54 protein-coding genes (2 of these 54 running past the window's edge) are annotated in these 55,353 nt (G+C 69.1%); 32 read left to right on the plus strand and 22 right to left on the minus strand.

The features are described 5' to 3' along the window. On the plus strand, positions 1-1,182 hold the 3' portion of the coding sequence (locus BYZ73_RS04570; RefSeq protein ID WP_425440028.1) for an ATP-binding protein. Its footprint begins 138 nt before the window's first position; only the last 1,182 of its 1,320 coding nucleotides appear in the window; its start codon lies off the left edge, out of view; the stop codon is at positions 1,180-1,182. Between the two features lie 118 nt (positions 1,183-1,300). Here the strand turns inward: BYZ73_RS04570 and BYZ73_RS04575 are convergent, their stop codons facing one another. After that, positions 1,301-2,935, minus strand: a complete 1,635-nt coding sequence (locus BYZ73_RS04575; protein WP_112315065.1) for an acyl-CoA dehydrogenase family protein — start codon at positions 2,933-2,935, stop codon at positions 1,301-1,303. Between the two features lie 212 nt (positions 2,936-3,147). Between BYZ73_RS04575 and BYZ73_RS04580 the strand changes: the two genes are divergently transcribed. Next, the gene (locus BYZ73_RS04580; protein ID WP_112315066.1) at positions 3,148-4,779 is read left to right on the plus strand and encodes an alpha-D-glucose phosphate-specific phosphoglucomutase; all 1,632 of its coding nucleotides are present in this window, start codon (positions 3,148-3,150) and stop codon (positions 4,777-4,779) included. Positions 4,780-4,941: 162 nt separating this feature from the next. Here BYZ73_RS04580 and truA read toward each other — a convergent pair whose 3' ends face one another. After that, positions 4,942-5,715 carry a tRNA pseudouridine(38-40) synthase TruA gene (gene truA / locus BYZ73_RS04585; RefSeq protein WP_112315067.1) on the minus strand — a complete coding sequence of 258 codons (774 nt, stop codon included), beginning with the start codon at positions 5,713-5,715 and terminating at the stop codon, positions 4,942-4,944. Positions 5,716-5,843: 128 nt separating this feature from the next. On the opposite strand from truA, the gene BYZ73_RS04590 reads away from it, so the two are divergent. From BYZ73_RS04590 to ileS, 4 genes are all read left to right on the plus strand, one after another. Next, a complete protein-coding gene (locus tag BYZ73_RS04590) occupies positions 5,844-7,274 on the plus strand; it encodes a YcjX family GTP-binding protein (protein WP_112315068.1) in 1,431 nt (476 codons plus the stop codon). Continuing rightward, complete coding sequence (locus BYZ73_RS04595) at positions 7,271-8,341, plus strand: YcjF family protein (RefSeq protein WP_112315069.1); 1,071 nt, start codon at positions 7,271-7,273, stop codon at positions 8,339-8,341. Before BYZ73_RS04590 ends, BYZ73_RS04595 begins: the two co-directional genes overlap by 4 nt. 150 nt (positions 8,342-8,491) lie before the next feature. Further along, entirely contained in the window at positions 8,492-9,241 is a 750-nt protein-coding gene (locus BYZ73_RS04600) for a VPLPA-CTERM sorting domain-containing protein (protein WP_112315070.1), read from the plus strand. A 188-nt stretch (positions 9,242-9,429) separates the two neighbouring features. After that, entirely contained in the window at positions 9,430-12,333 is a 2,904-nt protein-coding gene (gene ileS, locus BYZ73_RS04605) for an isoleucine--tRNA ligase (protein WP_112315071.1), read from the plus strand. A gap of 47 nt (positions 12,334-12,380) precedes the next feature. On the opposite strand, the gene BYZ73_RS04610 is transcribed toward ileS, so the two are convergent. From BYZ73_RS04610 to fsa, 5 genes are all read right to left on the minus strand, one after another. Further along, positions 12,381-13,061, minus strand: a complete 681-nt coding sequence (locus tag BYZ73_RS04610) for a hypothetical protein (RefSeq protein WP_112315072.1) — start codon at positions 13,059-13,061, stop codon at positions 12,381-12,383. Positions 13,062-13,331: 270 nt separating this feature from the next. Continuing rightward, positions 13,332-13,766: a hypothetical protein gene (locus tag BYZ73_RS04615; protein ID WP_112315073.1), complete on the minus strand. Its 435-nt coding sequence runs from the start codon at positions 13,764-13,766 to the stop codon at positions 13,332-13,334. 165 nt (positions 13,767-13,931) lie between these two features. Next, entirely contained in the window at positions 13,932-14,855 is a 924-nt protein-coding gene (locus BYZ73_RS04620; RefSeq protein ID WP_112315074.1) for a tyrosine recombinase XerC, read from the minus strand. Further along, positions 14,852-15,559, minus strand: a complete 708-nt coding sequence (locus BYZ73_RS04625) for a DUF484 family protein (protein WP_112315075.1) — start codon at positions 15,557-15,559, stop codon at positions 14,852-14,854. The genes BYZ73_RS04620 and BYZ73_RS04625 overlap by 4 nt, the downstream gene beginning before the upstream one ends. 48 nt (positions 15,560-15,607) lie before the next feature. Further along, a complete protein-coding gene (gene fsa / locus BYZ73_RS04630; protein WP_108026191.1) occupies positions 15,608-16,261 on the minus strand; it encodes a fructose-6-phosphate aldolase in 654 nt (217 codons plus the stop codon). Between the two features lie 90 nt (positions 16,262-16,351). Here fsa and BYZ73_RS04635 point away from each other — a divergent pair, with 90 nt between their 5' ends. Continuing rightward, positions 16,352-18,541, plus strand: coding sequence for a primosomal protein N' (locus BYZ73_RS04635; RefSeq protein ID WP_112315163.1), 2,190 nt, complete (start codon positions 16,352-16,354; stop codon positions 18,539-18,541). A 3-nt stretch (positions 18,542-18,544) separates the two neighbouring features. Here BYZ73_RS04635 and BYZ73_RS04640 read toward each other — a convergent pair whose 3' ends face one another. Then, positions 18,545-19,609 (minus strand): YeeE/YedE family protein, encoded by a 1,065-nt coding sequence (locus BYZ73_RS04640; RefSeq protein WP_112315076.1) that lies wholly within the window; start codon positions 19,607-19,609, stop codon positions 18,545-18,547. Between the two features lie 139 nt (positions 19,610-19,748). On the opposite strand from BYZ73_RS04640, the gene BYZ73_RS04645 reads away from it, so the two are divergent. Next, a complete protein-coding gene (locus BYZ73_RS04645; protein WP_112315077.1) occupies positions 19,749-20,990 on the plus strand; it encodes an MFS transporter in 1,242 nt (413 codons plus the stop codon). Positions 20,991-20,996: 6 nt separating this feature from the next. Here BYZ73_RS04645 and BYZ73_RS04650 read toward each other — a convergent pair whose 3' ends face one another. Beyond that, the gene (locus BYZ73_RS04650; RefSeq protein ID WP_112315078.1) at positions 20,997-21,884 is read right to left on the minus strand and encodes a LysR substrate-binding domain-containing protein; all 888 of its coding nucleotides are present in this window, start codon (positions 21,882-21,884) and stop codon (positions 20,997-20,999) included. 122 nt (positions 21,885-22,006) lie between these two features. On the opposite strand from BYZ73_RS04650, the gene BYZ73_RS04655 reads away from it, so the two are divergent. The 5 genes from BYZ73_RS04655 to BYZ73_RS04675 all read left to right on the plus strand — a co-directional run bounded on the left by BYZ73_RS04655 (position 22,007) and on the right by BYZ73_RS04675 (position 25,700). Continuing rightward, on the plus strand, positions 22,007-23,029 hold the full coding sequence (locus BYZ73_RS04655) for a YeiH family protein (RefSeq protein ID WP_112315079.1): 1,023 nt from the start codon (positions 22,007-22,009) through the stop codon (positions 23,027-23,029). 109 nt (positions 23,030-23,138) lie between these two features. Then, positions 23,139-23,789 carry a peptide-methionine (S)-S-oxide reductase MsrA gene (msrA, locus tag BYZ73_RS04660; RefSeq protein WP_112315080.1) on the plus strand — a complete coding sequence of 217 codons (651 nt, stop codon included), beginning with the start codon at positions 23,139-23,141 and terminating at the stop codon, positions 23,787-23,789. A 14-nt stretch (positions 23,790-23,803) separates the two neighbouring features. After that, a complete protein-coding gene (locus BYZ73_RS04665; protein ID WP_220086787.1) occupies positions 23,804-24,370 on the plus strand; it encodes an AAA family ATPase in 567 nt (188 codons plus the stop codon). Positions 24,371-24,411: 41 nt separating this feature from the next. Next, the gene (locus tag BYZ73_RS04670) at positions 24,412-25,290 is read left to right on the plus strand and encodes a 50S ribosomal protein L11 methyltransferase (protein WP_112315081.1); all 879 of its coding nucleotides are present in this window, start codon (positions 24,412-24,414) and stop codon (positions 25,288-25,290) included. Positions 25,291-25,352: 62 nt separating this feature from the next. After that, positions 25,353-25,700, plus strand: coding sequence for a hypothetical protein (locus tag BYZ73_RS04675; RefSeq protein ID WP_112315082.1), 348 nt, complete (start codon positions 25,353-25,355; stop codon positions 25,698-25,700). Positions 25,701-25,745: 45 nt separating this feature from the next. Here the strand turns inward: BYZ73_RS04675 and BYZ73_RS04680 are convergent, their stop codons facing one another. Next, positions 25,746-25,949, minus strand: a complete 204-nt coding sequence (locus BYZ73_RS04680; protein ID WP_112315083.1) for a DUF1127 domain-containing protein — start codon at positions 25,947-25,949, stop codon at positions 25,746-25,748. A gap of 322 nt (positions 25,950-26,271) precedes the next feature. On the opposite strand from BYZ73_RS04680, the gene ruvC reads away from it, so the two are divergent. The 17 genes from ruvC to folD all read left to right on the plus strand — a co-directional run bounded on the left by ruvC (position 26,272) and on the right by folD (position 41,917). Further along, the gene (gene ruvC, locus BYZ73_RS04685) at positions 26,272-26,778 is read left to right on the plus strand and encodes a crossover junction endodeoxyribonuclease RuvC (protein ID WP_075785426.1); all 507 of its coding nucleotides are present in this window, start codon (positions 26,272-26,274) and stop codon (positions 26,776-26,778) included. After that, positions 26,775-27,452 (plus strand): Holliday junction branch migration protein RuvA, encoded by a 678-nt coding sequence (gene ruvA, locus BYZ73_RS04690; protein ID WP_112315084.1) that lies wholly within the window; start codon positions 26,775-26,777, stop codon positions 27,450-27,452. The genes ruvC and ruvA overlap by 4 nt, the downstream gene beginning before the upstream one ends. Positions 27,453-27,463: 11 nt before the next feature. Next, positions 27,464-28,507, plus strand: a complete 1,044-nt coding sequence (gene ruvB, locus BYZ73_RS04695) for a Holliday junction branch migration DNA helicase RuvB (protein ID WP_112315085.1) — start codon at positions 27,464-27,466, stop codon at positions 28,505-28,507. Between the two features lie 71 nt (positions 28,508-28,578). Continuing rightward, positions 28,579-29,229, plus strand: coding sequence for a hypothetical protein (locus BYZ73_RS04700; protein WP_108026218.1), 651 nt, complete (start codon positions 28,579-28,581; stop codon positions 29,227-29,229). Further along, positions 29,226-29,621: a tol-pal system-associated acyl-CoA thioesterase gene (gene ybgC / locus BYZ73_RS04705; RefSeq protein ID WP_112315086.1), complete on the plus strand. Its 396-nt coding sequence runs from the start codon at positions 29,226-29,228 to the stop codon at positions 29,619-29,621. Before BYZ73_RS04700 ends, ybgC begins: the two co-directional genes overlap by 4 nt. Positions 29,622-29,728: 107 nt before the next feature. Beyond that, positions 29,729-30,424 carry a protein TolQ gene (gene tolQ, locus BYZ73_RS04710; RefSeq protein ID WP_108026222.1) on the plus strand — a complete coding sequence of 232 codons (696 nt, stop codon included), beginning with the start codon at positions 29,729-29,731 and terminating at the stop codon, positions 30,422-30,424. 3 nt (positions 30,425-30,427) lie between these two features. Continuing rightward, positions 30,428-30,904: a protein TolR gene (gene tolR, locus BYZ73_RS04715; RefSeq protein ID WP_112315087.1), complete on the plus strand. Its 477-nt coding sequence runs from the start codon at positions 30,428-30,430 to the stop codon at positions 30,902-30,904. A gap of 9 nt (positions 30,905-30,913) precedes the next feature. Then, complete coding sequence (locus BYZ73_RS04720; RefSeq protein WP_112315088.1) at positions 30,914-32,095, plus strand: energy transducer TonB; 1,182 nt, start codon at positions 30,914-30,916, stop codon at positions 32,093-32,095. Further along, the gene (gene tolB / locus BYZ73_RS04725; RefSeq protein ID WP_112315165.1) at positions 32,095-33,420 is read left to right on the plus strand and encodes a Tol-Pal system beta propeller repeat protein TolB; all 1,326 of its coding nucleotides are present in this window, start codon (positions 32,095-32,097) and stop codon (positions 33,418-33,420) included. The genes BYZ73_RS04720 and tolB overlap by 1 nt, the downstream gene beginning before the upstream one ends. 101 nt (positions 33,421-33,521) lie before the next feature. Next, a complete protein-coding gene (gene pal, locus BYZ73_RS04730) occupies positions 33,522-34,031 on the plus strand; it encodes a peptidoglycan-associated lipoprotein Pal (RefSeq protein WP_108026230.1) in 510 nt (169 codons plus the stop codon). A gap of 13 nt (positions 34,032-34,044) precedes the next feature. After that, positions 34,045-34,878, plus strand: a complete 834-nt coding sequence (gene ybgF / locus BYZ73_RS04735) for a tol-pal system protein YbgF (protein WP_112315166.1) — start codon at positions 34,045-34,047, stop codon at positions 34,876-34,878. Continuing rightward, entirely contained in the window at positions 34,869-36,113 is a 1,245-nt protein-coding gene (gene tilS, locus BYZ73_RS04740; RefSeq protein ID WP_425451063.1) for a tRNA lysidine(34) synthetase TilS, read from the plus strand. Before ybgF ends, tilS begins: the two co-directional genes overlap by 10 nt. Positions 36,114-36,191: 78 nt before the next feature. Then, positions 36,192-38,102, plus strand: coding sequence for an ATP-dependent zinc metalloprotease FtsH (gene ftsH, locus BYZ73_RS04745; RefSeq protein WP_112315089.1), 1,911 nt, complete (start codon positions 36,192-36,194; stop codon positions 38,100-38,102). A gap of 53 nt (positions 38,103-38,155) precedes the next feature. Further along, complete coding sequence (locus BYZ73_RS04750) at positions 38,156-38,884, plus strand: methyltransferase domain-containing protein (RefSeq protein ID WP_425451064.1); 729 nt, start codon at positions 38,156-38,158, stop codon at positions 38,882-38,884. A gap of 74 nt (positions 38,885-38,958) precedes the next feature. Then, entirely contained in the window at positions 38,959-40,635 is a 1,677-nt protein-coding gene (locus BYZ73_RS04755) for a formate--tetrahydrofolate ligase (RefSeq protein WP_108026236.1), read from the plus strand. Between the two features lie 74 nt (positions 40,636-40,709). Beyond that, positions 40,710-41,018 carry a chorismate mutase gene (locus BYZ73_RS04760; RefSeq protein ID WP_112315091.1) on the plus strand — a complete coding sequence of 103 codons (309 nt, stop codon included), beginning with the start codon at positions 40,710-40,712 and terminating at the stop codon, positions 41,016-41,018. Then, positions 41,015-41,917, plus strand: coding sequence for a bifunctional methylenetetrahydrofolate dehydrogenase/methenyltetrahydrofolate cyclohydrolase FolD (folD, locus tag BYZ73_RS04765; protein WP_112315092.1), 903 nt, complete (start codon positions 41,015-41,017; stop codon positions 41,915-41,917). The genes BYZ73_RS04760 and folD overlap by 4 nt, the downstream gene beginning before the upstream one ends. Here the strand turns inward: folD and BYZ73_RS04770 are convergent. From BYZ73_RS04770 to BYZ73_RS22660, 11 genes are all read right to left on the minus strand, one after another. Next, entirely contained in the window at positions 41,914-42,360 is a 447-nt protein-coding gene (locus BYZ73_RS04770) for a PaaI family thioesterase (protein ID WP_112315093.1), read from the minus strand. The two genes, folD and BYZ73_RS04770, sit on opposite strands and share 4 nt — an antisense overlap. Before the next feature lie 53 nt (positions 42,361-42,413). Further along, positions 42,414-43,076 (minus strand): ligase-associated DNA damage response endonuclease PdeM, encoded by a 663-nt coding sequence (gene pdeM, locus BYZ73_RS04775; protein ID WP_112315094.1) that lies wholly within the window; start codon positions 43,074-43,076, stop codon positions 42,414-42,416. A gap of 51 nt (positions 43,077-43,127) precedes the next feature. Next, positions 43,128-45,530: a ligase-associated DNA damage response DEXH box helicase gene (locus tag BYZ73_RS04780; protein ID WP_112315095.1), complete on the minus strand. Its 2,403-nt coding sequence runs from the start codon at positions 45,528-45,530 to the stop codon at positions 43,128-43,130. A gap of 43 nt (positions 45,531-45,573) precedes the next feature. Continuing rightward, positions 45,574-46,011, minus strand: coding sequence for a D-aminoacyl-tRNA deacylase (gene dtd / locus BYZ73_RS04785; RefSeq protein ID WP_112315096.1), 438 nt, complete (start codon positions 46,009-46,011; stop codon positions 45,574-45,576). Then, positions 46,008-46,934: a carbohydrate kinase family protein gene (locus BYZ73_RS04790; RefSeq protein WP_112315097.1), complete on the minus strand. Its 927-nt coding sequence runs from the start codon at positions 46,932-46,934 to the stop codon at positions 46,008-46,010. Before BYZ73_RS04790 ends, dtd begins: the two co-directional genes overlap by 4 nt. Before the next feature lie 69 nt (positions 46,935-47,003). Further along, the gene (locus BYZ73_RS04795) at positions 47,004-48,092 is read right to left on the minus strand and encodes a TFIIB-type zinc finger domain-containing protein (RefSeq protein WP_112315098.1); all 1,089 of its coding nucleotides are present in this window, start codon (positions 48,090-48,092) and stop codon (positions 47,004-47,006) included. Between the two features lie 7 nt (positions 48,093-48,099). Next, positions 48,100-49,230 (minus strand): SPFH domain-containing protein, encoded by a 1,131-nt coding sequence (locus tag BYZ73_RS04800; protein ID WP_112315099.1) that lies wholly within the window; start codon positions 49,228-49,230, stop codon positions 48,100-48,102. Between the two features lie 81 nt (positions 49,231-49,311). Beyond that, positions 49,312-50,187 carry a DUF2927 domain-containing protein gene (locus tag BYZ73_RS04805; RefSeq protein ID WP_108026256.1) on the minus strand — a complete coding sequence of 292 codons (876 nt, stop codon included), beginning with the start codon at positions 50,185-50,187 and terminating at the stop codon, positions 49,312-49,314. A 97-nt stretch (positions 50,188-50,284) separates the two neighbouring features. Beyond that, a complete protein-coding gene (locus tag BYZ73_RS04810) occupies positions 50,285-51,466 on the minus strand; it encodes a toxic anion resistance protein (RefSeq protein WP_112315100.1) in 1,182 nt (393 codons plus the stop codon). Next, positions 51,463-52,377: a 5-bromo-4-chloroindolyl phosphate hydrolysis family protein gene (locus tag BYZ73_RS22655; RefSeq protein ID WP_181497958.1), complete on the minus strand. Its 915-nt coding sequence runs from the start codon at positions 52,375-52,377 to the stop codon at positions 51,463-51,465. The genes BYZ73_RS04810 and BYZ73_RS22655 overlap by 4 nt, the downstream gene beginning before the upstream one ends. Positions 52,378-52,542: 165 nt before the next feature. Then, the gene (locus BYZ73_RS22660) at positions 52,543-53,544 is read right to left on the minus strand and encodes a pseudouridine synthase (RefSeq protein WP_181497959.1); all 1,002 of its coding nucleotides are present in this window, start codon (positions 53,542-53,544) and stop codon (positions 52,543-52,545) included. A gap of 75 nt (positions 53,545-53,619) precedes the next feature. Between BYZ73_RS22660 and BYZ73_RS04820 the strand changes: the two genes are divergently transcribed. Continuing rightward, positions 53,620-54,072 (plus strand): nucleoside deaminase, encoded by a 453-nt coding sequence (locus BYZ73_RS04820; RefSeq protein ID WP_108026263.1) that lies wholly within the window; start codon positions 53,620-53,622, stop codon positions 54,070-54,072. 77 nt (positions 54,073-54,149) lie between these two features. On the opposite strand, the gene BYZ73_RS04825 is transcribed toward BYZ73_RS04820, so the two are convergent. Continuing rightward, complete coding sequence (locus BYZ73_RS04825; protein ID WP_108026265.1) at positions 54,150-54,842, minus strand: metal-dependent hydrolase; 693 nt, start codon at positions 54,840-54,842, stop codon at positions 54,150-54,152. 111 nt (positions 54,843-54,953) lie between these two features. On the opposite strand from BYZ73_RS04825, the gene BYZ73_RS04830 reads away from it, so the two are divergent. Then, on the plus strand, positions 54,954-55,353 hold the 5' portion of the coding sequence (locus tag BYZ73_RS04830) for a ceramidase domain-containing protein (RefSeq protein WP_112315101.1). The gene runs 263 nt beyond the window's last position; 400 of the gene's 663 nt are visible here — the first part of the coding sequence; its start codon is at positions 54,954-54,956; the stop codon falls past the right edge of the window.

Genomic DNA, 55,353 nt, shown 5'->3' on the forward strand with positions numbered 1-55,353 from the left:
CAGCAGATGACCCGGGCGCTGGTGCTGGAGCTGGCCTATCTGACCCGGATCGTCGATGCGGCGCCCGACCTTGCCCAGGCGCGGACCGAAGCCGGCGCCGTGGCCCGGCCGCTGGGGCTGGGGCTGACGCTGCCGGCCGAGGCGCCGCAGGACGAAAGTCGGCGATTCTACGACCTCTCGGGCGAGACCGTGACCGAGACCCTGCGCCGGGGGCTGCCGGGCTTCACCGGGATCGACCTTGCGACCGACACTTCGCGGGTCTGGGTCGGCATCGAGACTGGCAAGGGGCCGATGGAGGTGTCGTTCAACCGCGGTCGGGTCTCGGCCTCGAACCCGCATCAACTGCTCGTGCTGATGGTCTTCACCAGTGCGCTGATGACGCTGATTGCCTTCCTGTTCCTGCGCAACCAATTGCGCCCGATCCGGCGCCTGGCCCGTGCCGCCGACGCCTTCGGCAAGGGGCGCCCGATTCCCTACCGGCCCTCGGGCGCGACCGAGGTGCGGGCCGCGGGGCGTGCCTTTCTCGACATGCGCGCCCGGATCGAACGCCAGATCGAACAGCGCACGCTGATGCTGTCGGGGGTCAGCCACGATCTGCGGACGCCGCTGACCCGGCTCAAGCTGGAACTGTCGATGGCCGAGGACACGCCGGAAACCCGGGCGATGCTGCGCGACATCAACGACATGGGGCGGATGATCGACACCTTCCTCGACTTCTCGCGCGCCGATGCGCTGGACGATCCCGAGGAGGTCGATCCGGCCGCTCTGCTGGACCGTGTCGCGCAGCGCGCCGGGGCGGCGGAGGGGACGGTCGAGCTGGGCGCCCTGCCGCGCGGCCAACGGGCCTCGCTGCGGCCGATGGCGGTCGAGCGGGCCTTGCAGAACCTCATCGACAACGGGCTGCGGCACGGCACCCGGGTGGCGCTGTCGCTGTACCTTCGGCCCGGGGCGCTGGTCTTCACGGTCGAGGATGACGGGCCGGGCATTCCGGAGGATCAGCGCGAGCTGGCGATGCAGCCCTTCCAGCGGCTGGACGAGTCGCGCAACCAGAACCGGGGCTCGGGTGCCGGACTGGGTCTCGCGATTGCCGCCGATATCGCGCGCGGCCATGGCGGGGCCTTGCATCTGGGCACCAGTGCGCGGCTGGGCGGGCTGCGGGCCGATCTGGTTCTGGCGCGCTAGAGCCGCCGCCCAGGCGCCGCCCCTTCGATGGGGCGGCCGGTGTCGGGCCAGGAAACAGGCCGGAAGTTGCAGCCCGAAACCGCCTTGCAGACGGCAACAGGATGCGAAGCCGTCAGGCTTAGGCGGAAGGCCCCAGCCGGTCGAGCAGCGCGCCGCTTTCGCGGCGCCCGAAGGCGCCGGCCGCGCGGCCACGCCGGGCGCCGAGCCGGGTGGCGATGAAGGCCTCGGCCACCGCATCGGGGGCGCCGCGCAACAGGACGGACGCCGTCAGCAAAAGCGCGGTCTGTTCGGCGTACCAGCGTGCCTCGGCCTCGTTCGGCAAGCCCGGCCAGCGCGCGGCATGAGCGCGCAATTCGGCATCGTAAAGCCGGTCGGCCCCGGCCGCCGCGTGCAGTTCCGCGGCCAGGGCGTCGGCGGCCAGCGGTTCGCGGGCCAGCGTGCGCAGGATATCGAGGCAGATCACATTGGCCGAGCCTTCCCAGATGCCGTTCAGCGGGGCTTCGCGGTAGAGCATCGGCAGCGGGCAGTCCTCGATATAGCCGTTGCCGCCAAGCACCTCCATCGCCTCGGCGATCATCGCGGGGGCCTGCTTGTTGGTCTGGAACTTGGCCAGAGCCACAGCGATCCGGGCCAGCGCGGCCTCTGCCTCCCCGTCCCGGGCGCGGTCGACGGCCGCGGCGACCCGAAGCCCCAGCGCGACCGCGCCTTCGACATCGAGCGCCAGATCGGCCAGAACGGCGCGCATCAGCGGCTGGTCGATCAGCCGCTTCTGAAAGGCGGTGCGATAGGCGACCCAGTGATGCGCCTCGGACAGCGCCGCGCGCATCAGGCCCGCAGGCGCCAGGGCGGTATCCAGCCGGGTGTGGTGCACCATCGTCAGGATCGTGCGGATGCCATCGCCGATCTCGCCCAGCTGCCAGGCCAGGGCCCGGTCGTATTCGATCTCGGCCGAGGCATTGGACCGGTTGCCGAGCTTGTCCTTCAGGCGCAACAGGCGGATCGCGTTGCCTTCGCCGGGCAGCCACCGCGGCACCAGAAAGCAGGTCAGCCCGCCCGGCGCCCGGGCAAGCGTCAGGAAGCCGTCCGACATCGGGGCCGAACAGAACCACTTGTGCCCGGTCAGCCGCCAGGCCTCGCCATCCGGCTCGGCCCGCGTGGCGGTCGCGCGCAGGTCCGACCCGCCCTGCGTTTCGGTCAGGGCCATCCCCAGCGTCGCGCCCTGTTTTTCGGCGAGGGGCCGCGGCGCCGGGTCGTAGCGGCGCGAGGCCAGCAGCGGCTGCCAGGCGGCGGCCAGCGCGTCCGAGGCGGCCAGAGCGGGATGGGCGGCATACGTCATGGTCAGCGGGCAGCAATGCCCGGGCTCGATCTGCGCGGCCATGTAGACCATTGCGGCATGGGCGGCATGCCCGGCCGGCCCGCCCTCCCAGGGCAGCGCGGCATAGCCTGCACCGATGCTGGTGCGCATCAGGCAATGCCAGCCGGGGTCGAATCGCACCTCGTCGAGCGTTTGCCCGGCGCTGTCGCGGGGCACGAGTTCGGGGGCGTTCCGGTTGGCTGCCCGCCCGGCGGCGCGCATCTCGGCGCGGCCCATCTCTCGGCCGTAGACCGCCAGGGGGGCCGCTGGCGCGCCCGCGCGGGCGACGGCCTCGCGAAGCGCGGGATCGCTGGTCCAGAGGTCGACATCGCCCCGGTCGGGCGGCTGGTTGCGGACCTCGCAAGGGGCCGCAGAGGCTGAGGGCGGCAGGATCGGCATGGGGTCCTCCACGCCGAAGGATAGGCATTGCGGCGGGATCCTGCCAAGCCTTCCCGGTGGCGGAGCCCGTGCGGGTTCCGCCGCATTCTTTCCATTTTTGCGCCCGCGCTCCGCCGCTCACCTTGCCGCGCCGCGGCGGATCGGCTTGTGGCCGGGCGCAGGGCCGCTATGCTCCGCCGCGCGAAGCCAGTGCCACGGGAGAGCGGACCCTCATGCAGAAAATCACCGTCGAGACCACCCCGATCGAAGGCCAGAAACCCGGCACATCGGGGCTGAGGAAGAAGACCCCGGTCTTAATGGGGCCGCATTACCTGGAGAATTTCGTCCAGTCGATCTTCACCGCCATTGGCGGGGTCGCAGGCAAGACGCTGGTTCTGGGCGGCGACGGGCGCTATTTCAACGACCGTGCGGCGCAGGTGATCCTGCGCATGGCCGCGGCGGGCGGCGCGGCGCGGATCATCGTGGGGCAGGGGGCGCTTTTGTCGACGCCCGCGGCCTCGAACCTGATCCGCAAGCGCGGCACAGATGGCGGCATCATCCTGTCGGCCAGCCACAACCCGGGCGGGCCGGACGAGGATTTCGGGGTGAAGTTCAATACCCCGAATGGCGGCCCCGCGCCCGAGGAGGTGACGAACCGCATCTTCGAGGCGACCCGCACGATCGCGTCCTACGACATCCTCGAGGCACAGGATCTGGACCTGTCGGTGCCGGGCGAGATCAAGCTGGGCGAGACGGTGGTCGAGGTGGTGGACCCGGTCGCGGATTATGCCGAGCTGATGGAAAGCCTCTTCGATTTCGACGCCATAAGGCGGCTGATCGCGGGCGGCTTCACGCTCTGCTTCGATGCGATGCATGCGGTGACGGGGCCTTATGCCAAAGCGATTCTCGAAGGCGCGCTGGGCGCGCCCGAGGGCAGCGTGATCAATGCGCTGCCAAGCCCGGATTTCGGCGGCGGGCACCCCGACCCGAACCCGATCTGGGCCAAGCCGCTGGTCGATCTGGTGATGGGACCCGAGGCGCCCGATTTCGCCGCCGCGTCGGACGGGGACGGTGACCGCAACATGATCCTGGGGCGCGGCATCGTGGTCACGCCCTCGGACAGTCTGGCCGTGCTGGCGGCGAATGCGGCGCTGGCTCCGGGCTATGCGCGCGGGCTCTCGGGCGTGGCGCGGTCGATGCCGACCTCGCGCGCCGTCGACCGGGTCGCCGAGGCGCTGGGGATCGACTGCTACGAGACGCCCACGGGCTGGAAGTTCTTCGGCAATCTGCTCGATGCCGGGCGGGCGACGCTCTGCGGCGAGGAAAGTGCCGGCACCGGGTCCGATCATGTGCGCGAGAAGGACGGGCTTTGGGCGGTGCTGCTGTGGCTGAACGTGCTGGCCGGAACCCGGCTGTCGGTGGCCGACACAATGCGCGCGCATTGGCGGGCCTACGGGCGCAACTACTACACCCGGCACGATTACGAGGCGGTCGACAAGGACAAGGCCGAGGCGATGCTTGAGGCACTGCGCGGACGGCTGGAGGACCTGCCTGGCCAGAGCTTTGCCGGGCGGCGTATCGAGATGGCGGACGAATTCGCCTATGACGATCCGGTCGACGGGGCGCGCAGCACGGGGCAGGGGATTCGCATCCATTTCGAGGGCGGCGCCCGGATCGTCTACCGGCTGTCGGGCACCGGCACGGTGGGGGCGACGCTTCGGGTCTATCTGGAAGACTTTGTCGACGACCCGGCCCGGCTGGAACTGCCGGTCGAAGAGGTTCTGGCCGATGTCATCTCTGCGGCCGACGAGATCGCTGGCATCCGTGCCCGGACCGGCCGCAGCGAACCGGATGTGCGGACCTGAGCTCTCCCGCCCCGGCCCCGGCACGGGGGCTGCGCCCCCGCTTGGGCCGCGTTGGGCCGGGCGCGCGCTGACGCGCGCGCGCCTCCGGCGGAGGTATTGAGACCAAGAAGAAGGGGCCTGCGCCGCTGCTTCTTCTTGGCAAAAATACCCAAATCCTGAGGGTCACTCCTGCGCGAAAGGGTCCGTCGGATAGCCGACCGCGGCGAGGTAGAGCCCGCCGGGCGGGCAGACCGGGCCGCAGGCCGCGCGGTCGCGCGCCTCGAGGGCTGCCTTGACGTCTTCGGGGGCCCAGGCGCCCGCGCCGACCCGTTCGAGCGTGCCGACGAAGCTGCGCACCTGATTGTGCAGGAAACTGCGGGCGCGGACGTGAAAGCGAAACTCGCGGCCGCCGGGATAGGGCATGTCCTCGATATCGAGCGCGTCGAGCGTCTTGACCGGCGAGGCCGCTTGGCAGAGCGAGGCGCGGAAGGTGGTGAAGTCGTGCCGTCCCAGCAGGTGGCGCGCGGCCGCCTGCATCGGCGCGAGGTCCAGATCGTGACTTACGCGCCAGACCTGGCCCCGGTCATGCACCAGCGGGGCCCGGCGCGAGACGAGGCGGAAGAGATAGCGCCGCTCGACCGCCGAGAACCGGGCATGGAAATCGTCCGGCACGCGCGCGCAGTCCACCACCGCGACCGGATGCGGTTTCAGATGGTGGTTCAGCGCCTCCGACAGCCGGAACGGGTCCCAGTCCTTTGTTAGGTCGCAATGGGCGACCTGACCCAGCGCATGGACGCCCGCATCGGTCCGCCCCGCCGCCGCGATCGAGGGCACGCCCTGTTCCAGCCGCGCCAGCGCCGCCTCGACCGCGCCTTGCACCGACGCGCGGTCGGCCTGGCGTTGCCAGCCGGAAAACGGCGTGCCGTCATATTCGATCTTCAGCGCATAGCGGGGCATGACGCCCCGGTTACCGCGACAATCCTTCCTTGGCAATCGGCACTCCGGGGGGCTGGCAGCGGCGGCGCGGCATGATTAACTGTCACCCGGACTTCGAAAGGAGCGTCCGGACCTCGAAAGGAGCGACCTTGCGCATCGGCGATCTGGCGGATGGAATGACACGCGGCGTCGAAGGCATCGCCGCCTCGGTTTCCGAGACCTTCATGGAACCCGTGGTGCGGCTGGGCGTGACCGGCCTGTCGCGCGCGGGCAAGACCGTGTTCATCACCTCGCTGGTGGCGAACCTGCTCGACCGGGGGCGGATGCCGCAGCTGCGCGCGGCCGCCTCGGGGGCCATTGTCTCGGCCTATCTGCGGCCTCAGCCCGACAACACCGTGCCGCGCTTCGATTACGAGGCGCATCTGGCGGCGATGACCGGGTCCGAGCCGCACTGGCCCGATTCGACCCGCGCCGTTTCGGAATTGCGGCTGTCCTTGAAGGTGCGGCCCGGCGGGCTTGGCAGCATCTTCGGCGCGGTGACGGGCCCGCGCACGATCCATGTCGATATTGTCGATTATCCCGGCGAGTGGCTGCTGGATCTGGCGCTGATGGACAAGGACTATGCCGAATGGGCGGCCGACACGTTGGGTCGGCTCGACCAGCGGCCGGGGTCCGAGGGCTTTGTCGCGGCGCTGGGCGGGGTCGATCCGGGCGCACCCTTCGACGAGGCGACCGCGCAGATGCTGGCCGCGCGCTTCACCGAGGCGCTGAACATCGCGCGCGAGGCGGGCTTTTCCGATTGCACCCCTGGGCGCTTCCTGTTGCCGGGCGAGATGGCGGGCTCACCCGTGCTGACCTTCGCGCCCTTGCCGGTGCCGGGCGGCAGCACGCCCCGCGGCAGTCTCTGGCGCGAGATGGAACGCCGCTACGAGGCCTACAAGCGCGAGGTGGTCAAACCCTTCTTCCGAGATCATTTCTCGCGGATCGACCGGCAGGTGGTGCTGGTCGATGCGCTGGGGGCGATCCATGCGGGGCCGCGCGCGGTCGAGGATCTGCGCCGCGCGATGACCGAGATCCTCGGCGCGTTCCGGCCCGGGCGCAATGCCTGGCTCACGCGCTTCCTGATGGGCAAGCGGGTCGAGAAGATCCTCTTTGCCGCGACCAAGGCCGACCATCTGCACCATTCCCAGCATGCCCGGCTGACCTCGATCATGCAGGCGCTGATGAAGGACGCGCGCCGCCGCGCCGATTTCGCGGGGGCCGACACTGCGGCGATGGCCATTGCCGCGCTTCGGGCGACGGTCGAGGAGACCCGCGAGCAGCGCGGCGAAAGCTATGACTGCGTGCGCGGCACGCTGATGTCCACGGGCCGGCAGACCGCGCTTTACCCGGGCGAATTGCCCGAGGACCCGGCGCTGTTGCTGGAACCGGCGCGGGACGGGGCCGAGGACTGGCTCGACGGCGATTATCAGGTCATGCATTTCGCCCCGGCGCGGCTGACGCTGAAACCGGGAGAGGGGCCGCCGCATATCCGGCTGGACAAGGCCGCCGAATTCCTGCTGGGAGACCGCCTGAGATGACCCGCCGCCCCGTCGTGTTCGACCTCGAGGACGAGGAGACGGCGCCCGCGCGGCCCGCGCGCAGGCCCGAGCCCGAACCGTTTGCCGGCCCGCCGCCCCAGGACCCGCCGGTCAGCCCGGCCACGGCGCCGCCGGTGCCCGACGAGGACGAGGACCCGGCCCCCGAGGGGCGCGCCATGAAGACCCTTGCGGCGCTGGCCGCGCGGCGCCCCTCGCGGCTGGCGCGGTTCTTCTGGTCGTCCTTCGTCACGCTTCTGGGCTTCGTGATCTCTGTCGCGGCCTGGAATTTCGTCTTCGGGCTGTTCGAGCGCAACCAGATCCTCGGCACCATCGCCCTGACGCTGGTCGGGCTGGTCGCGCTGGCCGTGCTGCTGATCGCGCTCCGCGAGATGGCGGCCTTCGCGCGCCTCAGGCGGCTCGACACGCTGCATCGCGAGGCCGAGGCCGCCATCGGTGCCAATGACGTGAAGGCGGCCCGGACGCTGGTCGACCGTCTGACGGGGTTCTATGCCGCGCGCGAGGACACCCGCTGGGGCCGCGCCCGGCTGGCCGAGCGGCGCGACGAGATCTTCGACGCCGACGGGCTGATGGGGCTGGCCGAGCGCGAGCTGCTGTTGCCGCTCGATGCGGCGGCCACCCGCGAGATCGAGGCGGCGGCGCGCCAAGTGGCGACGATCACCGCCATCGTGCCGCTTGCGCTGGCCGATCTGCTGACCGCGCTGACCGCGAACCTCCGGATGATCCGCCGCATCGCCGAGATCTATGGCGGACGCGGCGGCGTGCTGGGCTCGATCCGGCTGGCGCGCGCGGTGATGACCCATCTGGTGGCGACCGGCGCGGTCGCGGTGGGCGATGACATGATCGGCTCGATTGCCGGAGGCGGCATGCTGGCCAAGGTCTCGCGCCGCTTCGGCGAGGGCGTGGTGAACGGCGCCCTGACCGCCCGGGTCGGCGTCGCCGCGATGGAGGTCTGCCGTCCGCTGCCCTTCCGCGAGGCGCGCAGGCCCTCGGTCAGCGCGCTGGTCAAGCGGGCGCTGACCGGCGTCTTCTCGCGCCCCGATTCTTGACCGGCGCGGACCTGCCCAGACCTGCCCAGACCTGCGACCGGTTCCCGCGCCCTGCCGGATTAACCCTTGTTTGCTTGAGCTTGACGGCCGGGCCGGGGTAGACTGGGGGCGGGCCCGGCGACCCGCCGGGCGAACCGGAGATCGAGCGCCATGACACACGCCTTTCCGGCGGCCCTTCTCGGGGCCGCATGCCTTCTTGCTGCCCAGTCCGCGACCGCGAGCACCGTCTACGGGATCGACTTTCCCGCGGGCGATATCTCTTTTGCGGACCGCGTCGTGAGTTTCACGCCCGGTTTCGGCTTTGGCGGCGGCGTGGCGCCCTGCACCGATGCCTCGAAGGCGCTGGGCGTGGCCTCGGCCGGCCCCGACAGCTATCTTGGCGAATGCAACGGCTATGTGTCGCTGGGCGAGGGCGGCAGCCTGGTGCTGGGTTTTGACGACAACCTGCTGGTGCCTTCGGGCGATGCCGCGCCCGATCTGCAAGTCTTCGCCGGTGGCGACCATGACGAGCATTTTCTGGTCCTGATCGGGATGGCGGGCGGGACGGAGGACTGGTTCGCGCTGACCGGCACCGAGGGCTCGATCTTCCTCGGGGGCTCGACCGGCATCGACATCGATGCCGCGGCCGGCGTGATGCCCGGTATGGCGTTCTCGCGGGTGATGATCGTCGACCTGCCGCGCTACTGCAACCCCGAGACCGGATTGATGGAATGGAGCGTGGGCGAGGCCTGCGGTGTCGATATCGCGCATCTTCCCTATGACGGTCCCTGGGCGGGCGTCGACATCTACGGGTTGGGCGCGATCTCGACGGTTCCGGCGCCGATCCCGCTGCCCGCGGCCGGGCTGATGCTGGCGACCGCGCTGGGCGGTCTGGTCGCGCTGCGTCGCCGCAGGGGGTAGCGGCGCTTTACCTTGGTCCGGGCGCTGTCTATAGAGACCGCATGCCTTGTTCTGTCCGGCCGATCCGTCGAATTACGGGCCCGGCGCTCTGATCCAGAGCGACCGGGCAAAGGCGCTTGACCCGTCGCGCCGAACTTTCCAGACATCATCAAGACCGTAATCCGGATCGCATTCCGAGGATTCCTGCCATGTGTGCCGATACACCCGACTACAAAGACACCCTCTTCCTGCCCGAGACCGATTTTCCGATGCGCGCGGGCCTGCCCGCCCGCGAACCCGCCTGGCTGGAGCGGTGGGCCCGAATCGGCATGTATGACCGGCTGCGCGAGAAGGAGGGCCGGGCGCCCTTCACGCTGCATGACGGTCCGCCCTATGCCAACGGGCACCTGCATATCGGCCACGCGCTGAACAAGATCCTCAAGGACTTCATCGTCCGCAGCCAGCAGATGATGGGCCGCGACGCGCGCTATGTGCCCGGCTGGGACTGCCACGGCCTGCCCATCGAGTGGAAGATCGAGGAACAGTACCGCGCCAAGGGGCTCGACAAGGACAAGGTCGATGTCGTCGATTTCCGCCAGGAATGCCGCCGCTTCGCCGAGGGCTGGGTCGATGTCCAGCGCGAGGAGTTCAAGCGCCTGGGCGTCACCGGCAATTGGGCCGATCCCTATCTGACCATGGACTTCCATGCCGAGGCGGTGATCGCCGAGGAGTTCATGAAGTTCCTGATGAACGGCTGCCTCTATCAGGGCTCGAAACCCGTGATGTGGTCGCCGGTGGAAAAGACCGCGCTGGCCGAGGCCGAGGTCGAGTATCACGACCATCAGAGCCACACGATCTGGGTGAAGTTCCCGATCGTTTCGGGGGCGTCCGAGGCGCTGGACGGCGCGCAGGTGGTGATCTGGACCACGACGCCCTGGACCATCCCGCAGAACCGCGCGGTCTGCTTCGGCCCCGAGATCGGCTATGGTCTTTACGAAGTCACGGCAACGCCCGAGGAATGCTGGGCCAAGGTCGGCGACCGCTTCATCCTTGCCGATGCGTTGGCCGAAAGCGTGCTGGGCTCGGCTCGTCTGACCTCGGATATGTGGACCCGCGTGGCCGATGTGTCCGCCGGCGCGTTGGGCGCGCTGACGCTCGCGCATCCCTTCCGCGGCATCGAGGGAGGCAACGGCGAATGGGACTATGACGTGCCGATGCTGCCGGGCGATCACGTGACTGATGACGCGGGCACGGGCTTTGTCCACACCGCGCCCAGCCATGGCGATGACGATTACCAGATCGGGCTGAAGTTTAATCTGCCGATGACCTACAACGTGCTGGAAGACGGCAGCTTCCGGCCCGACCTGCCGCTTTTCGCCGGCGCCGTCATCATCCGGCCCGACGGCAAGGAGGGCGATGCCAACCGCCGCGTCATCGACACCCTCGTCGAGGTCGGTACGCTGATCGCGCGCGGGCGGCTCAAGCACAGCTATCCGCATAGCTGGCGGTCCAAGGCCCCGCTGATCTACCGAAACACGCCGCAATGGTTCGCGGCCATCGACCACAAGCTGGACGACGGCATGGGCACCTATGGCGACACGATCCGCGCGCGCGCGCTGGCCTCGATCGACCAGTTGGTGAAGTGGACGCCGCAATCGGGCCGCAACCGCATCCATTCGATGATCGAGTCGCGCCCCGACTGGGTGCTGTCGCGCCAGCGCGCCTGGGGCGTGCCGCTGACCTGCTTCGTCAAGACCGGCGCCAAGCCCACCGATCCCGATTTCCTGTTGAAGGACCCCGCCGTCAACGCGCGCATCACCGCCGCCTTCGAGGCCGAAGGGGCCGATGCCTGGTACGCCCCCGGCGCCAAGGAACGCTTCCTCGGCAACGATCACAATGCCGAGGACTATACTCAGGTCTTCGACGTGCTGGACGTGTGGTTCGACAGCGGCTCGACCCATGCCTTCGTGCTGCGCGACCGCGCCGATGGCACCGAGGATGGCATCGCCGATCTTTACCTCGAAGGCACCGACCAGCACCGGGGCTGGTTCCATTCCTCGATGCTGCAGGCCTGCGGCACGCTGGGCCGCGCGCCCTATCGCGGCGTGCTGACCCACGGCTTCACGCTGGACGAGAAGGGCAACAAGATGTCCAAATCGCTCGGCAACACCATCGTGCCCGAAGAGGTCGTCAAGCAATACGGCGCCGACATCCTCAGGCTCTGGGTGGCGCAGACCGACTATACCAACGACCAGCGGATCGGCCCCGAGATCCTCAAGGGCGTGGCCGACAGCTACCGGCGTCTGCGCAATACCATGCGCTTCATGCTGGGCAACCTCGCGGGCTTCTCCGAGGCCGAGAGGGTCGCGCCCGCCGAGATGCCGGAACTGGAACGCTGGGTGCTGCACCGGCTGGCGGAACTGGATGAAAAGGTTCGCGCGGGCTACGACGCCTATGACTTCCAGGGCGTGTTCCAGGCGCTGTTCAACTTCTGCACCGTCGATCTGTCGGCCTTCTATTTCGACATCCGCAAGGACGCGCTTTATTGCGACGCGGCCGACTCGGCGACCAGGCGGGCGTCTCGGACCGTGCTGGATCTGCTGTTCCAGCGGCTGACGACCTGGCTGGCGCCGATCCTCGTCTTCACCATGGAGGATGTGTGGCTGTCGCGCTTCCCCGGGGATGAGGGCTCGGTGCATCTGCAGGACATTCCCGACACGCCCGCCGACTGGCGCGACGAGGCGCTGGCTGCGAAATGGGCGGGCATCCGCCAGGTGCGCCGCGTGGTGACTGCCGCGCTCGAGATCCAGCGTCAGGACAAGGTGATCGGCGCCAGCCTAGAGGCCGCGCCGGTGGTGCATGTGCGCGATGCCGAGGTGCTGAAGGCGCTGAAATCGGTCGATTTCGCCGATATCTGCATCACCTCGGCGGTGCAGCTCAGCGGCGACCCGCGCCCGCAAGAGGCGTTCCGCCTGCCCGATGTCGATGGTGTGGGCGTGGTCTTCGAAAAGGCCGAGGGCGAGAAATGCGGCCGCTGCTGGAAGATCCTGCCCGATGTGGGCCAGCACGCACATCCGCAGACCTGCGGGCGCTGCAGCGCGGCCCTGGGCTGAGACGATGCGGGGGCCGGATCGACCCGGCCCCCATCCTTGTCGCGGGATCAGGCAGCGGCCCCCGAGAACAGCGCCTTGGTGTTCTGGAAGGTGGCAACGCCGGTCTGCAGCGCCAGCTGGTCCTTGAAGACCGACCGGTCGAACGAGCTGTCGGTCTGGAACTCGCTCTGCAGCAGCCTGGTAGTCGAATCCGGCGGTGGAGTCTGGCGATTGGCCGCAATGTCCGACCGGGCGGCCGCCTTGTCCTCATCGCCGACCGACACCGCCCGGTTGTCCGGATCGAGGAAGTCCGCGATCCGGCTCAGGGCGCTGTCCCGGGTCGAAGGCTGGCTGTTCCCCGTCGGATCGTAGGGGCCAGCGGCTTGTTCCGGAGGCTTTGCGGCCTCGGTCTCGAGCTCCATCATGCTTTTCACGAGGTTCTCGGTGGCGCCTGGAGTTCCGAGGCTTTCCCTGCGCGTTTCCGGTTGGGACAGCGACAGAAGGCCATCGCCATTGGTATCGACATCCGACTTGGCGTTGGCGTCGATCAGGTTCGCGAGGCCGGTGCTGGCGACCTCGCCATAGGACAGGCCGCCATCCTTGTCCTTGTCGATCTGGCTCAGGATGTCCGTTGCGGACTGGGCCTGGCCGGAGGCGGCAGGCCCCTGTTGGCGGGAATCGATATGTAGCGCCTTGCGTGCTGCAGCGACGCCCCAGGCGGAGAAGTCGCCTGCGATTGGTGCGGTCATGGTCTCTCCTTCTGAGCAGACAGGTGGAGCCCCATGCTCGGAAGAAGAGGTTGGTCAAACCTGAACGGCCCCCCTGCGGAAGCCCCGGGCGGCGCAGGTTTTTCCGCAGGATTTTCCCGGATTTGAAAGCGTTTGGCCGAAGGGTCCCGGTCGTGCGGTGGGCAGTCGGGAAACGGTCCTCGGGTGATCCCGAGACTCATGACGGGTACATTCCCCCGGCCATCAAGCCAGGGGGCAGGTGGTGGGGCAAAGATGACGGTGCGGCCTCGGTCAGGCAGCTTTTTCCGTCAGCATCCGTTGCATCGCGGTGTAAAGCGCTTCGGCCTGGGTCGACGCCTGGTCGTTGGACGAACCGGTGTCGCTCAGGCTGGACAGGACGCCCTGCATGATCGACTCGGTCTGGCTGGGCGCCGGGGCGGGCCGGGGGGCGTCGACGGCCTCGGGCGGCGCCGCCGGGACGGTCGCGGTTTCGGTCCGCCGGTCGGTCGCCGATGCGTCGTCGGACGCCGATGCGTCGTCGGAGGCCGTCAGCGGACGGCGCGCGGACCGGGAGTCCTCGCTTTCCTCGGCTTCCAGAAGCTTGAGGCGCGTATCCTCCGAGCTTCTGGTCTGGGCCTCGGAGGAGCCGGACGCCGCTGGAGGCGGCGGGGTCTGCCGCGCGGCGCCCAGCCCGGTCAGGGCCGAGCTGGTCATCGAGATGTTCATGGCTGTCCTTTCCAGCAGTCACAATGGAGCAGGCCCGTGTCGGGAAGACACGGTCCGGCTTTCGCCATTGAACACCGGAATGGTGGATCAAATGAGGCAGAACCGGGGCATCTGTCGGCAAATACCCCGAATCGCGCGTCTGTGACCGCCGCCGGGCCGGGCCGCTCAGGCCTTGGGATGGGCCGCGTCGTAGACGTCCAGAAGCCGTGCCGTATCGACCGCCGTATAGGCCTGGGTGGTCGACAGCGAGGCATGGCCCAGCAATTCCTGGATCGTCCTGAGATCGCCCCCGGCGGCGAGAAGATGTGTGGCGAAACTGTGGCGCAGCGCATGCGGCGTGGCCGAGGCGGGCAGGCCCAGCCGGGCCCGCGCCCCCTCCATTGCCCGGGTCACCATCCGCGGGTTCAGCGCCCTGCCGCGCGCGCCGCGAAAAAGCGGCCCGTCGGGCACAACATCGAACGGGCAGAGGTCCAGATAGGCGGCGACCGCCTCGCGCGCGACCGGCAGGACTGGCACCAGCCGTTCTTTCCCGCCCTTGCCGACGATCCGCAGCATGTCGGGCAGCGGCGTGTCGCGGCCCCGAAGCCCCAGAGCCTCGGAAATCCTTAGCCCCGAGCCGTATAAAAGCGTCGCGACGGCCGCGTCGCGCGCCGCGATCCAGGGCACCTCGGGCGTGTCGCCGAGATCGGCGATCACCGCGCGGGCGGCGTCCTCGGCAAGCGGGCGGGGCAGCTTGCGGGTAAACTTGGGCGAACGCACCGACAGAACGGCGGTCGGTTCGAACCCCTCGCGCTTGCCGAACCAGCGGAAGAAGCCCTTGACCGCCGACAGCGCCCGCGCCAGCGACCGCGGCCCCAGCCCGCGCCCGCGTTCATGTGACATCCAGGCGCGCAGGTCGCGCAGCTCGATCCGGGCCAGCCGGGCGGGGGCTGCGGGTTCGCCGTCATAGTCAGCCAGAAACGCCAGAAACCCCCGCAGATCGGTCGCATAAGCCCGGATCGTGGCCTCGGACGCGCCGTCGATGGCGCGCTCCTCGGCCAGCCAGGCTTCGAGCGCGTCGCGCAGCGCCGGGCTGAGCGCGAGGCTCATGCCAGCCAGCGCCGCAGCACCCTTTCAACGGCATCGGCGAAGAATTCCATCAGGTCGGTGCCCTGATTGGGGGTGAATTGCTGCGGATCGGCCGACCCCAGCGCCAGCAGCGCGGGCAGCCGGGCCTCGCCCAGATCGAGCGTCAGCAACGCCTCGGACCGCAGCTCGGCGGCCCGGCTGCCGTAGATCGACTCGGAATGCGGTCCGGTGCGGCGCAGCACGATCCGGCGCGGCGGCCGGCTGGTGCCGTTTCCGGCATAGCTCCGGGCAAATCCTGCGGTCATCACCCGCACCGCGCCGCCGGGCGCGGCCAGCGCCGTCTCGGCCCGGTCGCCATCGGTTTCCAGAACCAGCCGCACGCAATCGACGCGCAGGATCGCGGCCAGATCGTCGTCCAGAAGCCCCAGCAGGGTTTCGAAATCGGGCGCCTCCAGCAGGCGCAGCACGGCGCGATGGATCTGGTTGGTGCCTGCGAGGTTTTCGTAGGCGGCGGCGATGACCGACCGGTGGGTCTCTTCCAGCCGGTCGAGCCGCGCCTCGAGCCGTTCCATCGCGATGCCGCGCAGATCGACGATGTTGGCGCCCATCATCTTGTCATTGGCCGCGACCAGGGCGCGCATCACGTCCGGATCGTCGAGGATCACCTTGGGCTCGTTGATGATCCTCGCGCGAAGATCGTCCGCTATCGCTGCGGTGTTGCTCATGTTTTCTGCCTCGTTTGCTTTGTATTTTGGAGGCAGGATACACCAGCCCTAAAGAATTTTCTGCCCCGTTTTTTCCCAGTCGGCCATGAACGCCGCAAGGCCCTTGTCGGTCAGCGGATGCGCGGCCATCTGTTTCAGAACCGAGGGCGGCGCGGTCACGACATCGGCGCCGATCTTGGCGGCCTCGCTGATATGGTTGACCGAGCGGATCGAGGCCGCGAGGATCTCGGTCTTGTAGTCGTAGTTGTTGTAGATCGTGCGGATATCGGCGATCAGGTCCAGACCGTCGAGGTTGATGTCGTCGAGCCGCCCGATGAAGGGCGAGACGAAGGTGGCTCCGGCCTTGGCGGCAAGGATCGCCTGCGCGGCGGAAAAACACAGCGTGACATTGACCATGTGCCCTTCGCCGGAAAGCGTCTTGCAGGCCTTCAGCCCGTCCCATGTCAGCGGCACCTTGACCGCGATGTTGGACGCGATCTTCGCAAGCTTGCGGCCTTCCTCGATCATGGCATCGGCGCCGGTCGCCACCACCTCGGCCGAGACCGGGCCGTCGACCAGGTCGCAGATCTCTTTCGTGACTTCCAGGATGTCGCGGCCCGATTTCAGGATCAGCGACGGGTTGGTGGTCACGCCATCCACGATCCCCAGGTCGTGGAGTTCGCGGATTGCCTCGATATCGGCGGTATCGACAAAGAATTTCATGAAAGCCTCCCCGGGCCTTGCTGCAATCGGTCGCGCCGGTGATAGCCGATGCGGGGCCGGGCCGAAACCCCGGTGGGACGGGGCGGCGCGATGAGGGAGGTTTTTCCCGAAGGGGCGCGGGTGGGCGTTCTGACCGCGCAGCCTCTGGGCCGGGTGCTGGACTATCTGGCGCCCGAAGGCGGCTGCGGGCTGGGCGATTATGTCGAGGTGCCGCTGGGCCCGCGCCGGGTGATGGGTGTCGTGTGGGGGCCGGGCGAGGGCAGCTTCGATGCCGCGAAACTGCGCCGGGTCGGCCGCATTCTGGACGCTCAGCCGATGCGGGACGAGATGCGGACCTTTCTGGCCCGGGCGGCCGATTACACCCTGACACCGCTGCCGCTGATGCTGCGGCTTGCCACCCGGACGCCGGGCTTGGGCGAGGCGCCGGGCGCGCTCAGGGTCTATCGCCGGGGCGAGGGGCAGCCCGACCGGATGACGATTGCGCGCGAGCGGGTGCTGGAGGTTCTGGAGGCCTTTGGCGGGCTGTCCTTCACCCTGTCTGAACTGGCGGCTGAGGCCGGGGTTTCGCCCGGCGTGATCAAGGGGCTCGTGCCCTCGGGCGCGGTGCTGGAAGAGGATCTGCCGCGCGACCGCCCCTATCCCCGGCTCGACCCGACGCGGCCCGGCAAGGCGCTGGCCGGGGATCAGGCCGCCGCCGCGCGGGCGCTTTGCGCGGGCGTCGCCTCGGGGGCCTATGGCACGACGCTGCTGAAGGGGGTGACCGGCTCGGGCAAGACCGAGGTCTATCTCGAGGCCGTCGCCGCCTGCCTGCGACAGGGCCGTCAGGCGCTGGTGCTTCTGCCCGAGATCGCCCTGACCGCCGAATTCCTGACCCGGGTCGAGGCCCGTTTCGGCGCGCGCCCCGCCGAATGGCATTCGGGCGTGACCTCGGTCGAACGGCGCAGGCTCTGGCGGATGGCGGGCGAGGGGGGGGCGCAGCTGGTGGTGGGCGCGCGCTCGGCGCTGTTCTTGCCGTTTCGCGATCTGGGCCTGATCGTCGTCGACGAGGAACATGACAGCTCGTACAAGCAGGAAGAGGGCGTTCTTTACAACGCCCGCGATATGGCGGTGCTGCGCGCCTCGCTGTGTTCGGCGCAGGTGGTGCTGGCCTCGGCCACGCCGTCGCTGGAAAGCTGGGCCAATGCCGATGCGGGGAAATACGCCCGGCTCGATCTGGCGGCGCGGTTTGGCACCGCGACCCTGCCCGAGATGGCCGCCATCGACATGCGCGCCGAAGACACGGCACCCGGGAGCTGGATCTCGCCCGCGCTCGAAGCCGAGGTTCGGGCGCGGCTCGGGGCCTCGCGGCAGTCGCTTCTGTTCCTGAACCGGCGGGGTTATGCGCCGCTGACGGTCTGCCGCGCCTGCGGTCACATGATCGGCTGCGAGCATTGCGACGCGCGGATGGTCGAGCATCGCTTCCAGCAGCGGCTGGTCTGCCATCAATGCGGCGAGACGAAGCCCATTCCTGAAACCTGCCCCTCCTGCGGGGTTGCGGGCAAGCTGGCACCGGTCGGGCCGGGGGTCGAGCGGCTGGCAGAAGAGGCGGTGGCACTGTTCCCCGAGGCGCGGGTCGCGGTGCTGTCCTCGGACCTGTTCGGCTCGGCCCGTGCGCTCAAGGCCCAGATCGAGGCCATCGCGGGGGGGGAGGCCGATATCGTCATCGGTACCCAGCTGGTGGCCAAGGGCCACAACTTCCCGCTTTTGACGCTGGTTGGCGTGATCGATGCCGATCTGGGACTGCAGGGGTCTGACCTGCGCGCGGCCGAGCGCACCTTCCAGCTGATGCGCCAGGTCGCGGGGCGGGCCGGGCGCGGGGCCGAGCGGGGGCTGGCGCTTCTGCAGACCTACCAGCCCGAGCATCCGGTGATTCGGGCGATCCTGACCGGCGACGAAGAGGGCTTCTGGCGGGCCGAGGCCGCGGAACGGCGCGCCGCCGGGGTGCCGCCCTATGGCCGGATGGCGGGGATCATCCTCTCGGCGCCCGAGGCGAAACCCGCCTTCGATCTGGGCACGTGGCTTGCGCGCAATGACGGGGCGCTGCGCCGGGTGGGGGCGCAAGTCTTCGGCCCGGCGCCCGCGCCGGTCGCGCGCATTCGCGGGCGCCATCGGGTCCGGCTTCTGGTCAAGGCGCCGAAGGGCGTGCCGCTTCAGGCCGCCATCACCGACTGGATTGCGCCGGTCAAGCTGCCGCCGAACCTGCGGCTTGCCGTCGATATCGACCCGCAAAGCTTCATGTGAGGCTCAGACAGGTCGCGCGGCCCCGTGCGGCTGGTCGATCAGGTAATCGGTCGCCATCGCCCCGATCCACATGCTGAACAGCGCCAGCCAGGCGGTGCCCGCAAAGATCGAGGCGCCGGTCACGCCCGCCCCGATGGAACACCCGCCCGCCAGCATGCCGCCGAAGCCCATCAGCGCCGCCCCGATCATCGCCTTGCGCATGTTGACCTCGGATTCGAAGCCCTGCAGCCGCAGATCGCCCCCGACCCAGGCAGCGGCGAAGGCGCCCAGGAACACGCCGGGCACAAGCCCGATGTCGAATTGCAGGATCGCCGGGCGTTCGAGGAAGAACATCAGCGTGTTGGCCGAGGGGCCGGTGAAGGTCAGGCTTTGCACCTGCACCGGGTCGAAGGCGACCTGCGACAGCCCGAAGGTCAGCACCCAGCCGACCGCCACGGCAAAGCCCACCCCCGCGCCGAAGACAAGCTTGCGAAACGAGATCCGGTTGCGCCGCGCCAGATACAGCGCCAGCACCGCAATCATCAGGCCCAGCCCCAGCCCGCTTTCGCGCGGCAGCCCGAGCCCGCCCAGCAGATCGCTGTTGCGCCCGCCCGCGGTGACCCAGAGCCCCGCGATCCGGTCGCGCAGGGGCGCCAGCCAGCCATGCAGGCTCATCTGGCCGACCACGGCGAAGATCAGCCCCGAGACCACCGAGCGCAGGTTGCCGGTCGCCGCCAGCACCAGCATCCGCCCGGCGCAGCCCCGCGCCAGCACCATGCCGACGCCGAAGAGAAGCCCGCCCGCGACCGCGCCCGACCACGAGCCCGGCACCGCCATGATCCGCGCATCCCCCGACCGCATCAGGCCCGACAGCTCGGCCGCCTGGACCCAGACGAGCGCGGTCGAAAAGCACAGAAGCCAGACCGCCAGCCGGGCGCCAAGCTGGCCGCGCGCCACCTCGACCGCCGCCGCGCGCAGGCAGAAGGCCGACCGCTGCGCCGCGACCCCGAAGATCCCCCCGGCGATCAGGCCGAACAGCGCGGCTGTCGGACCCTCGCCGATGCGCTCCACCAGCTGGACGATATCCATGCAGATCTCCTCTCTCCCTGGCCAAGGGTTCTGCCGTCGTCGGACCCGGCCCGCCTTGATCTGGGTCAGGCCCCCGCGGCCTGCGAGACCCTGCCGGAATCGTCTCGCCAGCGCAGGATTTCACGGATATGGGAAGACAATGAGCCTGCGATTTGTCCCCCTCCGCCTCGATGCCGCCGACACGCTGCCGCTCTGGCGGCGGCCTGTGTCGCTTCTGTTCGTGATGGCCTTCGCGATGCCCGTGGCCTTCGCCACCTGGTCGGCGCTTCTGAACAATTTCGTCATCGAGGCCGCGGGCTTCACCGGGGTCGAGATCGGCTGGCTGCACACGGTGCGCGAGGTGCCGGGCTTTCTGGCGATCGGGGTGATCGCGCTGATCCTCTTCATGCGCGAACAGGTGCTGGGGGTCGTGTCGCTGCTTCTTCTGGGGGCGGCGACGGCGGTCACCGCCTGGTTCCCCTCGCTGGGCGGCATCCTCACGATCACCATGCTCAGTTCGATCGGGTTCCACTATTACGAGACGGTCAACCAGTCGCTGCAGCTGCAATGGATCGCCAAGGACAAGGCGCCGCAGACGCTGGGCTGGCTGATGGCCGCGGGGTCCGCGGCGGCGCTTCTGGCCTACGGGCTGCTGGTCGTCACCTGGAAGACCTTCGATCTGTCCTACAATTTCGTCTATCTCGCCTCGGGCGGGTTTACGGCCGTCGTCGCGCTGTTCTGCCTCCTGGCCTATCCGCAATTCGAGGCCCCGAACCCGCAGGTCAAGCGGCTGATCCTGCGGCGGCGCTACTGGCTTTATTACCTGCTGCAATTCATGTCGGGGGCGCGGCGGCAGATCTTCACCGTCTTTGCCGCCTTCATGATGGTCGAACGCTTCGGCTTCGAGGTGAACGAGGTCACCGCGTTGTTCCTGATCAACTTCCTGGCGAACATGGCCTTCGCGCCGCTGATGGGCAAGGCGGTCGCGCGCTGGGGCGAGCGGCCGGCGCTGGTTTTTGAGTATGCCGGGCTGATCTGCGTCTTTCTGGCCTATGGCGGGATCTACTATCTGGGCTGGGGCGTGGTGCTGGCCGCCACGCTTTACGTGATCGACCACATGTTCTTCGCGCTGGCCTTCGCGCTGAAGACCTATTTCCAGAAGATCGCCGATCCGGGCGACATCGCCCCGACCGCCGCCGTGGCCTTCACCATCAACCATATCGCGGCGGTCTTCCTGCCTGCGGCGCTGGGCTATCTCTGGGTCACTTCGCCGGGCGGCGTGTTCCTGCTGGCGGCGGGCATGGCGGCGACCTCGCTGGCGCTGGCGCTTATGATCCCGCGCCATCCCGCCCCGGGCAACGAAACTGTCTTCGCGCGCTTCGCCCCGGCGCCGGCCGAATAAGCGCCGTCAGGCGCCGCCGATCCGGGTCAACAGCGCCTCGACCGCCCGGCTGCGATAGCGCTGGGGGTGGATCAGGACCGAAAAGGCCCGTTCTGGCCGCGCCGTCCAGTCCACTTCGCGAAACGAGATCCCGGCCGGGACATGGGATGCCAGCGTGCCGGCCGAGAGGAAACTGGCATAGTCGCTTTCCGCGACCACCGCGAGGATCGCCTCGTTCGACGGCAGCTCCATCGCGAGGCTCAGATCGGCCAGCCTCAGCCCCATCGCCGCCAGATGATCCTCGAAGACCGCACGGGTGCCAGAGCCCGGTTCGCGCACGACCCAGTCCTGTGCCAGATAGGCGGCGCGGTCGGGGGCGGGCGCCGCGGCGAGCGGATGGTCCTTGCGGGTCACCAGCGCCAGCGCGTCGCGGTCGACCACCCGGGTCAGCAGGTCGGGGGCATCGACCTCGCCCTCGACAAAGCCCAGATCGGCGGCCCCTTCGCTCACTGCCCGGGCGACCTGGGCGCTGTTGCCGATCTTCAGCGAAATCGCGACGCCGGGATGGGTTTCATGCAAAGCGACCAGCCGGGGCGGCAGCCAGTAGGACCCGACGGTCTGGCTGGCCGAGATCCGCAGCCGGCCCTGTGCTGTCTGGCCCAGATCGGCCAGCATCAGCTCGGCCGCCTCGCTTTCGGCCAGCAGGGCGCGGGCGGTGTCCATGAAACGCCGCCCGGCCTCGGTCAGCGCGATCCGCCGCCCGACCCGGTCGAAGAGCCGCACCCGGTGCCGCGCCTCCAGCGCCGCCACCGCCGACGAAACCGCCGACTGGGTCAGGTTCAGCGCTTCGGCGGCCCGGGTCACATGCTGGCGTTCGGCGACGGCCAGGAAGATGCGGATCTGTTCTAGGGTCATGCATCGGTCTTACAGGCATGCTGATAAATTAGTAAAATCGAACGAAAGCATCCAAGCAATCCGTTGGATAAAACGATTGCGCCGGTCCAGCCTGCCGCCCACGGCAACGGAAAGGCAGACCCATGACCGACACCCCCCTCGACAGCGCCCTGCGCGGGCTGGCCCGGATCGACCGCGCCGGGCTTTTGCCCGGGCTCGCGCTGACCGGGGGGCTGGCGCTGGTGGCACTGGGGCTGCACCGCGCGCTGGGCATCCCCGCGCTCAGCCCGCTGGTGCTGGCGATGGTCATGGGAATGGCGATCCGCAACGGGATCGGCCCGGTACCGCTGGCCGCCCCCGGCATCGCCTTTTCGCTGAAACGGCCGCTGCGGCTGGCCATCGTGCTGTTGGGGTTCCAGCTGACGCTGGGCCAGCTGGCGGCGGTCGGGCCGCTGGGGCTGGGGATCGTGGCGGTGACGCTCTGTTCGACCTTCGTCTTCACCAAGGCGATGGCCCGTCTTCTGGGGGTCGAGCGGCGGCTGGGCGAGCTGATCGCGGCGGGCACGTCGGTCTGCGGCGCCTCGGCGGTGCTGGCCTGCAACACGGTCACGCGCGGGTCGGACGAGGATGTGGCCTATGCCATCGCCTGCGTCACCGTCTTCGGGTCGGCGGCGATGCTGACCTTCCCTCTGATCGGGACCGCCTTGCATCTGACGCCCCAGGCCTACGGGCTTTGGGCGGGGGCCTCGATCCATGAGGTGGCGCAGGTCGTGGGCGCGTCCTTCGCGCTGGGCGATGCGGCGGGGCAGGCGGGGACCGTGGCCAAGCTGAGCCGGGTGATCCTGCTGGCGCCGCTGATCCTGACGCTGGCCCGGGTCGGCCGGTGGCGCGGCCATGCCCCCGGCGACGGGGCCGCGCCGATGCCCTGGTTCGTGGTCGGGTTCCTGGCCATGGTCGGGGTCAACTCGGTCCTCGATCTGCCCGAGGCGGCGCAGCACGGGCTGGCGCTGACGGCCTCTTTCCTGCTGACCGTGGCGCTGGCGGCGATGGGGCTGGAAACCGACATCCGCAAGCTTCGGCGCAAGGGTCTGCGCCCGCTGCTGCTGGGGGCGGCGGCCTCGGTCTTCGTGGCGGGTCTTGCGCTCGCGCTGGTGGCGCTGCTCTGACGTCAAACCCGCGATCCGTTCAAAATTCCTTCAATTCCAGATCTGCCCCATAGGCGGCCGTCGCGGGCCGCCTATATCGACTGTGGTGCAAAAGAACGGAGGTGTGTGCATGTTTTCCCTTCTGGGCCGAAAGACCGAGATGGTGCGCGAGGACGAGGCGCTGAAAGGTCGTCCCGAGCCGATCGCCACCGCCGAGACCCATCACGTCTTCGGGCGTCCGCTGCAGGCGCCGCTTCCCGAGGGGATGCAAGAGATCGTCTTCGGCATGGGCTGCTTCTGGGGTGTCGAGCGGCTCTTTTGGAAGCTGCCGGGCGTCTGGATGACGGCGGCGGGCTATGCGGGCGGCTTCACGCCAAACCCCACCTATGAAGAGATCTGCACCGGCCGCACCGGCCATGCCGAGGTGGTGCGCGTGGTCTACGACCCGGCCGAGATTTCGCTCGACCGTCTGCTGCGCACCTTCTGGGAAGGGCACGACCCCACCCAGGGCATGCGTCAGGGCAACGACCGCGGCACCCAGTACCGCTCGGCGATCTATGTTTACACCCCCGACCAGAAGGCGGCGGCCGAAGCCAGCCTCGCGGCCTATCAGGCCCGGCTGAAGGCGGCGGGCTACCGCGCCGTCACCACCGAGATCCGCGAGGCGCCGCCCTTCTTCTATGCTGAAGGCTATCACCAGCAGTACCTGTCCAAGAACCCGGGCGGCTATTGCGGGCTCGGGGGCACGGGCGTAAGCTGTCCGGGGGGAGAGACCGCCTGATCCGGGGGCCATCGGTGACGATTGCGGGGACGCGCCTTCATATCACCGGCGCCAGTGGCGCGGGATGTTCCACTCTTGCCCGGGGGCTGGCCGTACGGCTGGCCTCGCAATGCTTCGACACCGACGATTTCTACTGGCATCCCTCCGATCCGCCGTTCAGTCGTAAGCGCCCGCCGGAAGAACGCTTGGCGCTGATGGTCGAGATCTTCCTGCCCCGTTCCGACTGGATCCTCGCAGGTTCGCTGCTGGGCTGGGGCGAGCCGCTGGTGCCGCGCTTCACCCATGTCGTCTTCCTGACCCTGCCCCCCGCGCAGCGTCTGGCGCGGCTCAGGCGGCGCGAGCGGCTGCGCTATGGCGATGCCATCCTGCCCGGCGGCCCGCAGGCCGGGGCGCACCGCGCCTTCATGGACTATGCGATGGGCTATGACAGCCCCGATTTCACCGGCCGCACCCGGGTCAAGCACGAGCTCTGGCTTGAGGAGCTGCCCTGTCCGGTGATCCGGCTCGACTCCTCGGTTGCGCCCGATCTGCTGGCCGACCGGGTGATCGAGGCGCTTGACCAGACCGTCGGCGCGGCCTAGGCGCTGGGCTCTGATCCCAGCCCATCCGAAAGGCCGCCCCGATGCCCACCTATTCCGCGCTGACCACGCTGACCGCGAAAGAGGCCGCCGACGCTCTGGCCGAGGCCATCGAGGCGCGGATGGACCCCGAACCCATCGGCGTCGGCGTCTTCGAGATCGAGGACGGCTCGGGCCTGTGGGAACTGGGGGCCTTCTTCACCGAGGCCCCCGACGAGGCCGGGCTGGCGCTTCTGGCGGTGGTGCACGGGGCGCGGCCCTTCACCGTGTCCGAGGTGCCCGAGACCGACTGGGTCGCCAAGGTGCGGCGCGATCTGGCGCCGGTTCAGGCCGGGCGCTTCTTCCTTTACGGCAGTCACGATGCCGACCGTGTGCCCGAGGGGCCGGTGCCGCTGCTGATCGAGGCCTCGATGGCCTTTGGCACCGGGCATCACGGCACCACGCTGGGTTGCCTGCGCGCGGTCGACCGGCTGGCCGAGGCCGGGCTGGCGCCCGACGCCGTGGCCGATATCGGCTGCGGTACGGCCGTTCTGGCGATGGCGGCGGCGCATCTGTGGCAGGTGCCGATCGTCGCCTCCGACATCGACCCGGTGGCGGTCGAGGTCGCCGAGGCCAATGTGGCGGCGAACGGGCTGGCGGGGCGCATCCGCTGCCTCGAGGCGGCGGGGTTCGATCATCCCGAGCTGGCAGCTGCGGCGCCTTACGGGCTGATCTTTGCCAATATCCTCAAGGCGCCGCTGATCGCGCTGGCGCCCGACATCGCGGCGCAGCTGGCCCCGGGCGGGATCGCGATCCTGTCGGGGCTGCTGAACGAACAGGCCGACGAGGTGGCCGCGGCCTATACCGCCGCCGGGCTCGATCTGGAGGGGTCGGAACAGATCGGCGACTGGACCACGCTTTGTGTCCTGAAGGGCAGGGGCTGAGCCGCAAAATTGCCGCTTTCTCCCGGCATCATGGCCGAACTTGGCCGATGCGGGAGAGGGCGATGCAGGATCCCCAATATCGCGACTTCCAAAACCGGTTGCAGCGGGTGGCCGAGTTGCACCGCTCCGGCCGCGCCTTCGAGGCCGCCGACACGCCTCATTCCGGCACTCGGCCGCGCCTTTCCCTGCATCTTCCGTTGTGGCGGTCGCTGGGGGTCATGGCCGTGACGGTCACGCTGGTGAAGGTGGCGATCCTCGTCCAGATCGGCGCCCCGGCCTATGCCGAGCGTCTGGCCCAGGCCAAAAGCCGCACGCCGGTCGAGCGTGCGGCGGCTGCCATCATGCAGGTCGACCCGGCGACGGGCTGGGTTGCGCGCAGGGTCTTGGCATTGCTCGACCGGGGGCACTGACCGCCTCCGGCCGCATCCGGTCCCATGGGGCAGGGCGCGCCGATCTCACCGCAGAAGGGTGTCGATGTCGCCACGGCAGAGGCCGATATCGTCGAGTTCCCGATCGCTCAGCTGCGACAGCGCCTTGCGCGTGCGGCGCAACTCGTCCCAGGCCTGAACGCGGGCGACAAGGGCGGTGACAAAACCCAGACGCGGGGCCGTCGCCAGCAGGCCGGCCGGTTGCGGGTGCGAGAGTTCGAACATGGCCATCTTGAAGGTCCTTCCGTCGCTGCGAGTCGTTCGTCGACTGCATAAAAGCGCAGCTATTCGTCCGGAATGTGGTGCGCAACCGGGCAATTCTGCATGCGACGCATGCGCCGCGCGCATGTCGGAAACGGTCGGACAATTCCCCGTCATAAAAGGGAAAAAACGCTTCCCCGTCTGGTCGCTTTCCGACATCCAGAGGCCGTTTCCTGACCGCGGACGCAACCGGTCCCGCGATGGGGCATGAAACCGCCCGACCGCATTCCGTCTGGCCGATGTTCGCTTTTCGTGCTACTGCGTCCGAAAAGCCACAAGAAATGGGGCAGCCATGCGTGTCTTGGGCATCGACCCGGGCCTCCGGAACACCGGTTGGGGGGTGATCGACCAGCGGGGCAGCCGACTCGGTCACATCGCGAACGGCATCTGCCACTCCTCGGGCGAGACCCTGGCCGAGCGGCTTTTGTCGCTGCACATCCAGCTGACCGAGATCGTCGCCCGCTACGCCCCCGAGGCGGCGGCGGTCGAACAGACCTTCGTCAACCGCGACGCGGCGGGCACGCTGAAGCTGGGGCAGGCGCGGGGCATCGCGCTGCTGGTGCCGGCGCAGGCCGGGCTCGAGGTCGGCGAATATGCCCCGAACGCGGTCAAGAAGGCCATCGTCGGCGTCGGCCATGCCGACAAGCGCCAGATCGACCACATGGTGCGGCTGCAATTTCCGGGAATCGAGATCGCCGGGGCCGATGCCGCCGATGCGCTGGCCATCGCGCTGTGCCATGCCCATCACCTGGCGGGGGGCGCGCGGCTGGCGGCGGCGCTGGCCCGGGCCGGCGCATGATCGGGCGGCTGGCCGGACGGCTGATCCACAAGGGCGCCGATCAGGTGATGATCGATGTCGGCGGCGTGGGCTATGTCGTGCATGTCTCGGACCGCACCCTGATGGGGCTGCCGGGGCCGGGCGAGGCGGTCGCGCTTTATACCGACCTCCTGGTCCGTGAGGATCTGTTGCAGCTTTACGGCTTTCCGACGCTGCATGACCGCGAATGGCACCGGCTTCTGATGGGGGTGCAGGGGATCGGGGCCAAGGCCTCGATGGCGATCCTCGGCACGCTGGGGGCCGAGGGCGTCGGCCGGGCCATCGCGCTCGGCGACTGGGGCGCGATCAAGGCCGCGCCCGGTGTCGGCCCCAAGATCGCGCAACGCGTGGTCAACGAGTTGAAGGACAAGGCCCCCGCGGTGATGGCGCTGGGCGGCCGCCTCGCGCCCGAGCCTGCGGCCGGAGCGGTGATCGAACCCGGCCCCGCAGCACCTGCGCCCGTGGCGCGCCCGCAGGCCCCGGTTTCGACGTCGGTTTCGGCGCAGGCCGACGCCCTGTCGGCGCTGGGCAATCTCGGCTATGCTCCGTCCGAAGCCGCCCAGGCGGTGGCGCGGGCCGCGGGCGAAACGCCCGAGGCCGACACCAAGGCGCTGATCCGCGCGGCGCTGAAGCTGCTGGCCCCCAAGGCGGACTGAAGGCTGACTGAATGACCGGACCCGACCCCATGCTGCGCCCCGAGGCGCGCCCCGAGGATTCCGACCGCGCGCTGCGCCCCGAAACGCTTGACGCCTTCATCGGCCAGGCCGAGGCGCGGGCCAATCTGCGGGTCTTCCTGCAAAGCGCGCGCCAGCGCGGCGAGGCGATGGACCATGCGCTGTTCCACGGGCCGCCGGGGCTGGGCAAGACCACGCTGGCGCAGATCGTCGCGCGCGAGCTTGGGGTGAATTTCCGCATGACCTCGGGGCCGGTTCTGGCCAAGGCCGGGGACCTTGCGGCGATCCTGACCAATCTGGAAAAGCGCGATGTGCTGTTCATCGACGAGATCCACCGGCTGTCGCCCGTGGTCGAGGAGATCCTTTACCCCGCGATGGAGGATTTCGAGCTGGACCTCGTGATCGGCGAGGGTCCGGCCGCGCGCACCGTCCGGATCGAACTGCAGCCCTTCACGCTGGTCGGCGCCACGACCCGGCTGGGGCTGCTGACGACGCCCCTGCGCGACCGGTTCGGCATTCCGGTGCGGCTGCAATTCTATACCGTGCCCGAACTGGAAGAGATCGTGGCGCGCGGCTCGCGCCTGCTCGGCATTCCCGCCGATCCCGAGGGCATCCGCGAGATCGCGCGGCGCGCCCGCGGCACGCCCCGGATCGCCGGGCGGCTCTTGCGCCGGGTCGTCGATTTCGCGCTGGTCGAGGGCGACGGGCGCATCACCCGCAAGGTGGCCGACCATGCGCTGACCCGGATGGAGGTCGACGCGGTCGGGCTCGACGGCGCCGACCGGCGCTATCTGAGGCTCATCGCGGAAAACTACGGCGGCGGTCCGGTTGGGATCGAAACGCTCTCGGCCGCGTTATCGGAATCGCGCGACGCCTTGGAAGAAGTGATCGAGCCCTATCTCCTGCAACAGGGGCTGATCCAGCGGACGCCGCGCGGCCGGATGCTGGCGCAGAAGGCCTGGAGGCATCTGGGTCTTGCGGCGCCGCGCCCGGCCGGGCAAACCGCGCAGACCAGCCTGTTCGACGAAGGCGCCTGACGGGCCCGGCTGCCGCCCCGCCCTGCGTTCCTGACGACGGCGGCCGCGACAGATGCCGAAAGGAGACCGAGATGACCCCCGATGAGGTGACCGCGCTCTTTACCCGGTCCGACGGCGACTATCTGTTCGCGCGCTGGGGGCGGCCCATCGCGCCGGTGGTCTTCGGGGTCGATGACGCGACGCTGGCGACCTTCAAGGGGGCCTGCGAGGCGGTGGTTTCGCTGGCCGGGCACCAACTGACCGAAACCGACCCGGATCTGGGGTCTAACCTCATCGTCTTCTTTTTCGAAGACTGGCTGGAGCTGGTCCGGGTGCCGCATCTCGACCGGCTGGTGCCCGATCTGGTGCGCCGGGTCGGCCGGTTGCAGGCGGCGGGGGCCAACCAGTACCGGTTTTTCCGCTTCGACGAGGATGGCGCGATCCGCGCCGCCTTCGTCTTCGTGCGGATGGATGCGGATCTGGCCCGGGTCCCGGCTGAATCGATCGCGCTCAACCAGATGGTCCAGACGATCCTGCTGTGGTCCGATACCGCCTTCGCCGAGCGCAGCCCGCTGGCCCGCACGCCGGACGGTACGCTGGTGTTGCGGCCGGAGATTGCGGCGGTGATCCGGGCAGGCTATGACCCGGCGATGCCGACGGTCGCCCGGGATTCCAGCCACGCGCTGCGCCTCGCCGCCCGGATCGGCCGCACCCTTGGGCAGACACTCGCGCAGGATACATGACCCACCGCTTCGCCGTCCGCGTCTATTACGAGGACACCGACCTTGCCGGCATCGTCTATTATGCCAATTATCTCAAGTTCATAGAGCGTGGCCGGTCGGAATGGGTGCGCGGGATCGGGCTTGATCAGGGGCGGCTGAAGGCCGAGACCGGCATCGTCTTCGCGGTGCGCCGGGTCGAGGCCGATTATCTGAGCCCGGCCAGGTTCGACGACCTGCTGACGGTCGAGACCGATCTGGTGCGGGCGACGGCCGCGCGGCTGGTATTGGATCAGGCGGTTCTGCGTGGCGACACGCGGCTGTTCGAGGCCCGAGTGACGCTGGCCGCGCTGGGTCCCGAGGGGCGACCGGCGCGACTTCCGGCAGAGTTTCGCCGAAGCCTCGAAACCGGGTAGGCGAGGCCCCGCGCTGACGCGGTTGTGTTGGCAATCCCCCTTAAAACGCGCTAGCGTCCGGTGTAACGCGGGCCGGAAGAACCGGCCCAATCCAACGAGCAGGCAGAATGGAAACCGATACCCTTGCGATGGCGCAGGAGATTGACTTCTCCTTGCTCGCCCTTTTCTTGCGCGCGACCTTCACGGTCAAGCTGGTGATGCTGTTGCTGATCGTGGCCTCGTTCTGGTCGTGGTCGATCATCATCCAGAAGATCATCACCTACCGGAAGGCCCGGGCCGAGGCCGCGCGCTTCGACGAGGAATTCTGGTCGGGCGAGCCTCTGGACGAGTTGTTCGACAAGATCGGCCCCGAACCGCAGGCCGCGCCGGAACGGATCTTTGCCGCGGGCATGATGGAATGGCGCCGCAGCCACCGGCAGGACGGCAAGCTGATCGCGGGCGCCGCGGCCCGGATCGACCGGTCTATGGACGTGGCCATCGCCAAGGAGACCGACAACCTGAATGCGGGGCTCTCGTTCCTTGCGACCGTGGGCTCGACCGCACCCTTCGTCGGGCTCTTCGGCACGGTCTGGGGCATCAAGCACGCCTTCGAGCAGATCGCGCTGCAGCAGAACACCAACCTTGCCGTCGTGGCACCCGGCATCGCCGAGGCGCTGGTGGCGACCGCGCTGGGTCTGCTGGCCGCGATCCCGGCTGTGGTCTTCTACAACAAGCTCTCTGCCGACAGCGACCGGCTGGGCGGGGGCTATGAATCCTTCGCCGACGAATTCTCGACCATCCTGTCGCGCCAGCTGGACGCCTGAGCCATGGGTGCCAGCCTGACTCCTCGCAAAAGCTCGGGCGGACGGCGGGTGCGCGGCCATCGCCGCCACCCCGCGGCCATGTCCGAAATCAACGTCACGCCCATGGTCGACGTGATGCTGGTGCTGCTGATCATCTTCATGGTCGCGGCGCCGCTTCTGACCGCGGGGGTGCCGGTCGAACTGCCCAAGACCGCCGCCAGCGCGCTGCCCGCCGAGCAGGAGGCGCCGCTGACGGTGACGCTGACCGCCGATGGCAAGGTCGTCTTGCAGGAAACCGAGGTGGCCTCGGACGCGTTGGTCCCGAAACTGAAGGCGGTGGCTGCCGAACGCGAGGATGACAAGGTCTATCTGCGCGCCGACGGCGCCATCCCCTACGAACGTGTGGTGCAGGTGATGGGCGCGCTCAATTCCGCGGGCTTCCGCAATATCGGTCTGGTGACCGATACCGGCGGTCCGACCCTCGACGGGCGGGACGAGTAGGGCCGCAACATGAACACCGGGACCTATATCTCGGGGGGCGCGCATCTGGGTCTGATCGCCTGGGTGATGCTGGCCGGGCTGTTCGACGCCCCGCCGCCGAAGCCGATGGAGGTGACCGACGTGACGATCCTGTCCGGCGACGAGTTCGCGGCGCTGACGGCTCCGGCCGCGGCGCCGAAGCCGTCGCAGGAGGTCGCCCCGCCGGAGGCCCCGTCGCTGCCGCGCTCGCCGCGTCCCGCACCCGCGCCCGAGGCGCGCCCGCAACGTCCCGAACCGCCCGCGCCGCAGGCCCCGGCCGAGCCCGATACCGCGCCCGAGGCGCTGGAGCCCCCGGCCGAGGCCGATGTCGCCGAGACCGTGACCGCCCCCGAGGCGCCCGAGATCCCCGAAGCCCCCGAGGCGCCGGTGACCGATACCGCGCCGCCGCGCCCCTCGACCCGGATCGCGCCCGAACCCTCGGCGCCGCCGCCCGAGGACGCGGTCGTGGCCGAACAGCCTTCGCAGGCCACCCGCCCCGATCCGGCCGCCGAGCGGCCCACGCCCGAGGCCGACGAGGCCGCGCCCGAAGAGGCCGCGACCCAGACCGTCACCGAGGCCGAGGAACGGCCCGAGACGGGGCTGGCCATGGCCTCGTCGCCTCGGCCCCGGAACCGACCGAACCGTCCCGCCGCGCCCCCGCGCGAGACCCCGCCGCCGCCAGAGTCCGCCGCCGCGCCGCAGGCCCCGGCAGAGCCCGATGCCCCCGCCGAGACCGCCTCGGAAGAGGACAGCCTGGCCGATGCCGTCGCGGGCGCCGTCGCCGATGCGCTGTCGGAGCCCGCCGCCGCCCCCGAGGGCACCGGCGGGGCCGGGCGCGCCGCCAGCGGCCCGCCCCTGACCGCGGGCGAGCGCGACGCGCTGCGCGTGTCGGTCTCGCGCTGCTGGAACGTCGGTTCGCTCTCGACCGAGGCGATGCAGACCTCGGTCGTTCTCGGCGTGGACATGGAAGAGACCGGAAAGCCCAATATCGGGTCGATCCGGATGATTTCCTGGACCGGCGGATCGGAATCCGCCGCACGCCAGACCTACGAATCGGCGCGCCGCGCCATAGTGATGTGCGGGTCGTCGGGCTTCCCGCTGCCGGTCGAGAAATACGACCAGTGGCGTCAGATCGAGATGACCTTCGACCCCGGAAAGATGAGGATTCGATGATGCTGCGCCTTCTGACCGCGCTCCTGGCGCTGGTCCTTGGACATGCCGCGCTGCCGGCGCAGGCTCAGAACGGTCCGTTGAGGATCGTGATCGACGAAGGGGTGATCGAGCCCTTGCCCTTCGCCGTGCCCGAATTCGTGGCCGAGAACGCGGCCGCTGCCGAATACGCGCAGAACATCACCCGCGTGATCGCCGCCGATCTGGAAGGCACCGGCCTGTTCCGCGAGATCCCGCGCGAGGCTTTCCTGTCGACGGTCACGAGCTTTGCCAGCCCGGTGCAATATGCCGACTGGAAGGCGATCAACGCCCAGGCGCTGATCACCGGCGCGGTCAGCGTCGACGGCTCGGGGCGGCTCAGCGTCAAGTTCCGCCTTTACGACGTCTATTCGCAGGCGCCGCTGGGCGACGGGCTGCAATTCGGCGGGGCCACCGGAAGCTGGCGCCGGGTCGCCCACAAGGTGGCCGACCAGGTCTATTCGCGGATCACCGGCGAGGGCGGCTATTTCGACAGCCGCGTCGTCTTCGTGGCCGAGCGCGGCCCCAAGAACGAACGCGCCAAGCAACTGGCGATCATGGATTACGACGGCGCCAACATGCAGGCATTGACCGACGCGAATTCCATCGTGATCGCGCCGCGCTTCTCGCCCACCGGCGACCGCGTGCTTTACACGAGCTATGAAAGCGGCTTTCCCCGCATCTATCTGCTGGACGTGGCCAGCGGCCAGCGCCGTATGCTGGACGACCAGCCCGGCACCATGACCTTCGCGCCGCGCTTTGCCCCCGACGGGCGGCGGGTGCTGTTCTCGCTGGCCCAGGGCGGCAATACCGACCTTTACGAGCTTGACCTGCAATCGGGTCGCCGCAGCAGGCTGACCGACGCGCCCTCGATCGAGACCGCGCCCAGCTTTTCGCCCGATGGCAGCCAGATCGTGTTCGAATCCGACCGCTCGGGCACCCAGCAGCTTTACGTGATGCCCGCGAATGGCGGCGAGCCGCGCCGGATCTCGTTCGGGCAGGGACGCTACGGCACTCCGGTCTGGTCGCCGCGTGGCGATTACATCGCCTTCACCAAGCAGAATCAGGGCCGGTTCCATATCGGCGTGATGCGGACCGACGGGTCCGAGGAACGCCTGCTGACCGCGTCCTTCCTCGACGAGGGCCCGACCTGGGCGCCGAACGGCCGGGTGATCATGTTTACCCGCGAAACCGCAGGCGCGGCCGGGGCGCCGGGGCTTTACACCGTCGACATCACCGGGCGGAACCTGCGCAAGGTGCCTTATCAGGGACAGGGGTCCGACCCGTCCTGGTCTCCGCTTCAGCCCTGAGACCCGAAAGACGCGCCCGGAGCCCCGGGCGCGTTTCCCTCATCCAATGCCGCTGGTAGGATGGCCTTGCCGGCGACGATCCGAGAAAAAGGATTTCCTGAATGACCCGCATTACCACATCGATCCTGCTGATGACGGCGCTTGCCGTCTCGGCCTGTTCCAATGCCGACCGCTTCGGGTCGGCCAATGGCGCCGGGGGCGCCGGGGGGGCCTATGGCGCCAACGGCTCGCCCAGCGACCCGACTTCGGTGGCCTATTTCAACCAGACCATCGGCGACCGCGTGCTGTTCCTGGTCGACCAGAGCACCCTTTCGCCCGACGCGACGGTCACGCTGGACGGCCAGGCCAACTGGATGAACCAGAACACCGCCTATTCGGCCACCATCGAGGGCCATGCCGACGAACAGGGCACCCGCGAATACAACCTCGCGCTGGGCGCCCGCCGCGCCAATGCCGTCAAGGAATACCTGGTCTCGCGCGGCGTCTCGCCGAACCGGCTGCAGACCGTGACCTATGGCAAGGAACGCCCGATCGCGATCTGTTCGGAAGAATCCTGCTACGCCAAGAACCGGCGCGCGGTGACCGTGCTGGCCGCCGGCGCGGGGTTCTGAGGAGGACGCGATGATGCGGATTGCGGCGCTTGCCCTGACGGTGGCTCTGGGGCTGGCGGCGGGCGGGCCCGCCTCCGCCCAGTCGCGCGACGAAACCCTGGCGGATATCCGCCAGGAACTGACGGTGCTGAATGTCTCGGTGCAGGGGCTCAAGCGCGAGCTGTCGACCACCGGCGGGGCCATGGGCTCGGCCGGGGGCGGCTCGGCCCTGCAGCGGCTCGACGCGATCGAGGAACAGCTGCAACGTCTGACCTCGAAGACCGAGGAACTGGAACACCGCATCCAGACGGTCGTCGACGACGGCACCCGCCGGATAGGCGATCTGGAATTCCGGCTGGTCGAGCTTGAGGGCGGCGACGTCTCGAAGCTGGGCCAGACCTCGACGCTGGGCGACGGGTCGGTCTCGGCCGCGCCCGCCCCGATGATCACGCCCGCGCCGGATGCGGCCGACGGGATGGAACTGGCCATTGGCGAACGCGCCGATTTCGAGGCCGGAAAGGCTGCGCTCGAGGCCGGGCAGAATGCCAAGGCGGCCGAGATCTTTGCCCGCTTCGGCGACACCTATCCGGGCAGCCCGCTGTCGGGCGAGGCGCAATTCCTGCGTGGCGAGGCGCTGTCGGCTTCGGGCGACACCTCGCAGGCCGCGCGCGCCTATCTGGAAAGCTTCTCGGGCAGCCCCTCTGGGCCGCGCGCCTCTGCCGCGCTTCTGAAGCTGGGGCTTGCGCTGAAGGACCTGGGCCAGACCCGCGAAGCCTGCGTGACGCTTGGCGAGGTGCGCACGCGCTTCTCGGGAGCGGGCGAGGCGCAGCAGGCGGGGGCCGCGATGGCCTCGGCCGGGTGCAACTGAGCCCGGGCGCCGCGGCACTGGAAGCGGCGCTGGCCCGGGCCTGTCCCGGCGCGGCGCCGCTGGCGGTCGCGGTCTCGGGCGGCGGGGACTCGCTGGCGCTGTTGCTGGCGGCGGCGGCGCGGGCCGGGGCCTCGGGGCCGCCGGTCGCGGCCGTCACCGTCGATCACGGGCTTCGCCCCGAGGCGGCCGACGAGGCGCGGAGCGTGGCCGCGATCTGCGCGCGGCTCGGGGTACCCCACAGCACGCTTGTCTGGCAGGGCTGGGACGGCCGTGGCAACCTGCAGGATGCCGCGCGGCGGGCGCGGATGCGGCTGATCGCGGATTGGGCGCTGGCGCGGGGCATCGGCCGCGTCGCGCTGGCCCATACCCGCGATGACCAGGCCGAAACCGTGCTGATGCGGCTTGCGCGCGGCGCCGGGGTCGACGGGCTGGCGGCGATGGCGCCCGAACGGCAGGCGCTGGACGTGACCTGGCTGCGCCCCTTCCTCGACATTCCGCGCGCCGATCTGCGCGCCTTTCTGACCGAGCGCGGGCAGACCTGGGCCGACGATCCCTCGAATGATGACCCGCGCTTCGACCGGGTCCGGGTGCGGCAGGCGCTGGCGCTGCTGGCCCCGCTGGGGATCGGTGCCGAGGGGCTGGCGGCGACGGCCGCCCGGCTGGGCGCGGCCCGCACGGCACTTGACGCCTGCACCGCCGAGGCCGCCGCGCGGATCGCTGTGGAAGAGGCGGGCGATGTGGTGCTGGACGAGGCCGCCCGTGCGGCCCTTCCCGCCGAGATCGGGCGGCGGTTGCTGCTGGGGGCGCTGGCCTGGGTCTCGGGCGCCGACTACCCGCCCCGGGCCGAGGCGCTGGCCGCGACCCTCGCACGCCTCGAAACCGCGCCGCGCACCACGCTGCAGGGCTGTCTTCTGGTCCGCAAGGCCGGGCGGCTGCGGATCGGGCGCGAGCCGGCGGCGGTGGTGGGGCTGTCGGCGCCCCTCGATGCGCTTTGGGATGGACGCTGGCGCCTTGCGGGACCGGCCACGGGCGGCGAAGAGGTTCGGGCGCTGGGCGAGGCGGGGCTTGCGCTGTGCCCCGACTGGCGCGCGACCGGACTGCCGCGAAGCTCGCTTTTGGCCTCGCCCGCGGTCTGGCGCGGGGGGGCTCTGGTGGCCGCGCCATTGGCCGGTCGCGGAACGGACTGGAGCGCGACGGTAAACCGTCCTTTCAGGACCCGGCTACTCTCGCATTGAACATGCGCCCTCAATCGCTATCTTAGGCCAATGGCCGGGAGCCCTTTGCCCGGCGGACCGAAATTCAAGGAGTACGCCTTGGGCAACGCGCGACAAATCGCCTTCTGGGTCGTCCTGTTCCTGCTGATCCTGGCGCTTTTCAATCTGTTCAGCGGCGGGCAGGGGACGATGTCCTCGCACACCATCAGCTATTCCGAGTTCCTGCGCAATGTCGATGCGGGCGAGGTCTCCAGCGTCACGCTGGACGGCGAGCGCGCGGTGATCCGCGAGTCCGATGGCACCACCGTCACCGCAATCGTGCCACGCGGCACCGACGTGACCGAGCAATTGCTGGCCAAGAACGTCGATGTCCGCGCCGAGCCGCAGGAACAGAACGGGCTGCTGGCCTATATCGGCACGCTGCTGCCCTTCATCATCCTGATCGGCATCTGGATCTTCCTGATGAACCGCATGCAGGGCGGCGGGCGCGGCGGTGCGATGGGCTTCGGCAAGTCGAAGGCCAAGCTTCTGACCGAAAAGCATGGCCGCGTCACGTTCGACGACGTGGCGGGCATCGACGAGGCCAAGGAAGAACTGGAAGAGATCGTCGAATTCCTGCGCAACCCGCAGAAATTCAGCCGTCTCGGCGGCAAGATCCCGAAAGGCGCGCTGCTGGTCGGCCCGCCCGGCACCGGTAAAACTCTGCTGGCGCGCGCCATCGCGGGCGAGGCGGGCGTGCCCTTCTTCACGATCTCGGGCTCGGACTTCGTCGAGATGTTCGTGGGCGTCGGCGCCTCCCGGGTCCGCGACATGTTCGAGCAGGCCAAGAAGAACGCCCCCTGCATCGTCTTCATCGACGAGATCGACGCCGTGGGCCGGTCCCGTGGCGTCGGCTATGGCGGCGGCAATGACGAGCGCGAACAGACGTTGAACCAGCTTCTGGTCGAGATGGACGGCTTCGAGGCCAACGAGGGCATCATCATCGTTGCGGCCACCAACCGCCCCGACGTGCTGGACCCCGCGCTGCTGCGTCCCGGCCGGTTCGACCGTCAGGTTCAGGTGCCGAACCCCGACATCAAGGGCCGCGAAAAGATCCTCAGCGTCCATGCCCGCAAGGTGCCGCTGGGCCCCGATGTGGACCTGCGCATCATCGCGCGCGGCACGCCGGGCTTCTCGGGCGCCGATCTGGCGAACCTCGTAAACGAGGCCGCGCTGATGGCCGCGCGCGTCGGTCGGCGGTTCGTCACGATGGAGGATTTCGAGAACGCCAAGGACAAGGTCATGATGGGCGCCGAGCGGCGGTCCATGGTCATGACCGAGGACGAAAAGAAGCTGACCGCCTATCACGAGGGCGGGCACGCCATCGTCGGCCTCAACGTCCCGCAGCACGACCCGATCCACAAGGCCACGATCATCCCGCGCGGCCGGGCTCTGGGTCTGGTGCTGAGCCTGCCCGAACGCGACCAGCTGTCGGTCAGCTACACCAAGTACAAGTCCAAGATCGCGATGGCGATGGGCGGGCGCGTGGCCGAGGAACTGATCTTCGGCAAGGAGAACGTCACCTCGGGCGCGTCCTCGGACATCCAGCAGGCGACCCGGATCGCCCGGGCGATGGTCACGCAGTTCGGCTTTGACGAAGAGCTGGGCTATGTCGACTACGCCAACGAGCAGGACAGCTATCTGGGGTCCTATAACAGCGGGCCGAAGCATTCGACCGCGACCCAGAAGATCATCGACGACAAGGTCAAGGCGCTGGTCGACGAAGGCTATCAGACCGCCCGGCGCATCCTGACCGAAAAACGCGAAGATCTCGAACGGCTGGCCCAGGGGCTTCTGGAATACGAGACCCTCACCGGCAGCGAGATCGCCAAGGTGATCGCGGGCGAGCCGCTGAACCGGGGCGATGACGACACACCCTCCTCGACCGGCGGCGACACGCCCTCGGTCACGGCGATCCCGAAGACCAAGCCCCGGCCCAAGTCGGGCTTTGAACCCGAGCCGCAGGCGTGAGCCCTCACGGCTTCGAAGACTGGAACCCCGGAACCTACGCAAGGTTCCGGGGTTTGCGTTTGCGCCCGGCGGTCGATCTGCTGGCCCAGGTCCCGGAGCTGCCCGAGGGCGATATCGTCGATCTGGGCTGCGGCAATGGCGCGGTCGCCGGGGCGCTGCGCATGCGGTTTCCGCGCAGGACGCTGACCGGGGTCGACAGCTCGCCCGCCATGCTGGACGAGGCCCGCGTCCCGGGGCTTTACGACCGTCTGATCGAGGCCGATGCCGCAACCTGGACCCCCGAGGCGCCGGTCGCGCTGATCTTCTCGAACGCGCTCTGCCACTGGCTACCCGATCATGCCGCGCTTTTCGCGCGGCTGGCGGGCGCGCTGGGGCAGGGGGGCACGCTGGCGGTGCAGATGCCCCGCCAGTTCGCCGCCCCCTCGCATGCCCTGATGCGCGAGATCGCCGCGCGCCGCTTTCCCGACCGGTTCGACTTTTTCGGCTGGGAAGCCCCGGTCGCCGAGGCCGCGGCCTATGCCCGGATGCTGGCGCCGCTGGGCACCGTTTCGGCCTGGGAGACGTCCTATGTGCAGCGGCTCGACCCCGCGGGCGAGGGCCATCCGGTGCGCCGCTTTACCGAGGCGACGGCGTTGCGCCCCTTTGCGGCCAAGCTCGACGGCGACGACCTGGCCGCGTTTCTGGCCGAGTACGAGGCCGCGCTGGACCTGGCCTATCCCGCCGCGCCGGATGGCAGCGTGCTGTTTCCATTCACCCGCGTATTCTTCACCCTCACTGTCTGATCGTCGAGGGTTCTGGCCCTCGCCGGATGCAGCCGCTATCTGTTGGAAAAACCGGAAACGCGGGAGGATCGGCCATGGCGCCGAAGACGGATATCGAGATCGCACGCACCGCCGAAAAGCGCCCGATCCAGGAGATCGGGGCCAAGCTCGGCATTCCGCCCGAGGCGCTTCTGCCCTATGGCCATGACAAGGCCAAGGTCACCGCCGATTTCATCGCGGGCCTCGAGGACCGGCCCGAGGGGCGGCTGATCCTGGTGACCGCGATCAACCCGACGCCCGCGGGCGAGGGCAAGACGACGACCACGGTCGGTCTTGGCGACGGGCTGGCGCGGCTGGGCCACAAGACGGCGATCTGCATCCGCGAGGCCTCGCTGGGGCCCTGTTTCGGCATGAAGGGCGGCGCGGCCGGCGGCGGCTATGCCCAGATCGTGCCCATGGAGGACATGAACCTTCATTTCACCGGCGATTTCCACGCGATCACAGCGGCGCATAACCTGCTGGCCGCGATGATCGACAATCATATCTACTGGGGCAACGCGCTTGGCATCGACCAGCGCCGGGTCACCTGGCGCCGGGTGATGGACATGAACGACCGGGCGCTGCGCGACATCGTCTGTTCGCTGGGCGGGCCGTCGAACGGCTATCCGCGCGAGACCGGGTTCGACATCACCGTCGCGTCCGAGGTCATGGCGATCCTGTGCCTGGCCACCGACCTTGCCGATCTGCAGCGGCGGCTGGGCGAGATCATCATCGGCTATACCCGCGACCGGACGCCCGTGCATGCGCGCGAGCTGAAGGCCGACGGCGCGATGACGGTACTGCTGCGCGATGCGATCCAGCCCAATCTGGTGCAGACGCTGGAACATACCCCCGCCTTCGTCCATGGCGGCCCCTTCGCCAATATCGCCCATGGCTGCAATTCGGTCATCGCCACGCGCACGGCGCTGCGGCTGGCCGATTACGTGGTGACCGAGGCAGGCTTCGGGGCCGATCTGGGCGCCGAGAAATTCATGAACATCAAGTGCCGCAAGGCCGGACTCGCGCCCGCGGCGGTGGTCGTGGTGGCCACGGTCAAGGCGCTGAAGATGAATGGCGGTGTGGCCAAGGACGATCTTAAGGCCGAGAATGTGGCGGCGGTCCGGACGGGCTGTGCCAATCTCGGCCGCCATATCGAGAATGTCCGGTCCTTCGGGGTGCCGACGGTGGTCGCCATCAACCATTTCGCGGGCGACACCGAGGCCGAGATCGCCGCCGTGCAGGACTATGTGCGCGGGCAGGGGACCGAGGCGATCCTGTGCCGCCACTGGGCCGAGGGCGGCGCGGGCATCGAGCCGCTGGCACGCAAGGTCGTGGCGCTGGCCGAGACCGACCATCACAGCTTTGCGCCGCTTTATCCCGACGAGATGGGGCTTTTCCACAAGATCGAGACCATCGCCCGCCGGATCTACCGCGCCGATCACGTGGTGGCCGACCAGAAGATCCGCGACCAGCTGACCGCCTGGGAAGAGGCGGGCTATGGCCATCTGCCGGTCTGCATGGCCAAGACCCAGTATTCCTTCTCGACCGATCCCGAATTGATCGGTGCCCCCGAGGGGTTTGACGTGCCGGTGCGCGAGGTGCGGCTGGCCGCCGGGGCGGGCTTCGTGGTGGCGATCTGCGGGCGGATCATGACCATGCCCGGCCTGCCGCCCGAACCCGCGGCCCATTCCATCGGTCTCAATGCCGAGGGCCAGATCGAGGGGCTGTTCTGAGGCGCTGCCGCATTGCGGCGCGCGGGCTGGCGGGGTAACACGCGAACCAGACGTACCGGAAGTCGAGAGGCCGCATGATCCCCCCCCAGACCTGCCGCAGCATGGACGAGCTTCGCCCCCAGATCGACGCGCTCGACGCGCGTCTGGTTGCGCTTCTGGCCGAGCGTGCGCGCTATATCGACCGGGCTGCCGAACTGAAGGCCACAGCGGGCCTTCCCGCGCGGATCGACGACCGGGTCGAGGAGGTGGTGGCCAATGTCCGGGCGCTGGCCGGGGCCGAAGGGCTCGATTCCGATCTGGTCGAAACGTTGTGGCGTGCGCTCATCGAATGGTCGATCGGGCGCGAGGAACGGGCCCTGGGGGCCAAGGAGGTACGGGGATGACTGCGACACTTATCGACGGCAAGGCCTTTGCCGCCGGCATCCGCGAGAAGGTCGCGGCCCATGTGGCCCGGCTGAAGTCCGATCACGGGCTGACCCCCGGCCTTGCGGTGGTTCTGGTGGGCGAAGACCCGGCCAGCCAGGTCTATGTGCGCAACAAGGGCGAACAGACGCGCGAGGCCGGAATGGCCTCATTCGAACATCGCCTGTCGGCCGACACCTCCGAGCCGGACCTGCTGGCACTGATCGACCGGCTGAACGCGGACCCCTCTGTGCATGGGATTCTGGTGCAACTTCCCTTGCCGGACCACATCGGCGAGGCCAAGGTCATCAATGCGATCGACCCGGCCAAGGATGTCGACGGCTTTCACATTTCGAACGTCGGGCTGCTGGCGACCGGGCAGAAGTCGATGGTGCCCTGCACCCCTCTGGGCTGCCTGTTGATGCTGCGTGACGCGCTGGGGTCGCTCTCCGGGCTGAACGCGGTCGTCGTCGGGCGCTCGAACATTGTCGGCAAGCCGATGGCCCAGCTTCTGCTGGCCGACAGCTGCACGGTGACCATCGCCCATTCGCGTACACGCGACCTGCCCGAGGTCTGCCGCCGCGCCGATATTCTGGTCGCGGCCGTCGGGCGCCCGCAGATGATCCCGGGCGACTGGGTCAAGCCCGGCGCGACGGTGATCGATGTCGGCATCAACCGCGTTCCCGCGCCTGAAAAGGGCGAGGGCAAGACCCGGCTGGTCGGCGACGTCGATTTCGCCAGCGCGGTCGAGGTCGCGGGGGCCATCACGCCGGTGCCGGGCGGGGTCGGACCGATGACCATTGCCTGCCTGCTGGCCAATACCGTGACCGCCTGCTGCCGCGCCAACGGCCTGCCCGAACCCGAGGGTCTGACCGCCTAAAGCGGGATCGGCACCATCGTTCCGGTGAAACTGGCCACATGGGTGCGGCCCTGGCCGGGACGGTTCCCGGTTTCGGCAAAGACCTCGGAGCGGACGACGAACAGCCGCTTGCCGGTCTTGACCACCGATCCGGTCGCGATCAGCCGGTCGCCAAGCGCCGGGGCCAGCAGGTGGATGCTGGCCTCGCTGGTCAGCACGTCATGGTCGGGCGGCATCAGGCTCAGCGCCGTGTAACCCGCGGCGCTGTCGGCCAGCGCGAAGGTGAAGGCGGCATGGGCCGCCCCGATCTGCTGGCCGAACTGGGGCCTGATCGGCGCCGAGATCGCCACGGCCCCCGGTGCGACCGACACAAGCCCGGCCCCAAGGGTCGACATCATCGCCTGCCGGGCGAAACTCTCGCGGACGATGGCCTCGAAGTCTGGATTTCTGGGCGCGTGCTGCATGGACTCTCCCTGCACCGGTACGGGATCGACGCTAGCTTGGGCGATCTTCGCTGTCACGCCCGCATGGGCAGGGCCAGCGCCTTCGGCCCGGTCAGGATCGCGAGCGCATCGGCGCCCATCAGCGCGTCCAGCACCGGGGCCGTGAGCGCAAGCCCGCCCGTATAGGCGCCGAAGGCGGGCAGGATCGCGCGGCTGTTGTCGACCAGGAAACAGGGCCGCGCCACGCTCTGCCCGCCGAGCCGCCGCCGCATCTTCGGGTGATAATGCCCCGAGACCTCGCCTTCGGCCTCTCGCTCGGCGATATGGCGAAATCGCAGCGGCCCCAGCGCCAGGTCTGCCAGAGCGCTGCCGCCCAGATCAGGCGGGGCAGGGTCGTGATTGCCCGAAATCCAGATCCAGCGGCGCCCGGCCATCAGCGCCAACAGCCGGTCGGCTGCGGGCTCTGGCAGATCGCGTGCCGCGTCGTCATCGTCGAAGCTGTCGCCAAGGCAGATGACGGTGCGGGGCGCCAGCGCCTCGATCTCGGCGGACAGCCGGGTCAGCGTTTCGTGCGTGTCATAGGGCGGCAACAGGGCGCCCGCGCGCCGGGCCAGCCGGTCGGCCTTGCCCAGATGCAGGTCGGACACGGCCAGCAGCCGTTCGGCCTCCCACCAGAGCGCGCCGGAGGCACGGGCGGTCAGGGCGGCTCCGGCCAGGGGGAAGGCATATCCGTTCATGCTTTGTTTCAACCGCATCCGGGACCCGGAGGCAAGGGCGATGTCATGGCCTCAGCTCAGGCCCGCGGCGGCCATCAGTCGGGCGGCGGCCTCGTCGATCAGCCGCTGTTCGGCCGCGCCCTTCACCGGAACCCGACCGGCTTCGAGGAACAGCGGCGCCGCCAGCGGCGAGACGCGGTCAAGGCGCCGGTGGTCGATCCGGCCGTGCACGCGGGCCAGCATCGCCTCGATCCGGCCGAAATCGACAAGACCCTTCATCGCCTCCTCGCGCGTGATCTCCAGCAGAACGTGATCGGGGTCGTAGCGCATTAGCGTTTCGTACAGGATGTCGGACGAAAACGTGGCCTGCCGCCCGGTCTTGCGCTGCCCGGGCAAGTTTCGCTCGATCAGCCCGGCAATGACCGCAGATGTTCGAAATGTGCGCTTCATGACCGCATTTCTGGCCAACCAACCAGAGAAGGCGGTATATAGCTCGTTTGAATCCATCAAGTCCGAGGGGGCGTTGACAGGCTCGAGCCCCCAGATCAGCGTGGCATAGTCGGACGCGACAAAGCCCAGGGGCGCAAGTCCGACGGCCTCCATCCGCTGGGTCAGCAAAAGGCCAAGGGTCTGCTGTGCGTTCCTTCCCGCGAAGCCGTAGACGCACAGATGGTGGCGGCCCTCATAGGGGAAGGTCTCGACCAGCAGCCGGTCGCGCTCGGGCAGCGCCGAGACCTCACGCTGAAGCGCCAGCCAGTCGGCGGTATGGGCGGGCAGGCCGGACCAGTCTGCGGCCCGGAACATCGCCAGGATGCGGTCGGCCAGCCGGGTGGAGGTGGCGAACTTGGTCCCGGCGAAGACCGCGATCTTTGGGGCGCGGCCGGGGCTGCGACTGACCTCGACCACCATCTCGCGGAGCGTCTCATAGCGCACGACCTGCCCGCCGATGAGGAAGGTGTCGCCCGGGGTCAGCGTCGCGGCAAAGGCTTCTTCGACCTCGCCAAGCGGCGCGCCGCCGCGCGCGGGCCGCAACCGCACTTTCAGGGTTTCCTCCTCGACGATGGTGCCAAGGTTCATGCGGATGCGTTGGGCCGCGCGCGGGTCGCGCAAGGCCCAGCGGCCGTTGGGCGCCTGTTTCAGCCGCTGCCAGCGGTCATAGGCGCGCAGCGCGTAGCCGCCGGTGGCCGCGAAGTCGAGGCAGGCGTCGAAACGGGGACGCGTGAGGTCGGCATAGGGCCCGGCCGAGCGCACCTCGGCGAACAGGCCCTCGGCGTCGAACGGACCCGCGGCGGCGGTGGCCAGAATGTGCTGGCACAGCACATCCCGCGCGCCGGGGCCGCGCGGCTCGCCATCCAGATCGCCCGCGCGCACGGCGTCGAGTGCTGCCACGCATTCGACCACTTCGAACCGGTTCGCGGGCACAAGCAGGGCCTTCGACGGCGCGCTATAGCGGTGATTGGCGCGGCCGATCCGCTGCACCAGCCGCTTGACGTTCTTCGGCGCGCCGACCTGGATCACCAGATCGACATCGCCCCAGTCGATCCCGAGATCGAGTGAACCGGTGCAGACGACCGCCCGAAGCCGCCCCTCGGTCATTGCCGTCTCGACCTTCTCGCGGGCCTCGCGCGACAGGCTGCCATGGTGGATCGCAATCGGCAGGGCATCCTCGTTGGCCAGCCAAAGGTCGCGGAAGAAAAGCTCGGCCTGGGCGCGGGTGTTGTGAAAGATCAGCGTCGTGCGGTGGCGCGCGATCTGGTCCAGCACCGCCGGGATGGCGTGGCGCCCGCCACCCCCGGCCCAGGGCGGCGGCGCACCGGTGTCCAGCATCGCGATGTCGGGCGGGGGGCCCGGATCGGCGGTCAGGATCTCGCAAGGCGCGCTCGTCGGGCCCAGGAACTCTGCCAACGCGGGCGGATCCTCGACGGTCGCTGACAACCCGACCCGGCGGAGCCCGGGGCAGAGCCGTTGCAGCCGGGCGAGGCTCAGCGTCAGCAGATCGCCGCGCTTCGACTCGGCCAGCGCATGAATTTCGTCGACGATGACCCGGCGCAGCCCGGCAAAGATCCGCGGTGCGTCCTCGTAGCTGAGAAGCAGCGCCAGACTTTCGGGCGTGGTCAGCAGGATATGCGGAGGGGCGGCGCGCTGGCGACGACGACGGGCCTGCGAGGTGTCGCCGGTGCGGTCCTCGACGCGAATCGGAAGGGCCATGTCCTCGATCGGCCGACCGAGGTTGCGGCGGATGTCGGCAGTCAACGCCTTCAGCGGTGAAATGTAGAGAGTGTGCAAGCCCGACTCGGGATTCTCCGAAATCTCGACCAGAGAAGGCAGAAAACCTGCAAGTGTCTTGCCGCCCCCGGTGGGCGCGATCAGCAGCAGGGAGGGCGCGTCCGCCCGGGTCAGCATGGCGGTCTGATGCGGATGCACGGTCCAGCCCCGGGCGGCGAACCAGTCAGCGAAGGGCGAAGGCAGGGCCATCGACGTCTCCGGACGGCGGCGGGTCAGGCCGGGCCGCGCGCGGTCATGCCTCGATCCAGATCGTGACCGGCCCGTCATTGACAAGCGAGACCTTCATGTCGGCCCCGAACCGCCCGGTCGCGACCGGCACGCCTTCGGCGGCCAGCGCCTCGGCAAACCGCAGATACAGCCGTTCGCCCTCGGCCGGAGGGGCGGCGCGCGAAAAGCCCGGTCGGTTGCCGCTGGAGGTATCTGCGGCCAGTGTGAACTGGCTGACGACCAGCGCCGCGCCGCCGGTATCGAGCACCGAAAGGTTCATCTTGTCGGCCGCGTCACGGAAGATTCGCATCCGCGAGATGCGGCGGGCAAGCTTGTCGGCCTCGGCCCCGGTATCGCCCGCCATGGCGCAAACGAGGATCATCAGCCCCGGCCCGATCTCGCCGAGACAAGCGCCATCGACCCGGACCGCGGCTTCGGCGACGCGCTGGACCAGCGCCCTCATGCCAGCTCCTCCGCCCAGGGCGGGTTGGCGCCCGCGCGCGAGACGGTGACGGTGGCGGCGCGGATCGCAAGGCCCAGTGCGGCCTCGATCACGTTCTGTGGCAGACCGGCGGCAAGGGCGTCGCGGTCGAGCCTGCCCGCCTGTGCCAGCCCGGCCAGCAGCCCGGCATTGAACGTGTCGCCCGCGCCCACGGTATCGACCACCTGCACGGGCGGCGCAGGCACGTGGCACTCGGCCCCGGCGGTCAGCGCATCGGCGCCCTCGGCGCCCCGGGTCAGCAGCACCAGCCGCGGTCCCCGAGCCAGAAACCCCCGCGCCAGATCGGGCGCGTCCCCCGGCCCCTCGAGCCAGTGCAGATCCTCGTCCGAGATCTTGAGAATGTCGGCCGCCGCGATCATCCGCGCGATCCGGGCGCGATAGGCGGGCACGTCGGCGATGAAGCCGGGCCGGATGTTGGGGTCGAGCATCGTCACCCGCGCCCCGGCCTCGCGCAGGAACAGCGCCTCATAGGCGCTGCCGCAGGGCTCGGCCATCAGCGAGATGCCGCCGCAGAACAGCGCGCGCACCGACGCGGGAAGGGTGGGCAGGTCGGCGGGCGTCAGCATCCGCCCGGCCGTGGCCTCGTCATAGAAGGCATAGCGCGCCTGGCCGCCGACAAGCGTGACGAAGGCCAGCGTGGTCGGCCGGGCCGAACGCAGGCAAAGCCCGGTCTCGACGCCCGAGGCGGCCAGCGCCCCGGCAAGCTGGGTGCCGAAAAGATCGGTCGAGAGGCCCGCCAGAAAGCCCGTGGGCGCGCCAAGCCGGCCAAGCGCGATCGCGGTATTGAAGACCGCCCCGCCCGCATGGGGGGCAAAGGCCGGTTCGCCCTCGGCACTGGTCCGGGGCAGCATGTCGATCAGGGCTTCGCCCGCGCAAAGGATCATGGTCCGCTCGCCGTGTTGGGTCAGACGCAGGCTAGCCTGCCGCCTCTGCCGGTGCAAACGGGCATCGCCTCACTGCTGCAGCGCCGCCAGGTAGCCGATCCCGGCTGCCAGCGCGAGACCCAGCACCACGGCAATGGCGATCTTCCAGGCCGACCAGGGCCGCTCGCCCCGCACCCGGCCGCTGCGCCCGTTGACGACGAAGCGGTAGGTCTTGCCGCGATAGCGGTAGGCGGCCAGCCAGACCGGCAGCAGCACATGCTTGAAGGTGACGGCCGAAACCTGGGTCTCGAGCCGGTCGATCCGCTGGCTGTCGCCGCCGATGTCGAACATCACGTCGCGGCGGATCACCCGGTCCATGGTCCGGCGCGCCTCGGCAAAGCCGGTTTCCAGATCGACCGTGTAGCCTTCGGCCCGGAAGCCCGCCAGATACTGCGGCCGGTAGGGCAGCATCAACGACAGATCCCAGGGTTCGAGCGCGTCGGTATAGCGTTTGGGCAGGCTGGTCGCGGCCAGCACCAGCACGTCGTCGAAGAACCGGGCGACCCGGCCCGACACCGGGGTCCAGCGGATCTTCTGTATCTGCACCGTTTCCGACCGACCCTCGCGGATCACCCGGCGGCTTTCGTGATAGATCGTGCCGCGCGCACCGCTGTATTGCGATTTGGTGTCGGCATCGAAGGTCCAGTAGGGGACGTAGATGCCCTCCATCCGGCGGCCCTTGCGGGCATAGGCCTGCAACCCGTTCGGCGCGAACCAGAGCCGCCCCAGCCAGTCGGTCATCGCCTTGTGCGCCTCGGCCTCGGACAGCGCGAAGGGCAGCACGCCCTTGGGCTTGATACGCCGCTGAACCCCGGTTCCGGTGACGACGGGGGTGGCGCAGAACGGGCATTCGGCGGCATGGGTGGCTTCGTCCAGCTCGAATTCGGCGCCGCAATTGGGGCACTTGATCTGCCGGACGTCCTGCATCTCGGCGCCCGGCAGGGCCGCGTCGAGCGCCGCGCGGTAGTCGAGCTCGGCCAGCGGCGCGTCCCAGGGGCCGGTGCCCTCGACGGGCTCCTGATGGCCGCAATGGTCGCAGATCAGCCGGCCATCCTCGGGCGAGAACCGCAGGTCGGCCCCGCACTGGTCGCAGGGAAAGCGGTGGTCGGGGGCGGTCATCCTGGGCTCAGACCCCGGGCGGAGGCGGTGGCGGGGCGACGGTGAACAGCCGGGCCAGCTCGGGCACCTCTTCGGCGCGTTTCCAGCCGTCTTGGCCCTGGGTCCAGACGAAGCTGTCGCGGCGGAAGCTGCCCTCGCTGGCCATCCGCCCCAGCCGCGCCATCGAGAACGGCCCCGAGGTCTGGCCGTTCTCGGCGATGTGCCAGACATGTTCGACCGGCGGCGGGGGCGGGGGGACCGGCATCGCGGCCTCGGCCGCCGCGCTGCGCGGCACCGTGCCCCAGGGGCCGGTCTGGGCGACGCTCTGGGCCATCGCCATACCCAGGCCCGCGCCGATCCCGGCCGCCATGCCGCCGCCCGCCGGGCTTTGGGCGGCTTCGGTCATGGCTTCGGCCGCGGAATACTGGGTATAGCGGCCCAGATCGCCCGCGATCCCCATCGAGGTGCGCTTGTCCAGGGCCTTTTCGACCTCGTGCGGCAGGCTGATATTCTCGATGTAGAATTCGGGCATGGTCAGGCCGTAGGCCTCGAGCGTTTTCGACACCTCGCCCGAAATCAGCTTGCCCATATCGGCGGTGTTGGCGGCCATGTCCAGCACCGGGATGCCGGAGGCCGCGATCACCCGCGAGAATTCCTGCACGATGATGTTGCGGATCTGGAAGCCGATCTCGTCCATGGTGAATTCGCCATCGGTGCCGACGATCTCGACCATGAAGCGGGCCGGGTCGGTGACGCGGACCGCATAGCTGCCGAAGGCGCGGATCCGGATCGGGCCGAATTCGGGGTCGCGCAGCATCACCGGGTTCTTGGTGCCCCATTTGAGGTCGGTGAAGCGGGTGGTGTTGACGAAGTAGATTTCCGACTTGAAGGGCGAGCGGAAGCCGTGATCCCAGTGCTGCAGCGTGGTCAGCACCGGCATGTTGTTGGTTTCCAGCATGTAGAGGCCCGGCGTGAACACATCGGCCAGCTGGCCCTCATGGACGAAGACCGCCGCCTGACCCTCGCGCACCGTCAGCTTGGCGCCGTACTTGATGGCATGGCCCTCGCGTTCGAACCGCCAGACCATGGTGTCGCGGGTGTCGTCGACCCAATGGATGACGTCGATGAACTCGCCGGAGAGAAAGTCGAAAATGCCCACGGGTCAGGTCCTCCGTTGTGTCCGGGTCAAACTATAGGGCCGGTGCCGGACGCGGCCATGCCGGGCACCAGAGCGCATGCCTCAGGCATCGCCCCCCATCAGCTCGGCCGCGATCTGCTCGACGATGGGGCGGGCCTCGGCCGGGGTCATGCCCGGGCGCAGGCGCCGGTCGTAAAGCATCTTCAGCAGCAATTCGTCATGGGGCGTCAGCAGCGCGAATTCCTCGTCGTCGTTGAAGATCGACGGGCGCACCGAGGGGTTGTCATTGGCCAGCCCCAGCCCCTGGGACAGTTCCTCATGCAAGCAGGATTGCCGCAGCCGGTCGGGATGTTCGCCGCGGATCACGGCGACGGCGCTGGAATAGGTGCTGGACTCGCCCTTCGAGAAGGCCAGCACCAGGCAGAAGGTCGATCGCGGCATCACGGCGATCGTGCTTTGGGCGGCGACGTCGATGCCCGGGATCAGACGTTCGAGCTCGGGGCCCAGGCGGCGGCGTTCGTCCTCGTTGACGATGAAGACCTGAAAATTGGCCTGTTCGGGGCTGGTCACCCACATCGGCAGCCCGGTCACCCGCGACAGCCGCCGGACATAGGCCGCGATCTCGGCGCGGTCCTGGCTGCGCTGGGCGGCCGGGATCGTTTCGCCGAAGGTGATGCCAAAGCGGACGGGCTGTTCCCAGCGCCGGAGCCGGCTTTCGGTTTCGCGCGCCACCAGATGCCCGTCGCGGCTGACATATTCGTCGAACAGCGCGATCCGCACGAAATCCTCGACCAGCGCGCGGCGGGTGAAGGGCACATCGGTCTCGCCGCCATCGCTCCGCAGCAGGCCGCGCGACAGAAGATCGGCCTGCACCCGGGCGTAATGCCGGGCCAGAGCCTGGCTGTCGGGCGAAAGCTGCGGCCGCACCGCTTCGGCGGGGCGGGCGGCGGGCCGTGTCTCGGGCGGCGCGGGTGCCATCTGACAGCCGGCCAGGGCCACGGCAAGGGCGCCGGTCAGCGCCCCCAGCCGGAGTCCTGGCCGAAAAGAAGGGCGCGATGCGGGCGTCACGATGCGGTCAGGCCTCCGGCAGGGCGCCGGCGCCCTGCGCCCGCGATTTGGCGGCGGCGAGCGTGTCGCGCAGCTCTGCCTCCATCTTTTTCAGATCGTCCTCGGCCTGGGCGCGCCGGGTCTTGCCCTCGTCGGCGATGGTCAGGCTTTCCTGGATCGTCGCGATCAGATCGGCATTCGCCTTCTTGACCGCTTCGATGTCGAAGACGCCCCGTTCCATTTCCTCGCGCACGGTCCTGTTGGCCTGGCGCAGGTTGGCGGCATCGGCGGTCAACAGCTCGTTGGTCAGGTCGCTGGCCTCGCGCACCGCCAGCGCGGCCTCTTTCGAGCGCTGGATGGTGACCGCCTGCGCCAGCTGGGTTTCCCAAAGCGGCACGGTATTGACCAGGGTCGAGTTGATCTTGCTGACCAGCGACTTGTCGTTTTCCTGCACCAGCCGGATCGAGGGCAGAGACTGCATCGTCACCTGCCGCGTCAGCTTGAGGTCATGCACCCGGCGTTCAAGATCGTCGCGCGCGGCGCGCAGGTCGCGCAATTCCTGCGCCCGGATCACCTGATCGGCCTCGGGGGCCGCGGCGACCTCGGCCTCCTTGGCGGGGATCTCGGTCGCGTCGAGAGCTTTCAGCTTCTCTTCGCCCGCGGCGATGTAAAGCGCGAGCTCGTCGTAGAAATCGAGGGTCTTCTCGTAAAGCTTGTCGAGCGACTTGATGTCCTTCAGCAGCGTATGTTCATGGGTCAGCAGCCGGTCGGTGATCGAGTCGATCTGGCCCTGAACCGTCTCGAATCGCGCAACGAACTTGGCGAAGGGCGCGGTGCGCCCCATCAGCTTTTCCCACCAGCTCGCCTCGCGCCGCACGTCGACTTCGGACACCGAAAAACCCCGGATCGTGGTCACGATCTCGCGGAGCGAGTCGCCCGCAGGCCCCACGTCCTTGTTGCGCACATCGGCCAGCATGGCCTGGCTGATGGTCTGCAACTCGGCCTGGGCACTGGACCCGAAACCGATGATCGAATTGCTGTCGGACATGTCGATCTCGGCCATGCGGGCGCGGATCGCCTCGGCCACCGGCGGCTCGGCCCCTTCCAGCGGGACCAGATCCCGGGCCGGTTCGGGCAGGACCGCCCATGTCACTTTTTCAACTTCGGCGACGTCCTGCGCCGCCTTCAGGCGATTGTTGTCCGAGCTCATGCATTCTCTCCCGAAATGGGCGCGACGGGCACCGGGCGGATGCCTTCCCGTTGCAGCCGGTCGCGCAAGACTTCGATCTCGACGTCAAGATCGGTGCGGTCGTCCTGAATCAGCGCCCGGGTGCGGGCAGCGAAATTGTCCTCGAGATCGCCCAGAAGCGCCTCGTAATCCCGGCGTGCCGAGGCATCGCGGGTGCGGGCGTAAAGATCGGCGAACTTGACGGTCGCGTCGCGCGCGCCCAGCAGATAGACGACCAGATAGCGCCGGGCGGCGGTCAGGTCGCGCGGGTCTTCCTCGACGGTGCGGAACATGTCGCGCACGACCGCCTGAAACCGCTCGACCCGCGCGTCGAGCCCGCGGTCGCCGGCGCGCCGGATCGCCTCGGACATGGTCGCCAGATGCTTTTCGGCCTCTTCGATGGCGCGCGCCACTCGGTCCCGCTGAAAGCTGTCGATGCCTTCCATCCCCTTGTCGCTGAGCGGATCGAGGCCGAAGGCAAAGCTGTGAAGGGCGGAGCCCAAGACGGCATAGATCGCCGGGGCCAGCCAGTCGCCGCCACCGATCCCCGCCAGCAAGAGCCCCGCGCCTGTCAGGACCGAGCCCAGGATCTTGCGCGGCAGCGCCGGGCGGCGGGCGACCTTGCGGGCGGCCCAGGCATCCTCGGCCCGCAGCCCCTCGCGGGTCAGCCAGGCGGCAAGGATCAGCACGCCGAAGGCGCCAAGCGTCAGCGCCAGCCCCGCCGGGTCGGAAAAGAAAGCGCGCGGCAAAAGCGGCAGGGGTGCGAAGAACATCGCATTGGCCCGGCCCGCGGCCCGTGCCGGACGCCGCCCCTGGAACGGATGGCGGGGGGGCGCGACCGTCTCGGGGCCGGGCGTGCCGGGGCTGTAGCGGCCGCCGAACCGGTTGGCCATCACGCGCCCCCCATGACGGCCACGTAAAGGACCAGCGCGATCAGCAGGAAGAATGACAGTTTCTGCAACCCGGTGCCCGACATGATCCCCTCTGTCTTCACGATCTTCCCTTATACATGGGATGCGACGCGGCCGTTAAAAGCAAGTGTCGGCGGGTTTTGCCGATCAGCCGGGCGGAGCCTTGCCGCGCCGCCGCATCGGCCGCGCGGCGCCCGTGCCTCCGGTGCCGCGGGGCGGTTTGCGGCCCGGGGGGGGGGCCGAGATGTCTTCCTGGTCGCGTCCGCCCGTCCGGCGCGCAGGTTTGGCGCCGGGCGGCTTTTGGTCGGTTCCCCTAGCGCCGCCGGGCTTCGATCCGGGCGCTTTGGGACCTGCGGGTTTCCCGCTGCCCGATCGGGGACGCAGGGTCTTCGCACGGCCGGTTGCCTCGCCCTCTGGGCTTTCGAGCCCCAGCTGATCGCGCAACACGCGGCCGCGGATCTCCTCGACCTCGCCCGCCTTCAAAGCGCCAAGCTGGAACGGGCCATAGCTGATCCGGATCAGCCGGTTCACGGTCAGCCCGATAGCCTCCATGGCGCGGCGGATCTCGCGGTTGCGGCCTTCGCGCAGGCCGACGGTCAGCCAGGCATTGGCGCCTTGTTGACGATCAAGCGTGACCTCCATCGGCCGGAAGCTTTCGCCCGCGATGACGATGCCCTCGCGCAGGGGGGCGAGCGTGGCATCCTCTGGCGTGCCCTTGACCCGGACGCGGTACTTGCGCAGCCAGCCGGTCGAGGGCAGTTCCAGCCGCCGCTTGATCGCGCCGTCATTGGTCAGAAGCAGCAGGCCCTCGGAATTGAGGTCGAGCCGTCCGACCGACATGACCCGGGGCATGTCCTCGGGCAGCTTGTCGAAGACGGTCTCGCGGTCCTTCTCGTCCTTGGCGGTGGTCACGAGCCCCGCGGGCTTGTGATAGAGCCACAGCCGCGGCCGGTCGGCCGCCGCCAGCGGGGCGCCGTCGACGGCGATCCGGTCGGCGGCGGTCACGTTCAGCGCGGGGCTGGATATCCGGCGGCCGTTCACCGTTACCCGCCCGGCGGCGATCATCCGCTCGGCCTCGCGCCGCGACGCGAGCCCTGCGCGCGCCAGGATCTTGGCGATCCGCTCGCCCTCTTGTCCGGTCTTGTCCATGGGTGGGGTTTACGCCGGATCGAGGGGCGGGGGAAGCGGCTTGCGCGGGCGACGGGGGCAAGGCATGAGGGAAGGATGAGCCCGTTTCGCAGCCATATGGACAGGGCGCTGGCCGAAGCCCGTGCCGCGGAGCGGCGGGGCGAGGTGCCGGTGGGCGCGGTCGTGGTGGCGCCCGGCGGCCGCATCGTGGCGGCGGCGGGGAACCGGACCCGGGAACTGGCCGATCCGACCGCCCATGCCGAGATCCTGGCCCTGCGGGCGGCCTGCGCGGCGGCCCGGTCGGAACGGCTTCCGGGCCATGATCTCTATGTGACGCTGGAGCCCTGTCCGATGTGCGCCTCGGCCATCGGGCAGGCGCGGATCGCGCGGCTGTATTACGGGGCGGCGGACCCGAAATCGGGGGGCGTTGCGCATGGGGCGCGGGTTTTCGATCATCCGCAGAGCCATCATGTGCCGGAGGTCTATGACGGCATTGCGGCGACCGAGGCCGAGGCGCTTCTGAAGGCGTTTTTCGCCCCGCGTCGGTGAGCGGGGCGGAGGGGCCGCCGAAGGGCGCGATTTTTCTGCGAAAAATCGTGGCGGCCCGCGCTGGGGCAGAGGATGCCCTATAGCTCGATCGGCACCAGGACCTCGGGTTCGATCACCCGCACGCCGGGCAGGTTCTGTTTAAGCGCCTCTGCGGACTGCTCGAGAAGCGGGAAAGTGCGATAGTGGCAGGGGATCACCGTCTTGAAATGGAAGAAGGTCCGGGCCGCATAGGCCGCGCGCTTCATGTCCATGGTGAAGTGTCCGCCGGCACATAGCAGTCCGATATCGGGCGCATGCAGGTCATTGAAGATCTCCATGTCCGCCATCACGTCGGTATCGCCGCTGACATAGATCACATGGCCCTCGCCGGCGATCATGAACCCCGATTCGGTGCCGGTATAGACCGGGCCGTCCGCTCCCTGGGTCGAGGAGGAGTGGGTGGCGTTCACCATCGTCACCGCGACAGTGCCAAGCCGGACCGTGCCGCCCTTGTTGAAGCCGATCACCTCGATCCCTTCCCGGGATTCCCACCAGCTCATCAGATCGAAGATGCCGACTGCCGGGATCGACAGCTCGCGCGCGATGGCGATGGTGTCCGCGACATGGTCGAAATGGCCGTGGGTGACCAGGATATGGGTCGCGCCGCCGATGGCTTCGGCCCGCCGCTCTTCGGGGAACATCGGATTGCCCACGAGCCAGGGGTCGATCAGCAGGATCTGGTCCTCGATCTCGATACGGAAGCCGGAATGCCCGAGCCAGGTGATCTTCATGTCGCGTTCTCCTCTGCCGCGCCGGCCCCGCCCCCGGGTTTCTCCCTTTGCCGCGCCGGCCGCGTGCTCCATGATTGCCGGGAAAGGTAACAGAGCGGAGCCGGCATTCCCATGGACTGGACGCGACAGATCGACGCCTATTGCGAGCGGACCGATTTCACCTTCTGGGCCGAGCCGGTGAATGCCGCGACCAATGCCGCCTTCGTCCTGGCCGCGCTGGTGATGTGGCACCGCTGTGCCGGGCTGCCTTTGGGCCGCGCGCTGGCGGCGGTGCTGGGGGTGATCGGTATCGGCAGCTTTCTCTTTCACACCCTGGCCACCGAATGGGCCTCATTGGCGGATGTCCTGCCGATCCTCTGTTTCATCCTGCTATATGTCTTCGTGGCCAACCGCGCCTATTGGGGTCTCGGGCTCTGGCCCGCGCTGGGGCTGACCGCGCTCTTCTTTCCCTACGCCGCCGTCACCGGCCCGCTTTTCGGGCGTCTCGAGTGGCTTGGGTCGTCGGCGGGCT

Source organism: Rhodovulum viride (assembly GCF_003265965.1).
GTDB lineage: Bacteria > Pseudomonadota > Alphaproteobacteria > Rhodobacterales > Rhodobacteraceae > Rhodovulum > Rhodovulum kholense.

Excerpts from the sequence above, each read along its gene's own strand:
- BYZ73_RS04640 (WP_112315076.1), bottom strand. The coding sequence starts at position 19,609 with ATGGATATCGTCCAGCTGGTGGAGCGCATCGGCGAGGGTCCGACAGCC.
- BYZ73_RS22660 (WP_181497959.1), bottom strand. The coding sequence starts at position 53,544 with ATGGACAAGACCGGACAAGAGGGCGAGCGGATCGCCAAGATCCTGGCG.
- ruvC (WP_075785426.1), top strand. The coding sequence starts at position 26,272 with ATGCGTGTCTTGGGCATCGACCCGGGCCTCCGGAACACCGGTTGGGGG.
- BYZ73_RS04575 (WP_112315065.1), bottom strand. The coding sequence starts at position 2,935 with ATGCCGATCCTGCCGCCCTCAGCCTCTGCGGCCCCTTGCGAGGTCCGC.
- BYZ73_RS04650 (WP_112315078.1), bottom strand. The coding sequence starts at position 21,884 with ATGACCCTAGAACAGATCCGCATCTTCCTGGCCGTCGCCGAACGCCAG.
- BYZ73_RS04615 (WP_112315073.1), bottom strand. The coding sequence starts at position 13,766 with ATGAACATCTCGATGACCAGCTCGGCCCTGACCGGGCTGGGCGCCGCG.
- BYZ73_RS04755 (WP_108026236.1), top strand. The coding sequence starts at position 38,959 with ATGGCGCCGAAGACGGATATCGAGATCGCACGCACCGCCGAAAAGCGC.
- BYZ73_RS04645 (WP_112315077.1), top strand. The coding sequence starts at position 19,749 with ATGAGCCTGCGATTTGTCCCCCTCCGCCTCGATGCCGCCGACACGCTG.
- truA (WP_112315067.1), bottom strand. The coding sequence starts at position 5,715 with ATGCCCCGCTATGCGCTGAAGATCGAATATGACGGCACGCCGTTTTCC.
- msrA (WP_112315080.1), top strand. The coding sequence starts at position 23,139 with ATGTTTTCCCTTCTGGGCCGAAAGACCGAGATGGTGCGCGAGGACGAG.
- BYZ73_RS04675 (WP_112315082.1), top strand. The coding sequence starts at position 25,353 with ATGCAGGATCCCCAATATCGCGACTTCCAAAACCGGTTGCAGCGGGTG.
- BYZ73_RS04805 (WP_108026256.1), bottom strand. The coding sequence starts at position 50,187 with ATGGCACCCGCGCCGCCCGAGACACGGCCCGCCGCCCGCCCCGCCGAA.
- BYZ73_RS04760 (WP_112315091.1), top strand. The coding sequence starts at position 40,710 with ATGATCCCCCCCCAGACCTGCCGCAGCATGGACGAGCTTCGCCCCCAG.
- BYZ73_RS04820 (WP_108026263.1), top strand. The coding sequence starts at position 53,620 with ATGAGCCCGTTTCGCAGCCATATGGACAGGGCGCTGGCCGAAGCCCGT.
- BYZ73_RS04680 (WP_112315083.1), bottom strand. The coding sequence starts at position 25,949 with ATGGCCATGTTCGAACTCTCGCACCCGCAACCGGCCGGCCTGCTGGCG.
- dtd (WP_112315096.1), bottom strand. The coding sequence starts at position 46,011 with ATGAGGGCGCTGGTCCAGCGCGTCGCCGAAGCCGCGGTCCGGGTCGAT.
- BYZ73_RS04635 (WP_112315163.1), top strand. The coding sequence starts at position 16,352 with ATGAGGGAGGTTTTTCCCGAAGGGGCGCGGGTGGGCGTTCTGACCGCG.
- BYZ73_RS04610 (WP_112315072.1), bottom strand. The coding sequence starts at position 13,061 with ATGACCGCACCAATCGCAGGCGACTTCTCCGCCTGGGGCGTCGCTGCA.
- BYZ73_RS04620 (WP_112315074.1), bottom strand. The coding sequence starts at position 14,855 with ATGAGCCTCGCGCTCAGCCCGGCGCTGCGCGACGCGCTCGAAGCCTGG.
- BYZ73_RS04655 (WP_112315079.1), top strand. The coding sequence starts at position 22,007 with ATGACCGACACCCCCCTCGACAGCGCCCTGCGCGGGCTGGCCCGGATC.
- ybgC (WP_112315086.1), top strand. The coding sequence starts at position 29,226 with ATGACCCACCGCTTCGCCGTCCGCGTCTATTACGAGGACACCGACCTT.
- ruvA (WP_112315084.1), top strand. The coding sequence starts at position 26,775 with ATGATCGGGCGGCTGGCCGGACGGCTGATCCACAAGGGCGCCGATCAG.
- BYZ73_RS04825 (WP_108026265.1), bottom strand. The coding sequence starts at position 54,842 with ATGAAGATCACCTGGCTCGGGCATTCCGGCTTCCGTATCGAGATCGAG.
- BYZ73_RS22655 (WP_181497958.1), bottom strand. The coding sequence starts at position 52,377 with ATGGCCAACCGGTTCGGCGGCCGCTACAGCCCCGGCACGCCCGGCCCC.
- pdeM (WP_112315094.1), bottom strand. The coding sequence starts at position 43,076 with ATGAACGGATATGCCTTCCCCCTGGCCGGAGCCGCCCTGACCGCCCGT.
- tolQ (WP_108026222.1), top strand. The coding sequence starts at position 29,729 with ATGGAAACCGATACCCTTGCGATGGCGCAGGAGATTGACTTCTCCTTG.
- folD (WP_112315092.1), top strand. The coding sequence starts at position 41,015 with ATGACTGCGACACTTATCGACGGCAAGGCCTTTGCCGCCGGCATCCGC.
- BYZ73_RS04700 (WP_108026218.1), top strand. The coding sequence starts at position 28,579 with ATGACCCCCGATGAGGTGACCGCGCTCTTTACCCGGTCCGACGGCGAC.
- ruvB (WP_112315085.1), top strand. The coding sequence starts at position 27,464 with ATGACCGGACCCGACCCCATGCTGCGCCCCGAGGCGCGCCCCGAGGAT.
- BYZ73_RS04795 (WP_112315098.1), bottom strand. The coding sequence starts at position 48,092 with ATGACCGCCCCCGACCACCGCTTTCCCTGCGACCAGTGCGGGGCCGAC.
- BYZ73_RS04790 (WP_112315097.1), bottom strand. The coding sequence starts at position 46,934 with ATGATCCTTTGCGCGGGCGAAGCCCTGATCGACATGCTGCCCCGGACC.
- BYZ73_RS04595 (WP_112315069.1), top strand. The coding sequence starts at position 7,271 with ATGACCCGCCGCCCCGTCGTGTTCGACCTCGAGGACGAGGAGACGGCG.
- BYZ73_RS04625 (WP_112315075.1), bottom strand. The coding sequence starts at position 15,559 with ATGAGCAACACCGCAGCGATAGCGGACGATCTTCGCGCGAGGATCATC.
- BYZ73_RS04580 (WP_112315066.1), top strand. The coding sequence starts at position 3,148 with ATGCAGAAAATCACCGTCGAGACCACCCCGATCGAAGGCCAGAAACCC.
- BYZ73_RS04670 (WP_112315081.1), top strand. The coding sequence starts at position 24,412 with ATGCCCACCTATTCCGCGCTGACCACGCTGACCGCGAAAGAGGCCGCC.
- ybgF (WP_112315166.1), top strand. The coding sequence starts at position 34,045 with ATGCGGATTGCGGCGCTTGCCCTGACGGTGGCTCTGGGGCTGGCGGCG.
- BYZ73_RS04600 (WP_112315070.1), top strand. The coding sequence starts at position 8,492 with ATGACACACGCCTTTCCGGCGGCCCTTCTCGGGGCCGCATGCCTTCTT.
- tolB (WP_112315165.1), top strand. The coding sequence starts at position 32,095 with ATGCTGCGCCTTCTGACCGCGCTCCTGGCGCTGGTCCTTGGACATGCC.
- BYZ73_RS04770 (WP_112315093.1), bottom strand. The coding sequence starts at position 42,360 with ATGCAGCACGCGCCCAGAAATCCAGACTTCGAGGCCATCGTCCGCGAG.
- BYZ73_RS04780 (WP_112315095.1), bottom strand. The coding sequence starts at position 45,530 with ATGGCCCTGCCTTCGCCCTTCGCTGACTGGTTCGCCGCCCGGGGCTGG.
- fsa (WP_108026191.1), bottom strand. The coding sequence starts at position 16,261 with ATGAAATTCTTTGTCGATACCGCCGATATCGAGGCAATCCGCGAACTC.
- BYZ73_RS04810 (WP_112315100.1), bottom strand. The coding sequence starts at position 51,466 with ATGAGCTCGGACAACAATCGCCTGAAGGCGGCGCAGGACGTCGCCGAA.
- tolR (WP_112315087.1), top strand. The coding sequence starts at position 30,428 with ATGGGTGCCAGCCTGACTCCTCGCAAAAGCTCGGGCGGACGGCGGGTG.
- pal (WP_108026230.1), top strand. The coding sequence starts at position 33,522 with ATGACCCGCATTACCACATCGATCCTGCTGATGACGGCGCTTGCCGTC.
- BYZ73_RS04720 (WP_112315088.1), top strand. The coding sequence starts at position 30,914 with ATGAACACCGGGACCTATATCTCGGGGGGCGCGCATCTGGGTCTGATC.
- ileS (WP_112315071.1), top strand. The coding sequence starts at position 9,430 with ATGTGTGCCGATACACCCGACTACAAAGACACCCTCTTCCTGCCCGAG.